Raw genomic sequence first — 56784 nt, 5'->3', positions numbered from 1 at the left:
GAGTTCCTGGGCAGCCTGCCCGGTGACCCCACCCGCGAGCCGGTCTTCGGCCTGGACGCGAAGTGGATCCCGGCCGAGCTGCGCCACCAGGCCGAGATGTCAGGTGCGACGGTCGTGGACCGCGCCTCGGTGGTCACCACCCATCTCTCCGAGGTCGTCACCGCGCACGCCGGCCGGCTGCTGGGCCGCGAGGACGTCCGACTGCTCACCGACGTGGTCAAGCGCACCCATCCGGTCGTCATCGAGGAGCTGACCCCCACCCAGCTCTCCCTGGGCGAGATCCAGCGGGTGCTGCGGGCACTGCTCGACGAGGGCGTCTCGGTGCGCGACCTGGTCCGGATCTTCGAGGCGCTGTCCCTGCGAGCCGCCACCTCGAAGGATCTCGACGGGCTGGTCGAGGCGGCCCGTGCCGCGCTCGGCCCCGCGATCGTGGCGCCGTACCTCACCGACGGGGTGGTCGCCGCCATCAGCTTCGAGCCGATGCTCGAACAGCGGATGCTGGAGGCGCTGCGGGCCACCGACGCCGGCGCCGTACTCGCCCTCGACCCCGACACCGCGCAGGCCATCCTCGCCCGCACCGCCCAGTTCATGCAGGAGGCCGATAACGGCAGCGTCCGGGCCGTGCTGGTCTGCGCGCCGCAGCTGCGCGCGGCGGTACGGCGGCTGACCGCGCCCGCGCTGCCCCGGCTGGCGGTGCTGTCCTACACCGAGATCGCGGGCGCCTCCAGCGTCCGCTCCGTCGGCGTGGTGACCGGCGATCGGGTCGACGGTGGTGCCAGCCTGTCGGTGGTCTCGGCATGACCGTCACCAGCACCGCACCGGCCGGGACCGGCGTGGCGGGACTGACCCCGGAGGTGCTGACCACCAGCGGCCTGCTGACCATGCCCGCGCTGTGGACCACCGTGGTCCGCCACGAGCTGCCGTTCATCGTGCTGGCCGAGCGCTATCTCGTGGTGCTGCTGACCTGCGCGCTGCTGGCCGAGCTGGTCCGCCGGCTTGGTGAGGGCGGCGCCCTGACCGGCCCCGCGCTCGGTCCGGGCACGTCCGAGGCGTTGCCGCCGACCCGGGTGGAGACGCGGCGGCTCGAGGCCGGCTTCGAGACCGGCTTCGGTGGCGGCCTGTTCGACGACGGACCAGACGCCGGCTACGCGCCGGCCGACGCCGGCCCCGGCGATGCCCCGCTGGCCCTGGAGGCGGCACTGGAGGACCTGCCCCCGCTCGCCGACGGGCTGGCCGACCTCGACCTCGACGCGGACCCGTTCGCCAGCCCGCTGGATGCCAGCCCCCTGAATGCCGGCGCTCAGTCACACGGGGCGTAGGGCTGGCCCCCGCGGACGTCGAGGATCTCCACGACCACCGTGTCCAGCCGCCCTTCGAAGGCGAAGTCGCCAGCGTCGGGATCGCAGCGCACCGGTGAGAGCCGATCGGCGCCGACGTCGAGGCCCTGGAAGGCGATGAAGAACTCGAAGGTGGCCGCCACCGTCCGCTCCCCCACCGGCGTGCCGTCGACGTCCAGGATCACCGTCCCACCGGTGCCCTCCTCATCGATCAGGAAGCGCATGCCCACCTCGACCTCGCCCGCCGGCACCGGCTCGGCCGACTCCAGCAGGTGGTGGTCGCCATAGTGGTTGAGGTCGTAGACGAGCCGACCGTCGCGGATCATCAGGCAGTAGCCGCTGTTCACGCTGCCGTGGGCGAGGATCACGCCGTTCTCGGCGCCGGTCGGCCGCTCCAGTGTGGCCGAGATCCGGAACGACCGCCCGGCGACCGGCGGCGCGGCGGCGGTGCCGATGTGGTCGATGCCGCCGCGGTAGACGAAGCGCTGCCGATCGCGCGGTGAGTGCGGCCGGAACCGGGCGTTCGCCCGCTCGGCGAAGCCGCGATCGTCGAGCGGGAGCACCTTGTTGCGCCGGGCCTCGTCCCACCAGGCCGCGATCAGCTCGTCGAGCTTGTCGGGCAGCTCGGCGGCCAGGTCGGCGTACTCGGAGAAGTCCTCATCGACGTGGTACAGCTCCCACTGGTCCTCGGCGAAGTCGGTGCCGCGGGCGTGGAACGCCACCGCCTTCCAGCCGTCCTTCCACACCGCCCGGTGGCCGTCGGTCTCGAAGTACTGGGTGCGACGGGGATCGACCGACTCGGGGTGCTCGATGGTGGGCAGCATGCTGCGCCCGTCGATCGGGAGCTGGCTCAGCCCGCGGTACGTCGTCGGCGCGCTCACCCCGACGAGGTCCAACACGGTCGGGACGATGTCGGTGACGTGCTGGAACTGACCACGCCGCTCGCCCGCATGGGCGGCGCCGGGCAGCCGGACGATCATCGGGGTGCGGATGCCACCGGCGTGGGTGTTCTGCTTATACCGCTTGAGTGGGGTGTTGCCGGCCTGCGCCCACCCGAGCGGGTAGTTGACGTGAGCGCGGCGGCCGTCGATCTCCTCGATCCGGGCCAGGTTGTGCTCGAGCGTGCTGAGGTGGCCGTTCTCGTAGGCGGTGGTGTCGACGACGCCGTGCGGGCCGCCCTCCTGGCTGGCGCCGTTGTCTGAGATGAGGACCACGACGGTGTTCTCCAGCCGACCCAGCGCCTCGAGGCCCTCGACCAGCCGGCCGATCTCGTGGTCGGTGTGGTCCACGAAGGCGGCGTACACCTCCTGGAAGCGGACGTAGAGGTCGCGCTCCTCGGCGCTCAGGTCCGCCCACGCCTGGACGCCGTCGTTGCGCGGTGGCAACCGGGTGCCGGGCGGGACGATGCCCTCGGCCAGCTGCCGCTGGAAGCGGCGCTCGCGGATCACGTCCCAGCCCTCGTCGTACCGATGCCGGTACTTGGCCACGAACTCCGGCGGTGCCTGGAACGGCGTGTGGGTCGCACCGAAGGCCAGGTAGAGGAAGAACGGCTTCTCCGGCGTCACCGAGTCCTGGTTGCGGACGAACTCCAGGGCGTGGTCCACCAGGTCGGTGCTGAGGTGGTAGCCCTCGTCGGGGTCGGCCGGCGGCGGGATCAGGTGGTTGTCGTAGTACAGCTCCGGGTAGTAGTGGTCGGTCAGCCCCTCCAGGAACCCGTAATAGCGCTCGAATCCCCGGCCCAGTGGCCACTGGTCGTAGGGACCGGCCGCCGTGGTCTGGTCCATCGGCGCGAGGTGCCACTTGCCGACGGCCATCGTGTTGTAGCCCTGGTCGACCAGCATCTCGGCGAGGGTGGCCGCCCGGTGGCTGATCTGACCGCGGTAGCCGGGATAGCCGTCGTCGACGTGGGACAGATAGGCCATCCCCACTGCGTGGTTGTTGCGGCCGGTGAGCAGGCTGGCCCGGGTGGGCGAGCACAGCGCGGTGGCGTGGAAGTTGGTGAACTGCACCCCGTCCGCGGCGAGCCGGTCGATGTGGGGCGTCTCGATCTCCGCCCCGAAGCAGCCGAGGCTGGAGAAGCCGAGGTCGTCGAGGACGACGAAGACGACGTTCGGCCGCCCGGTGGCGTCGGCCGTCTCCGGCCACCACGGCTCGGAGTCGCGGTAGCTCTCCGCGATGGTCCCGTCGAACCGCTCCTCTCCCCACGACTCGCTCACCGTCGATCGTTCCGCCACTGGCCCGCTCCTCTTGTCGTGTCACTGCTGTCGTGTCATGTCACTGCTGCGCCAGCTCGGCGCGCCAGTCATCCGCTCCCGCCGCCGGATCGCGCGGCCCCAGGTCGATCACCACCCGGTGCAGGTCACCGGTGAAGGAGTACGGCGACTCGTAGCGCGCGCTGACCGGGGAGGGCGCGTTGTGACCGCACTGGGTCGACATCGTCCCCATCCCACCGGGCAGCAGCCGCGGCAGTGCCGCCTCGCCGGCCAGGACGCCGTCGGCCCACAGCCGGGCCACCGCGCCGTCGGACCGGCGCTCGACCGTGGCCCCCAGCGTTCCCACCGTCGGCGCCAGCACCTCGCTGCCGACCAGGACGTGGTCGCCGGCCAGGTTGTAGTCGAACCAGAGCCGGCCGTCCTGGACGAAGAGGCTGATCCCGGCCGGCTGACGGCCCCAGGCCAGCAGCACGCCCTCGTCGGTCGCGGCCAGGCCGCCGACCTCGGCCCTGATGGAGAACTCCCGGGCGGAGAAGCCGGGACTCGCCATGTGGCTCATCAGCCGCGAGCCGGGCAGCAGCACGTAGTGGGTCCGGTCGGTCGCCGGGTCGGCGGCGGCCATCCGGACCTGCATCCGGTCGTCGAGCGGCAGCACGCCGTACCGCTCGGCCTCGGCCCACCACAGCTCCTGGAGGGCCGCCACCCGCTCCGGGTGCCGGGCCGCGAGGTCGTGGCACTCCGAGACGTCCTCGGCGAGGCGGTAGAGCTCCCACCGGTCCTCGTCGAACGACGTGCCCGGCACATGCGCTGCCACCGCCTTCCAGCCGTCGGCACAGACACCGCGGTGTCCGGCGGTCTCGAAGTACTGCACCGACCGCGTGCCCGGTGCGTGCGCGTCGTCGAGGCTGTAGGCCATCGAGGTGCCGTGCATCGGCATCTGCTCGACACCGCGGTAGGTGGCCGGCGGCGTCACCCCGCACACGTCCAGGATGGTCGGTACGACGTCGACCACGTGGTGGAACTGCCGGCGCAGACCGCCGTCCTGGCCCAGCCGGGCCGGCCAGTGCGCGATCAGGGGTGCCCGGACGCCGCCGGCGTACGCGTAGCGCTTGTAGTACTTCAGCGGCGTGTTCCCGGCCTGCGCCCACCCGGTCGGGTAGTGGTTGTGAACGGCCGGGCCACCGAGCTCGTCGTAGGCGGCCAACGTGTCCTCGAGCGGGTCGGGCAGCTGGAGGAACCAGCGGTATTCGTTGGCGGTCCCGTGCTCGCCGCCCTCCCCGCTGGCGCCGTTGTCCGACATCAGCAGGATCAGCGTGTCGTCCAGGACGCCGTGCCGCTCCAGGAAGGCGACCAACCGCCCGATCTGCTCGTCGGTATGGGTCATGAAGCCGGCGAAGACCTCCTGCATCCGGGCGTAGAGCCGCTGTCGGTCCGGATCGATGTCCTCCCAGGCGGCCACGCCCGGGTTGCGCGGTGCCAGGTCGGTCTGCGCAGGCACGATGCCGGTCTCGCGCTGTCGTTCCAGGACCCGACGACGCTCCTCGTCCCAGCCGTGGTCGAAGGCGCCGCGGTAGGCGTCGACGTACTCCCTCGGCGCCTGGTGCGGGGCGTGACAGGCACCGAAGGCGAGGTAGAGGAAGAACGGGTCGTCCGGGCGCGCGGAGAGGTGGTCGGCGAGGAACCGCTCGGACTGGTCGACCAGGTCCGCGGAGAGGTGGTAGCCCTCCGCGACGCTCCGCGGCGGGTCGACCCGGTGCTGGTCGTGCCACAGCTCGGGGCGGTACTGGTCGTCCTCGCCCCACAGGAAGCCGTAGTACCGGTCGAAGCCGCGACCGGTCGGCCACTGGTGGAACGGACCGGCAGCCGTCATGTGGGTCGGTGGCGTCAGATGCCACTTGCCGCACATGTAGGTCCCGTAGCCGGCCTCGCGCAGGGTCTCGGCGACGGTTGCCGCGTGCGGTGTGACCTCGCCACGGTAGTTCGGGAAGCCGGTGTCGAACGCTGCCAGGAAACCCACCCCGACGGCGTGGTGGTTGCGCCCGGTCATCAGGCTGGCCCGGGTCGGCGAGCACAGCGCCGTGACGTGGAAGTTGGTGTAGCGCAGACCGCCCGTCGCCAGCCGGTCCATGTGCGGGGTCGCGATCGAGGACCCGTAGCAGCCCAGCTGGGCGAAGCCCACGTCGTCGAGCAGGATCACCACGACGTTCGGGCCCTCCGCATGCCGCGCGGCGGGCCACCACGGCGTCGACTCCTGCACCGTACGGCCGATGCTGCCCCCGAACCCGCTCACTGGATCGCCATCCCGGCCGCCCAGTCCTGATGGCTGGTATCGGCGAGCTGCGGCCCCAGCTCGATCGTCACGGCGTCCAGCTCACCCTCGAAGCGGTACGGCGCGGCGTACGCGGCACTGACCGGCGAGGGCGCGTTGTGCCCGCACTGGGTGGACTGGCAGCCGAGTCCGCCGGGCATCAGCCGGGGCAACGCGCCGGCGCCCACCTCGCGGCCGTCCAGGCACAGCCGGGCCCGGGCGCCGTCGCCGTCGCGAACGACCTCCAGGACCGCCTCGACCGGGCCGACCGGGACGTGCTCGGTGGAGGCGACGACGGTGTGCCGACCGGCGAGGTTGTAGTCGAAGACCAGCCGGTCGTCCTGGACGAAGAGCGCGAACCCGGAGGCCCGGCGGCCGTAGGCGAGCACCACGCCGCCCTGCCCGGCCGAGAGCCGCGTCCAGCGCGCGGTGACCCGGAACTCGCGGGCCGCGTAGTTCGGGCCGACCACGGCGTTGAGGAGTCGCGACCCGGGCAGCAGCCGGTAGCGTCGGGCGTCCGTGCCCGGGTCGAGGGAGCGGATCCGCTCCGCCATCCGATCGTCGAGCGGCAGGACGTCGTACCGCTCCGCCTCCGCCCACCAGGCCGCCGCCAGCTCGGCCGCGAGCGCCGGCTCCGCGTCGGCCCGATCGTCGGTCTCGGAGAAGTCGCTGGGCAGGTGGAACAGCTCCCAGCGGTCGGCGTCGAACGGCGTGCCGGGCTGGTGCACCGCGACCGCCTTCCACTCGCCCACCACGATCCCGCGATAGCCGGCGGTCTCGAAGTACTGCCGCTGCCGCGTGCTCGGCGCCGCCGGGTCGGCGAAGGTGTAGGCGAGCGAGGTGCCGTGCACCGGCAGCTGCTCGATCCCGCGGTAGCTGTCCGGGAAGCTGGTCCCGGCCAGCTCGGCCAGCGTGGGCGCAAGGTCGATGACGTGGTGGAACTGCCGTCGCAGCGGCGTCGCCGGCGAGACGCGCCGCGGCCAGTGCACGATCAGCGGCGCCCGTACGCCGCCGCCGTGGGTGTGCTTCTTGTAGTAGCGCAGCGGGGTGTTGCCGGCCTGTGCCCAGCCGGCCGGGTAGTGGTTGTGGGTGCTGGGGCCGCCCAGCTCGTCGATGGCGGCCAGGGCGTCGTCCAGTGGGTCCTCCAGGCCGAGGAAGTAGCGGTACTCGTTGGCACTGCCGTGCTCGCCGCCCTCCCCGCTGGCACCGTTGTCCGACATCAGCACCACCAGGGTGTCCTCGAGCAGGCCGCGCCGACGCAGATGGCCGACCAGGGCGCCGATCTGCTCGTCGGTGTGGGTCATGAACCCGGCGAACGCCTCCTGCATCCGGGCATAGAGTCGCCGACGGTCCGGATCGAGGCCGTCCCACGCCGGGACGCCGGGGTTCCGCTCGGGCAGCGCCGTCCCCTCCGGGACGACGCCGAGCTCGACCTGACGGGCCAACGTGCGCCGGCGCTCCTCGTCCCAGCCGTGGTCGAAGGCACCCCGGTAGCGAGCCCGGTACCGCTCCGGGGCCTGGTGCGGCGCATGGCAGGCGCCGAGGGCGAGGTAGAGGAAGAACGGGTCGTCCGGGCGGGCGGTGAGATGGTCGTCGAGGAAGCCCTCGGCACGGGTGACCAGGTCCTCGGTGAGGTGATAGCCCTCCGCGACGCTCCGCGGTGGGTCGACCCGGTGCTGGTCGTACCAGAGCTCGGGCTGGTACTGGTCGTCCTCGCCCCACAGGAAGCCGTAGTACCGGTCGAAGCCGCGCTGGGTGGGCCAATGCTGGAAGGGGCCGGCCGGGCTCATCTCGCCGGGCGGCGTGAGGTGCCACTTGCCGCTCAGATAGGTGCCATAGCCGGCGTCGCGCAGCACCTCGGCGATGGTCGCGGCGCGCGCCGTCACCGCGCCCCGATAGCTGGGGTAGCCAGTGTCGTAGTCGGCCAGGAAGCCGACCCCGACGGCGTGGTGGTTGCGACCGGTCATCAGGCTGGCACGGGTCGGCGAGCACAGCGCCGTCACGTGGAAGTCGGTGTAGCGGATGCCGCCGTCGGCAAGGGCGTCGATGTGCGGCGTGGCGATCGAGGAGCCGTAGCAACCGAGCTGGGCGAAGCCCACGTCGTCGAGCACGATCACCACCATGTTCGGGCCGGCGCCGGGCCGGCGTGCCGGCCAGGACGGCGTCGAGTCCGCGACGGTGCGGCCGATCCGACCGGCAAAGGGCGGCTCGAGTCGAGGATCGGTCCGGTCGGTCATCACTGCTCCCGCATCTCGGCGGCCAGCTCCTCGTCGAGCGGGCGGCCGTCGCTGTCGACGTACGGCGTGACGACCAGGCGCTCGATGGTGCCGGTGAAGGGGTAGGGCGGGGCGAAGGCGCTGGCGACCGTGCCACCCGGAGCGCTGCCCACGAAGGTGCGGCCGCAGCCGATCGGCACCCGCTTCATCACCGCGTCCAGGCCGGTGTCGCCCAGATCCTCGCCGTCGACCAGGAAGCGCACCCGGGCGTGCCTGTCCTGGTCGACGACGACGCGCAACTCCAGGCGGTGCCGCCCGGCCGCGAGGATCAGCGGCATCGAGGCCGTCTCGGTCTGGACGGAGGAGACCGCCGCCTCGAGGTGCAGGCCCTCGCCGTCGAGGTACCAGCAGTAGCCCCCGTGCCGTCCGCCGACGGCGTAGAGCACGCCCGCGGCGGGCTCGTCGCCGACCTCGACGTCGGCGACGATCGCGAAGGACCGCCCGGCGATCTGCGGTGCGGCACCGCGTTCGTAGGGGCCGCCGGCGCCGAGGAAGGCGGTCCGGTGCGGGTCGGCGCCGTCCGGCCGTGGCGGCCGGGTCGGCCAGCGGCGTGCCCGGGGCCGGGTGTCCACCGGAAGCACGTCGTACTTGCCGGCGGCGGCCCACCACTGGTCGACCATCGCCCGGAGTCGGGCCGGCTCGCGCTCGGCCAGGTCGTCGCACTCGGTGGGGTCGCTGCGGTGGTCGTAGAGCTCCCACGGCAGCTCGTCGAACGGCACCGTCATCGGCGCGGGCGGGAAGGCGCCGGCCGCATCCGGCTGGAGCCGGCAGACGGCCATCCACCCGTCGTGCCACAGGCCGCGGTTGCCCCACATCTCGTAGTGCTGGGTGTGTCGGGCGCTCTCCGCCGCGGCGTCGGCGAAGCTGTAGCGCATGCTCACCCCGTGCATCGGCTGCTGGGTGACGCCCCGCACCGTCTCGGGGGCAGGCACGCCGGCCAGGTCGAGCAGGGTGGGCGTCACGTCGATGACGTGGTGGTACTGGTGCCGGACCTCTCCGGCGGGCACCTCACGCGGGTACCGGACGAGCAGCCCGTTGGTGATGCCGCCGGCGTGGGTGAACTGCTTGTACCAGCGGAACGGCGTGTTGCCGGCCTGCGCCCACCCCCACGGATAGTGGTTGTAGAGCCGCGGTCCGCCGAGGTCGTCGATGTGCCTCAGCCCCACCTCGGCAAGCTGGGCGCCGTCGTTGAGGTAGATGCCCTCGTCCACACTGCCCTCGGGGCCGCCCTCACCGCTGGCGCCGTTGTCGGAGAGCAGCATCACGATGGTGTCGTCGGCGACCCCGGCGGTGTCGAGGAAGTCCAGCAGCCGCCCGATCTGGGCGTCGGTGTAGCTGATGAAGGCGGCGTACACCTCCATCATCCGGGCGTAGAGGCGACGTTCGTCCTCCGAGAGGGACGCCCACGGCTCGACCCCCGGGTTGTCGAGCCCGAGCCGGGTGCCCGGCGGCATGATGCCGAGCTCGATCTGGCGCGCCAGCACCTTGCGGCGCTCCTCGTCCCAGCCGTCGTCGAACACGCCGCGGTAACGCTCGATCCACTCCGGCGGCGCCTGGTGCGGTGCGTGGCCGGCGCCGAAGGCGAGGTAGAGGAAGAACGGCTTGTCCGGCCCGATGCTGCGCAGACCGGCGACCTGCTCGATCGCCTCGTCGACCAGGTCGGCGCTGAGGTGGTAGCCCTCCTGAGCCGTCCGCGGCGGCCGGGTCGGACTGTTGTCGCGGCACAGCTCGGGCGCGAACTGGTCGGTCGAGCCGCCGAGGAAGCCGTAGTAGCGCTCGAAGCCGCGCCCCAGCGGCCACCTGTCGTAGGGGCCCTGCGGGCCCGTCTCGTACGACGGGGTCAGGTGCCACTTGCCGACCGCCCGGGTGCTGTAGCCGGCGCCGCGCAGGATCTCCGCCACCGTGGCGGCCGAGTCCGGGAGCCGCATGGAGTAGCCGGGATAGCCGGCGATCCGCTCGGTCACGTGGCCGAAGCCGACCGCGTGACAGTTGCGGCCCGTGAGCAGCGAGGCGCGCGTCGGCGAGCACACCGCGGTGGTGTGGAAGTTCGCGTAGCGCAGCCCCTCCTCCGCCAGCCGGTCGATGCTGGGGGTGCTGATGCTGGACCCGAAGCAGCCGTAGTGGGCGAAGCCCACGTCGTCCAACACGATGAGGACGACGTTCGGCGAGCCGGCGGCCGGGATCGGCCGGGGCGGCCACTCCTCCGCGGACTCGTCGGTGGTCCGGCCGATGCGGGGCTGGGACGCGGCGGTGCTCACAACTGCTCCTTCACGGTACGGGCGCCCGGCGCGGCGGCGAGCAGGCTGCGGGTATAGGGATGCTGCGGCGACTCGAAGACGCTGGCCGTGTCGGCGTACTCGACGATGTGGCCGCGCTGCATCACCGCCACCTCGTCGCACAGGTGGCGCACCACACTCAGGTCGTGGGCGATGAAGAGGATGCCCAGGCCGAGCTTGTCGCGCAGGTCGGCCAACAGGTTGATGACCTGCGCCTGAACCGAGACGTCCAGGGCCGAGACCGGCTCGTCGGCGACGATCAGCTCCGGCTCGAGGGTGAGCGCCCGGGCGATGCCCACGCGCTGCCGCTGCCCGCCGGAGAGCTGGTACGGGTAGCGGTCGAGCAAGCTGGTGGAGAGGCCGACCAGACCGAGCAGCTCCTCCACCCGCCCCGGCCGGTCGTCTCGGTGCAGGCCGTGCACGATCAGCGGCTCGGTCAGGATGGTGCCGATGGTCTGCCGCGGGTTGAGCGAGGAGTAGGGGTCCTGGAAGACCATCTGCACCGTACGGCGCAGCGCCGCGCGCTCGCGGCGGCCACCCGTCCAGCTCCCGCCCGCGACCCGGACCTCGCCGGAGCTGGGCGTCAGCAGACCCACCACGGTCCGGGCCAGCGTGGACTTGCCGCAGCCGGACTCGCCGACCAGGCCCAGCGCCCGGCCGCGCCGGACGTGCAGGTCGACGCCGTCGACGGCGTAGTCCCGAGGGCCGCCGCGGCGCAGCAGCGAGCGGCGCTGGTAGCCGACGCGCAGGTCGCGGACCTCGAGGATCGGGCTCGGGTCGGTCTCCCGCACCGGCGGCGGTGCCGCGACCTCGACCGCGGCCGGCGGCTCGGTCTCGCCGGCCGCCCAGCATGCCACCCGGTGCGCCTCGGCGTCGTGGAGCCGGATCAGCGGTGGCTCCTCGGCGGTGCACTGCTCGCTGGCCAGCGGGCAGCGTGGGTGGAACGCGCACCCCGCGGGACGGCGAGCCAGGTCCGGAGGCTGGCCGGGGATCGCCGGCAGCCGCCGCCGGTCGGCCAGGCCGAGCCGGGGCGTCGACCGCATCAGGGCCCGGGTGTAGGGATGACGCGGCTGCCGCAGCACGTCGGCGGTGCGACCGTGCTCGACGATCCGGCCGGCGTACATGACGGCGACCGAATCGCAGACCTCCTCCACGATGCCGATGTCATGGGTGATCAGGACCAGGCCGGCCCCGAGGTCGTCGCGCAGCCGGGTGAGCAGCTGCAGGATCTCAGCCTGGACCGTCACGTCCAGGGCGGTGGTGGGCTCGTCGGCGATGAGCAGGGCGGGGTTGTTGGCCACCGCGATCGCAATGATGACGCGCTGCCGCATGCCGCCGGAGAACTGGTGCGGATAGTCGTCGATCCGCGACTCCGGGTCGCGCACCCCGACCAGCCGGAGCAGCTCCAGCGCCCGCGCACGGGCACGGCGGCGGTCGGTGCCGTGCAGCACCAGCACCTCGGCGATCTGCTGCCCGACCGTCATCAACGGGTTCAGGAAGGCGAGCGGGTCCTGGAAGATCATGCCGATCTCCTCGCCGCGGAGGGCGGTCATCTCCGACTCGGACATGGCGAGCAGGTCGCGGCCGGCGTAGCGGACCGATCCGTGGCGCACCGAGGCAGCGCCCGGCAGCATCCGCATGATCGACATCGCCGTCATCGACTTGCCCGAGCCGGACTCGCCCACGATGCCCAGGATCTCGCCGGCGCCGACGGACAGGGCGACGTCGGCGATCACCGGCACCCGGCGGTCGTCGTCGATGGCGATGTCGACGGTCAGGCCGTCGATCTCGAGGACAGGAACGTCAGTGGTCATCGGCGCAGGTTCGCTTCGTTGAGCGCGTCCGCCAGCAGCAGGTAGCCGGCGACGAGGCCGACGACCACCACCACTGGCGCCATCGAGTAGAGCGGGTGGTCGAAGAGGTAGGTGCTGCCGCTCTTGATCATCGCGCCCAGCGAGGGTTGCGGCGGCTGGATGCCGAGCCCGATCAGGCTCAGGCCGCCCTCGACGACGACCGCCTGGGCCATCTCGACGGCGAACCGCACGAAGATCGCGTCCAGGATGTTGGGCAGCACGTGGCGGAACATGATCCGCGAGCGCGGGTAGCCGAGCACCTCGGCGGCGGCGACGTACTCCTGGGGCAACTGGCCGAGCAGCGCGGTGCGGGACTGCTTGCCGAACTTCGGCATCGTCACCAGGACGATGGCGATGATGACCGAGCCCATGCCGGGCGAGACCGCGAGCGCGACGGCGATGCCCAAGATGACGGCCGGCACCCCCAGCAGTACGTCGAAGAGCCGCTGGCAGAACGAGCCGGCGAACCGGTTGAGCATGCCCACCATGCCGAGCAGTGTGCCGAGCACACCCGAGATCGGCACCGCGATCAGGGTGACGACGAGGTCGACCCGGGTGCCCACCAGCAACCGTGCGAAGAGGTCGCGGCCGACCTCGTCCGTGCCCAGCCAGTGGGTGCCGCTCGGGCCGACGAGCGCGTCGGGCCCCTGGGTCAGGGCGTCCTGGGGGATCACCCACGGGCCGACGACGGCGACCAGGATGATGCCGACGACCAGCACCAGGCCGATCAGGCCGCGCGGCGTACGCAGCACCGCCGCGACGTAGCGGCGCTGCGGCCGGCGGGTCGGCACGGTCGGCGCGGACGTCTCGCCGGTCCGGACGATGACACTCATGCGGTACCTCCGACGCGGACGCGCGGGTCGATGGCGGCGATGCACAGCTCGGCCACGAGCTGGGTGAGGATCGCGGCGCTGATCGCCAGGAGCAGCAGCACCTGCGCCAGCCGGTAGTCGCGCGACTCCACCGCCTGGACCAGAAGGCTGCCGAGCCCGGCCCGGGCGAAGATGGCCTCGGCGATGATGGCCCCGCCGAGCAGCTGGCCGATCCTGATGCCCAGCTCGATGATCGCCGGGCCGACGCTGTTGGGCACGATGTGCCGCCAGGTGATCCACCGCCGGCCCGCGCCCTTGGCGATCGCGGTGAGGACGAACTCCTGTTGCGCGACTCGCCGCATCTCGGCCGCCAGCAGTCGCGCGATCACCGGAGCGCTGGGCAGCGCCATCGCGATGCTCGGCAGGATCAGTCGCCGCAGCGCCTCCCCCGGCTGCTGACCGAGTGCCACGTAGCCGCCGCTCGGCAGCACCTTCCACACCACCGCGAAGAGGAAGATCAAGATGACGCCGCTGACGAACGGCGGTAGCGCCAGCGCCAGCGTCGCCAGGTAGTCGAGCGTCTGGGTGACGACCCGCCGCCGGCTGGTCGCCAGCGCCACCCCCATCGCCACGCCGAGGACAAGGGTGAGGACGGTGGCCGCCACCGTCAGCTGCAGCGTGCTGCCGACGCGCTGGGCGATCAGCGAGCCGATCGGCTGGTGGATCGTGTAGGAGTCGCCGAGATGGCCGGAGAACAGCTGCCCGATCCAGGAGACGTACTGGTGCGGCACCGACTGGTCCAGACCGAGCTGGTGCCGGATCGCCGCCACCGTCTGCGGCGTGGCGTCCGGCCCGGCCAGCACGGTCGCGGGGTCACCGGGCGCCAGGTGGAGCAGCGCGAACACGGCAACCGACGCGATCAGCAGGACGCCGATCGCACCGGTCAACCGGCGCAGCGTGTAGCGGATCAACGCCTCACTCCTTGAGAGTCGCGTTCGTCAGGTTGACGGCCAGGGTCCGGTCCACCGTCACGCCGCTCAGGCCCGGCACCGCCACCACCGGCGTCTGGCCCTGGACCAGGGTGTTGTGGAAGGCCTGCTCGAGCATGTAGTCGGTCAGCGCCGCGGTGGCCGCGGGCAGCTTGTCGGTGGTGGCGTCGACGACGGCGGAGACCAGGCTGGCGTACTCCGGAGTGACGAAGTTCTCGGTGTTCTTCGCCGAGGTGAGCGGGTTCGCGGTCAGCAGCGCGGTCGTCGCGCCCATCGTGGTGAGGGCCACGTTGGTGATCCACAGCCCCGGGAAGTCGCCGGCCTGGACGTGGGTGGCGAAGGCGGCGGAGTCGTAGGTCCCCATCTTGACCTTGAAGCCCGCCTGGGTCAGGCCGTACTGGACGATCTGGCTGGCCGCCACGACCGAGGGGTCCGACGGGATCGGCGCCAGCTCGATCTCGGTGCCGACGGCCCCCGCCTGCTGCAGCAGGGACTTGGCCTTGGCCAGGTCGTAGGAATAGTGCTTCACCTGCTCCTGCGTCACCCCCGGGGCGTTGCTCGGCCACGGGACGCAGCTCGCGGCGGCCAGGCCGCTGTAGACCTGCGAGGAGATCCGGTCGCGGTCCAGGGCGTAGGCGATCGCCTGCCGCACCCGGACGTCGTCGAGCGGCTTGACCTTCGTGTTCACGCCGACGTAGATGTCGTAGGTAGCGCTGGTCTGCACGGTGAACTTCCCCGACTTCTTCAGCGTGGCCGCGTCGCGCAGCACCATGCCGTCGACCATGTCGAGCTGGCCCGACTGCAGGGCACTGAGCATGGCCTGGGAGTCGGTGATGACGGTGACCTCGATGGTGTCGAAGGCCGGCTTGCCGGACTGCCAGTACGACGGGTTCCGCTTGAGGGTGTACTTGCTGCCGGCCGTCCAGGACCCGAAGGTGTAGGGGCCGGTGCCGATGACCTGCTTGCCGCTGGGCGCGTCCGCGTAGGTCTGCGAGTCGATGATCGGCAACATCGCGAACGCGTCGAGGTAGCCCGGGAAGGGCTTGTCGAAGGTCGCGGTGACCTCGTTGTCACCCGTCTTCTTCAGGCCACTGGCGAGCTTGAGCAGCCCGGCGGCCTGCGCACCCGAGGTCGCGACCAGCGCCGCGTTGGCCGAGGCGATCACGTCATCGGGGCCGAAGGCGCGGCCGGTGTGGTACTTCACGTCGTCGCGCAGCGTGATGACCAGTGACTTCTGGTCGCTCGACCACTTCCAGGCGGTCGCCAGCGACGGTGTGTAGCTGCCGTCGTCCGACTTGTCGAGCAGGTAGTCGTAGACGGTACGGCGCAACATCTGGTTGTTGGCCTGGAAGCGCTGGATGGAGGAGAGCAGGAGGTCTCCGGTGACGCCGACGCGCAGCGTCTTCACCGGGGAGCCGTTGCCGCCACCGGGCGAACTGGAGTTGTCGGTGCCGCAGCCGACGAGCAGGAACCCGCCGAGCGCCAGGGTGCCACCCAGCATCGATCGCCGGGTCAGCGCCGGTGAGAGGTTGTCGTTCATTGCCGTGCTCCTTGGTAGGTGTGGTCGCCAGGTGGTGGCAGGTGGAAGGGACGTCAGCGGACGTGAGCCGAGATCTCGCGCCCCCTCGTGGTGGTACGTGCTCGGCGCCAGTGCGCCCGTGCCTCCTCGACCCGAGCGAGGTAGTCGCGGTAGCCGTCTCGATGGCGACCGGCCTGCCGCGGCTCGACCCGGCGGCGCCGTGGCACGGCGGTCATCGCGCTCCCGGTCGCGGCCGCGACGGCTCCGCGCGCCGCCGCCTCCGCATCGTCCAGCACGCAGACCGGTCGCTCCAGGACGTCCGCCAACAGCCCGACCAGGGTCGCGCTGGCGGCACCGCCACCGCAGATCACCACCTCGCCGGTGAGCCCCGCCGCCTCGAGACAGTGCCGGGTGACGAAGGCCAGCGACTCGCAGTAGGCGCGCACCAGATCGGCCGGCGTGGTGTCGAGGGAGACGCCCTCGAAGACACCGCGGGCGGCGGCCTCGGCGAACGGCGCCCGCTCGCCGGCCGGCGAGAGGAACGGCAGCACCCGTACGCCGCCATCGCGGCCCTGGGCGAGCAGTTCCTCGAGCTGGTCGGCCCCGGCGCCGACCAGTCCCAACAGCCAGTCCAGTCCCGCCGTGCCGACCATCGCCGGCATCGCCCGCAGCCACCCGCGGCCGTCGGCGGTGCGCAACGTGAGCCCCACCGGTTCGCCGGCCGGCCGGACCCGGTCGAGCAGGACCTGGCAGGCGAGCGTGCTGCCGAGGATGACCAGACCGTCCCCCGGCACCACGATCCCGGCGCCGTGGGCGGCGGCGGGCAGGTCGTAGGGCCCCGTTACCACCGGTGTCCCGGTGGGCAGGCCGACGCGGTGGGCCACCGCGGCGGCGAGGCGCCCGGTCGCCACCGGTGTGTCGACCAGCTCCGGCAGCAGGCCCCGGCGGGCCCGGAGGCCGAGGAGGTCGACGACGTCCTCGTCGTAGCCGCCGCCGACCGGGTCGAGGAGCGGCAGCATCGCGCACGAGCCGGTGGCGAGCCGCTCGCCGGTGAACAGCTGGTGCAGCGCGTGCTGGCACTGGGTGGCGGTCGCCGCCCGGTCCAGCGCGGCCGGCGCGTGCTCGTCCAGATCCGCCAGGACGGCGGCACCGGCGCCCGGGAACGGCGCGTTCCCGGTCCGGTCGAACACTCGGTCGGTCAGGCCCGACTCCTGCCAGCGCGCCACCGTCCGACCGGCGCGCGCATCCACCCAGGAGACGGCCGGCCCGGCCGCCCGGCCGTCCGCGTCGGTCAGCCACAGCCCGTCGCCCTGCCCGGTCAGCGCGACCAGCTCCACCCGTCCCTCGGCGGCCTCGCACGTCTCCTGCAGCAGTCCGGTCACCACGGCCGCCACCTCGTCGAGGTCGTGCTCGAAGAGCCCCGGTGCGGGGCGGCGCAGCGGCGTGGGCGTCCGACGTACGGCGTCCAGACTGCCGTCCTCCGCGAACAGCGCGACCTTGGTCATCGTCGTACCGACGTCGACGCCGACATAGGTGGACCCGGTCATTCCGGGCTCCTCGCCGCGGCCTGGCCGCCGGCACCGCTCGGCCTCCGGCCGTCGACGCCGTCGACGCCGTTGACCACGTGGAGCATCGCCTCGCCACGCAGGTGGCGGCCCACCTCCGCCGCCGCGATCGCGATCGCCCGATGGGCGGTGGGCCGGGTCGCGCCGGCCAGGTGCGGGCTGACCACCACCCGATCGTGGGTGAGCAGCGGCGACCCGGCCGGGATCGGCTCCTTGGCGTACACATCGAGGGCCAGCGCGCCGAGGCTGCCGGCGTCGAGTGCGGCCAGCGCGGCGTCGTAGTCGAGCAGGCCGCCACGCGCGGTGTTGACCAGCACGGCGTCGGGACGCAGCCGGGCCAATTCGGCGGGACCGATCATGCCGCGGCTCTCGGAGGTGAGGCGGGCGTGCAGGGTGATGGCGTCGGACCGCTCCAGCAGGGCGTCGAGCCCGACCAGCTCGATCCCGTCCGGCGCCTGGTCCAGATAGGGGTCGTGGGCGATCACGGTCGCCCCCATCGCGGCGAGCATCCCGGCGAGCCGGCGGCCGATCTCACCGAGGCCGACCACGCCGACGGTCGAGCCGGCCACCTCGCGCCCGCACTCGTCGTAGTCGTAGAGGTCGCTGCGCCACCGGCCCGCCATCGTCTCGTTGTGCACCTGCGGCAGGCGGCGCATCGCCGCCATCATCAGCAACAGCGCGTACTCCGCCGCCGCCACCGCGTTGCGGCCCGGGGTGCAGCTGACCGCGACCCGGCCCTTCGTCGCGGCCTCGAGGTTGATGTTCACCGGACCGCCGCGGGTGCACACGATCAGCCGCAGCTTCGGGGCCGAGGCCAGCACCCGGGCGGTCAACGGCGCCATCTGGGTGACGACGACCTCCGCCTCGCCGATCGCCGCCACGACGGCGTCCTCGCTGCCGGATGCCTCGTCCACCTCGGCGACGGCTCCGTAGGGCACCTGGGGCCAGGGCAGCTCGATGCGCTCGAACGTCGGGGTCACGCCCGGCTGGTCGAGGATCGCTTCCTCGAGCAGGTCGTTGCGGATGAACCGGTCGCCGGCCAGCAGCATCCTCACCATCACGCCCCCTCCTTCTCCGCGACGGCGGGTGCGTTGAGCCGGCATACCTGCAGGCCGTGGTCGGAATGGATCGCCTCGATGTAGCAGTCGTGGTCCAGCGCCCGGAGGCGGCGACGGTAGTCGGCCAACGGAATGCCCAGGGCACGGCACAGGTAGAGCCGGAACAGGGTGCTGTGGCCGACGACCAGCAGCCGCTCGCCGGCTCCGTCGAGGGCATCGCGGACGGCCTCGGCCGCCCGCGCGGCCGCCGCCGCGGGGTCCTCCCCGCCGGGCAGCGGGTACGCGACCGGGTCCTGCTCGAACCGGGTCATCTCGTCCGGGTACGTCGCCTGCAGCTCGTCGCGGGCCAGTCCTTCGGCGGAGCCGAAGTCCAGCTCTCGCAGCCGCTCGTCCTTCTCCACCGACAGCCCGGCCGCGGCGGCGATCGGCTCGGCCGTCTGGACGGCCCGGCCCGCCGGCGAGCTGACCAGACGGGTGAGCCGCTGCCCCGCCGCCCAGCGCGCCAGCATCTGCGCCTGTGCTACGCCGGTGTCGTCGAGGGCCACGTCGGTCGACCCGAGATAGCGGTCCTGGGCGTTCCACGCGGTCCGGCCGTGCCGCACCAGGAAGATCGTCTGACTACTCATGCGGCACGCGCCTCGGTCGCCAGCTGGGCATCGATGTAGCCGCGTCGCTCGAGCTCGGCGACCATGGCGTCGTACCCCTGGAGGTAGCGCTCGGTCATCGCGGGCCGCGGCTCGATCACCTCGCGCACGACGACCATCCGCTCGGCCGCGAGGGCCAACGAGGAGCGCGACCCTGCGGCGAGCACCGCGGCGCCGAACGCCGCGTCGGGCTGCAGCGGGATGGCGAGCGGTCGGCCGAGCACGTCGGCCTGGACCTGGTTCCAGTGCGCGCTGACGGTCGCCCCGCCGGTCAGGGTCACCTGTCCGTCGGTGCGTCCACCGAGGGAGTCGACGTAGGCGAGTCCGAGCCGCTCGACGTAGGCGACGCCCTGCAGCAGGGAGGCGAAGCGCTCGGCGTCGTCGGCCGGCTCGCCGAGCTGGAACGGCTCGGCGTCGGCGCGCACGAACGGGAACCGCTCGCCCTCGCGGGCCAGCGGGTAGGAGACCACCGGCGTACCCGCGTAGGAGGCCGCCGCCGCGTCCATCGCGGCGAGATCGGCCGCCGGGAAGCTCTTCGCCAGGACGCCGGCGCCGCTGCTGGAGGCGCCGCCCGGCAGCCAGGACCCGTCGGGGTGGCGGTGGGAGTAGAGCGCGTCCCCGAGGAGAAGGCGCTCGGAGACGCCCTTGAGCACCAGCGTGGTGCCGAGCGCGAGGTTCCACTGACCGGGCCGGACCGCGCCGGCGGCGATCTGGGAGGCGCAGCCGTCGGTCATGCCGGCCACGACCGGCAGCCCCTCGGGCAGCCCCGTCGCCACGCTGGCCTCGCCGCCGACGACGCCGACGACACTCCCCGGCCGACTCACCTCCGGCAGGATCTCGACCGGGATCCCGACCGCCGCCAGTTCCTCGGTCGGCCAGCGCTCGCCGACGAGGTCGTAACCGGCCTTGAGCACATGGCTGCTGTCCGCCGAGACCCGCGTGCCGGTGAGCCACCAGCCCAGGAAGTCCGCGCAGCAGCAGGCCAGCAGATCGGCGGCCCCGGCGTGGTCCACCAGCCAGGCCAGCTTGGGCAGCGCCCAGGTCTCCTGCGGCTGGTAGCCGTTGCGGCTGCTGCAGTCGGCCCACGTCTCGAGTACGGCGCGGGTCCGCGCCAGACCGACCGCCCGCTGGTCGTCGTACATCACCGCCGGGCCGGCCGGCGTGCCGTCGGCCGTGACCAGCAGGAGCGTGCCGGAGGTGGCGCAGATCGCGAGCCCGCCGAGCGCCTCCGTGCCGATGCCGCGCGCGGCCAGGTCGCCGACCACGGCCCGGCACGCCGTCCGAAGCGCGTCGACCCACGCCAGCGGGTCCTGCTCGTGCCACCCGGGTCGGGGCTCGTCACTGCGCAACGGTGCGGTCGCCGCCGACTGGAGCCGTCCCGCGGCGTCGACGGCGACGACGCGGCAACCAGTGGTGCCGACGTCGATGCCGAGCCACAGCGCGGGCTCCCGATCCATCAGAAACTCCCAACAATTTTTGTTAACTTCACATTCATCAGTGTGATCTACTGAGGAAACTAACACAAGAGGCCGGTCGAAGTACAGTGTTGCTTAATAAAAGCAATTTTGTACAGAAATCCCGCCTTGCAGCGACCCCGCGGCGACGTGATACCGCTGGACCCCGCCCGCTCGACCAGAGCAGGCCGAGCGAGAAGGAGAGAAGATTGAAGGCCCGTCCGCGCGAGAAGCCGATCGACCGGCAGCAACAGATCGCCGACTTCGTCGTCGCGAACGGCAGCGTCTCGGCCCGGGACCTGGCCGAGCAGTTCGGGGTGAGTCTGATGACCGTCCACCGGGACCTGGACGAGCTGGAGAGCCGGGGCGTCGTGCGCAAGCACCGCGGTGGCGTGACGGCGCAGCCCTCCAGCATCTTCGAGAGCCACCTCGCCTACCGGCTCGGCCGGTGTGCGGAGGAGAAGCGTGAGATCGCCGTCGAGGCACGCAAGCTGGTGGAGCCCGGGATGGCGGTCATGCTGGACGACTCGACCAGCGCGCTGGCCCTGGCCCATCTGCTCCACGACGCGCTGCCGCTGACGATCATCACGAACTTCCTCGAGATCATCTCGCTCGTCACGGCGTGGGCGGATGCGCGACTGATCGTGCTCGGCGGCGAATATCACGCCGCACACCAGTCCTTCCTCGGCGTGCCCTGCGTCGAGGCGATCGGCGGGCTGCGGGCCGACCTGCTCTTCACCTCGAGCTCGACGGTGGACGAGCGGTTCGTCTACCACCAGGAGCAGGACATCGTCTTCGTCAAGCGGGCGATGCTCACCGCCGCGGCCAAGCGGGTGCTCCTGGTCGACCACACCAAGCTCGGCCGACCCGCGCTCCACCGTCTGGCTCCGCTCGGGGACTTCGACGAGGTGATCACCGACCGTGGCGCCTCGCCGGAGGAGGTACGACGGATGCGCGATCGCGGCGTCAGCGTGACCGTCGCGGCCTCGATGGGCACCAAGCGCGGGCGCCCGGGCGGCGTCTCCTCCTCCGAAGGACAGTGATGTCGGCTCCCAACATCGTCTTCATCCTCATCGACGATCTCGGCGGTCGCGACCTGGGCTGCTACGGCAGCACGTTCTACGAGACGCCGAACCTCGATCGGCTCGCTGCCCAGGGTGCCCTCTTCACCGAGGGGTACGCCGCCGCCCCGGTCTGCTCGCCCACCCGGGCCAGTCTGATGAGCGGCAAGTACCCGGCCAACGTGGGCGTCACCCAGTACATCGGCGGACATGGCGTCGGCCGCCTCCTGGACGTGCCGTACAACGGCTTCCTGCCCTCGCACGAGTACTCCGTTGCCCGCGCGCTGCGCGATGGCGGCTACCAGACCTGGCACGTCGGGAAGTGGCACCTGGGGCCGCGGCGCACCTGGCCCGATCAGCACGGCTTCGACGTCAACGTGGGCGGCTGCGAATGGGGCCACCCGAAATACGGCTACTTCAGTCCCTACCAGTGTCCGACCCTGGACGACGGCCCGGACGGCGAGTACCTCACCGATCGCCTCACCGACGAGGCGATCGCGCTGATCGAGAACGCCGGCGACCGGCCGTTCTTCCTCAACCTGTGGCACTACGCGGTCCACATCCCGATCGACTCGCCGCCCGACCTGGTGCGCAAGTACACCGAGAAGGCTGCCCGGCTCGGGCTCGACCGGACCGACCCGTTCGAGGTCGGCGACCACTTCCCCTTCTGGCAGAACCGGCTGGCCCGGATCCGGCGCCGTACCGTGCAGTCCGACCCGGCGTACGCGGCCATGATCGAGAATCTCGACACCAACGTCGGCCGACTGCTCGACGCGCTGGAGCGGACCGGCAAGGCCGAGGACACGCTGGTCGTCTTCACCTCCGACAACGGCGGCCTGGCCACCGCCGAGGGCTCGCCGACGTGCAACGCCCCGCTCGCTGAGGGCAAGGGCTGGATGGAGGAGGGCGGTGTCCGGGTGCCGCTGATCATGCGGTGGCCCGGCGTCATCGCGCCGGGCTCCCGGCCCAACCAGCCGATGACCAGCCCCGACTTCTACCCGACGTTCCTGGCGGCAGCGGGGCTGCCGCTGCTGCCCGACCAGCACACCGACGGCGTCGACGTGACGCCGCTGCTGCGCGGCGAGGAGTTCCAGCGCGGCCCGATCTTCTGGCACTACCCGCATTACAGCAATCAGGGCGGTACGCCGTCGGCCGGCATGCGAGAGGGGCGATGGAAGGTGATCTACCCCTTCGAGACCGAGCGGACCCAGCTCTATGACCTGACCGAGGACATCGGCGAGACCACCGACCTGGCGACTCGCGAGCCGGCGACCGCGGCGCGCCTGACGGCCACGCTGCTGGCCTGGCTCGACACGGTGCAGACGCCGCGGCCGCGGCCGAACCCGCACCCCGCCCCCTTCGAAGGCCTCGCCGGCTACTACCTGGGTGGGCAGCCCACCCAGCCGCCCGGCGACATGGACGACGCCCTGGACCACGCCGATGACTGAGCCGGTGCGGACGGTGTCGCAACAGCGCTGGCCCGGCTGGGTGTTCGACCAGGGCGAGGAACCCGACTACCGCTTCAGCCTCGCCAACGAGCGGACCTTCCTGGCCTGGGTCCGAACCGCGCTCGCGCTCGTGGCCGGCGGCGTGGCCGTGGCAGCGCTCGACCTGGACATCCCCGATCCGGTCCAGGTGGTCCTGGCCATGGAGCTCATCCTGCTCGGCGGGCTGTGCGTCGTGCTCGCCTGGGTCCGGTGGGCCAGCGCGGAGCGGGCGATGAGGCTCTCCCGGCCGCTTCCGGGGGCGCGTACGTCGATCGTCCTGGCCGGCGGCGTCCTACTCGCCTCGGTGCTTCTCCTGATCGTCGGGCCGGCCCTGGCATGAGCGCCGACCCGGATCCTGGCCCGAGCGCCGAGCTGAGCGCGGGCCTGGGGGACGACCCGGCTGGACTGCAGAAGACCCGCACCGCGCTGGCCTGGCGCCGTACCGCGCTGTCGTTGTGCGGTGCCACGGTCGTGCTCGTCAAGGTTGCCCTGCCCCGGTGGGGTGAGGCATCGGTGGGCTGTTTGCTCGCTGGCGTCGGAGGCGCGCTCGCGCTGTTCTGGGCGAGCACCCGGCACTACCGGGCCCGGCTGCGCGCGGAGGCGGTCACCGCGAGCCGGACCGTCCTGCTCACCACGGTGATGGCGTCCCTGCTCACCGCGACCGCGGGCTGTCTCGTCCTCGGTCGCTGACGCCGCTCCGGCGTTCTCAGCGACCGACCGGGACCAGCCACTCCACGCAGGTGCCGCTCGGCTGCGCGGCGCCGATCCGCATCACGCCGCCGAGCCGCTGGGCGCGAGTGCGCAGATTATCCAGGCCGCTGCCCAGCACGCCGGCGGCCCCGGGCGCCATGCCGACGCCGTCGTCGCTGACCCGCAGCATCGCCCAGTCGGTGGAGACGTGCAGCTCAACCTGCGCCGCGTGGGCGCGGGCGTGCTTGACCACGTTGGAGAGCATCTCGCGCAGGGTCGCCAGGACGTGGTCGCCCACGGTGCCGTCGAGCACCCCGTCGACCGGCCCCGAGAAGCGCAGCGCCGGGGTGAAGCCGAGCGGGGCGCCGTACTCGTCGAGCAGGGCGCGCACCTCCGCCAGCATCGACCGCGACCGGCTCCGGCGCAGCTCGAAGACGACCGCGCGCAGGTCGCGGATGGTGGCGTCGAGGTCACGGACCGTGGCCTCGATGGTGGCCTCCACCTTCGCCGGGTCCGAGCCGACGGTACGGCGTGCCGCCTGCAGCTGCATGCCCGCGGCATACAGCCGCTGGATCACCAGGTCGTGCAGGTCGCGCGCGATCCGCTCGCGCTCCGCGGCGAGACTGCTCGCGCCGTGGCTCTCCACCGCCGCCAGCCGGCGGGCGGTGTCCTGGTGGGTGACGGCGTTCGCGATGGCCTGGCCAGTGGCGGCGAGCAGCCGGGCCACGAGAAGCTCGTCGAGCGGGGTGAACGGCGCGCCGTCGCGGCGCTCGGCGAGGTGAAGCCGGCCATAGGTCGTGCCGGCCGAGACGATCGGGAGTCGCAGGCCGGCGCGGGTGTCACCCAGCGGGGTGCTGCCGCGGGACTCGCCGAAGACGACCGCCCGGCCCACACCCGGACCCAGGCCACGGTCCTCGCCGTCGGCGGAGTCGACCGAGATCATCCCGTAGGACGCCTCGGTGACCAGGCAGGCGGCCTCGAGGGTGCGGCGCAGCACGCCGTCGACGTCCAGATCGGCGCCGATGCTGGCGGCCGCCTCGAGCAGCAGCTCGACCGCCGGAGACAGCTCGACCGAGGCCGGCGCCTGCGCCGAGGACGCGGCGCGGTGGCGACCTTCGGCTGCGGAGCTCATGATCCCCGATGCTAGTAAAGATCGATCGTCCTCGCCGACCTACGCTGAAGTCATGTGCCGCAACATCCGCCCCCTCCACAACTTCGAGCCGCCGGCGACCTCCGACGAGGTCAGCGCCGCGGCGCTGCAGTACGTCCGCAAGGTCAGCGGAACGACCCGGCCCTCGCGGACCAACCAGGCCGCGTTCGACCGCGCCGTCGCCGAGATCGCGCACGCCACCCAGCACCTGCTCGACGCCCTGGTGACCACTGCTCCCCCGCGCGACCGCGAGGTCGAGGCCGCCAAGGCGAGAGAGCGCGCTGCCGTCCGCTATGCCCGCTGACCCGGCGGCGGCGCTCGACATCCTCGCCACCCGTCCGCTGGTGGTGCTCACCGGAGCGGGCCTTTCCACCGACTCCGGCATCCCGGACTACCGCGGGCCGCAGGCGCCGGCCCGCATGCCGATGACCTACCAGGAGTTCGTCTCCGGGCCGGCGGCGCGCCAGCGCTACTGGGCCCGCTCGCACCTGGGCTGGGGCCGGATGCGGCGGGCCGAGCCCAACGCCGGCCACCACGCCCTCGCCCGGATCGACCCCACCCTGCTCATCACCCAGAACGTCGACGGGCTGCACGAGAGGGCTGGCTCACGCCAGACGGTCGCGCTGCACGGCCGGATCGCCGAGGTGGTCTGCCTGGGCTGCCGCGAGGTCAGCTCACGCGCGGCGCTCCAGGACCGTCTGGCGGAGCTCAACCCGGGCTGGGTGCGCGCACACGCCGACGCCGAGTTGCGACCCGACGGCGATGTCGCGCTCGAGGACACCGCCGGCTTCGTCGTACCCGCTTGTGCCCGGTGCGGTGGCGTGCTCAAGCCGGACGTCGTCTTCTTCGGCGAGAACGTCCCGCGTGAGCGTGTCGCGCTCTGCATGGACGCCGTGGACGCGCTGGTCGACGTCGGCGGCATGCTGCTGGTCGCGGGCAGCAGCCTGACCGTGATGAGCGGCTTCCGGTTCGTACGCCGCGCGGCCCGGGCCGGCACGCCGGTGGTCATCGTCAACCGGGGCGCGACCCGGGGCGACGACCTGGCGTCGTACCGCCTGGAGCTGGGGACCAGTGAGTTTCTCACCGCCCTGGCACAGCGCCGAGGCTAGGGCTCGTCGCGCTCCTCGGCATCGTCGAGCCCGCCGCCGAACCCGCCGCCGAGCCCGCCGCCGAACAGCCGGCGCAGCTCGCCGAGCAGGTCGACGACCTCCTGGACACCGGCATTCTCCGGCTGGGTGTGGGTGTCAGTCAGCCGCTGGGCCGCGATGTCGACCGGCAGCCGGGCACCGATGCGCAGGTGGTAGGCCGGGTCGGCCCCGTCGCCGCCGACGGCGATGACCTCCGCCCCGTGGAACTCACCGTCGAGGTCGGTCACCACCAGTTGCTGGCCCACCTCGAGGACCTCGTCTCGTCCGGTCTGGGAGTGCATGACCACGACCTCGGCCCTGCGCGCCAGGTCCCCTGCCTCCAACCGGATGTGGATCAGCTCCACACCGCTTCCTTCCCCCCAAGGCGCCCGGCCTGTCGCCGACCGCCGCCCGGCTCGCAGCCGGGTCAAACCCCTGTCGGGCCCATGCTCACATCCGTCGGACGAAGATGTGCTCGGCCGCCTCTGGGACGATCTCCGCCGTCTCGCCGCCGGAGCCGAGCAGCACACCCTCGGCGGTGGCGACGACGGTGACCGTGCGGTCGGGCAGCGCGCCGACCCGGCGCAGCGCCGACATCAGCGTCTCGTCCTTCTGCATCTCCTCCGAGATCCGGCGCACCAAGACGGTGCCCTTCTCGGCGCTGGCCACTCGCGAGAGCGACTCGACACCGGTCATGAACTCCTCGTCCACGGGGTCGGCGCCGAGCTCGTCGAGGCCCGGGATCGGGTTGCCGTACGGCGACTCGGTGGGCTGGTCGAGCAGCTTGAGCAGGCGCTTCTCGACGTTCTCGCTCATCACGTGCTCCCAGCGGCACGCCTCCTCGTGCACCAGCTCCCAGTCCAGTCCGATGACGTCGGTGAGCAGCCGCTCGGCCAGTCGGTGCTTGCGCATCACGCGCACCGCCAGCCGGGTGCCCTCGGCGGTGAGCTGAAGGTGCCGGTCGCCCTCGACGGTGAGCAGCCCGTCGCGCTCCATCCGGGCGACGGTCTGGCTGACGGTGGGACCGGACTGATGCAGCCGCTCGGCGATCCGCGCACGCAGCGGGACGATGCCCTCCTCGACCAGCTCGTAGATGGTCCGGAGGTACATCTCGGTGGTGTCGATCAGATCGCTCACCCGCACATTCTAGGCGGGAGCGCGACCCGCGACCTCACCTCGACCGATCACCCCAGCGCGTCGTTGTAGGCGCCCAGCTCCGCGGCGAAACGGCCCAGCCGCTCCGCGCTCCAGTCGGCGAGCCGGTCGTCGAGCCAGCGGCGACGCTCCGCACTGGCGTCCTGGAGTCGCCGTACCGCCTCCGGGGTGACCCGCACGAGGGTCGCGCGACCGTCGGCGGGGTCGGGATGGCGCTCGACCAGACCGAGTTCCTCCAGGTGCTGCAGTTGCCGGCTGATCGCGCCCTTGTCGATGTGGAACTGGTCGGCCAAGGCGGAGGCTCGGACGGGCCCGTGCTCGTCCAGCCAGCCCAGCATCAGGTACGACGCGCTCTGGATGTCGGGGTGCACCAGATGCGCCCGCACGGAGATGACCTTCTTGATCCGGCGGAGCAGGATGCTGACCTGCCGCTCGAGCTCGGTGAGGGAGTCGGCACGCGTCACGGTGTTGCTGGTCATCTCCTCCAGCGTACGAACGATTGGTTGACTTGATCAACTTCACGTCGCGGACGCCCGGAAAGGGAACGACCCGCAGGCGTGGTCACGTGGACCGCACCGGGGGACGTGAGCCCGGTTCGCCTGCGGGTCGGGTGGCTGCGATGGATTCCGCCAGCAGCCTGGCGTTGCTGGGCTGCTAGCGCGCAGCCACCTCACGCGTCCAAGAAGAGCTCATTCCTCGGATCACCTCCTTTCCCGTGTACGACGAAGGTACGCCGGGCCGAGGTGGCCGCCAACCGGTTTTTCACTGCGGCCTTTTCACTGCGGCCTTTTCACTGCGGCGACTCGTGGGTGACCGGATGGGTGCCGTTGTGCGGTGACCCCTGCGCCGGGTCGTACTCGCCCTCCGCCGCCGGCCCTTCGCTGGTCGACGACTCCTCCTGCTCCTCGGCCTCGTCATCGAGGCGTCCCAGCCGCTCGGGCTGCTCGTCGGTCATCTGCGCCTCCGTTCCTCAGCCCAGGGGTACCCGCCTCGGCGGCCCTCATTCGGGATGCCAAGGGAACCTCCCCCACCGCCGGTCGCGTCGTATGGTCGACACCTTCCGATGGAGGACCCGTGGACGACGACGCCGAGGCGGCCTACTCCCGCTACGCCGCCGAGCAGTGGGGCCGGCTGGTCCGTGCGGCTGTCTTCCTGGGCGCCCGGCCACACGAGGCGGAGGACCTGGCCCAGACCACGTTGGTGCGCTGCTACGCCGGCTGGAACCGGGTGACCAACGCCGACAACCGGGACGCCTACGTCTACCGGATGCTGCTCAACTGCCTGCGCGACCAGCGCCGTACCCGTTGGTGGCGCGGCCGGGTGGACGTGCCCACCGACGTCCTCACCGAGGGCGACCTGGTCGAGGACACCGGTGAGGCAGTCGCCGTCGCCGACGCCGTCCACCGGGCCCTGGCCGGGCTGAGCAAGCCCAACCGCGACGTCGTGGTACTGCGCTACTTCGTCCAGCTCAGCGAGGCGCAGACCGCCGCCACCCTCGGCATCTCGGCCGGCACCGTCAAGAGCAGGCTCTCTCGCTCCCTCGCCCGGCTCGCCGCCGACCGGCACCTCCTCGACCTGACCGGAGAGAACCGATGACCGACCTCGAACGCCTGTGGGACGACTACCCGGTCGGGCCCGTGCCGACGGCCGACATCCTGCGTGAGGGGCGGCGGCGGGTCGGCGCGCGCGGACGGCGTGCGCTGACCCGGCCGCTGCTCGCCCCCGGGATGGTGCTCGCACTCGGCGCCGCCGTCGTGACCGGGACGCTGGTCCACCGAGCCGGCGGGGGCTCCGGCGCCGGTGGGGGCTCCGGAGCCGCCGCGGCCCAGCACGCCGGACCCGCCGGGACGACCCCGGTCGCCTTCCAGGCCGATCTGCCCGCGGCCACGTCCTGCGGCCAGCTGCTCTCGTCGTACGTCGACCGCGGGCTGGCCCGGGTGACGGCCTGGGGCTGGGACGGCGGCGTGGTCAGCGGCCTCTTCGACGAGCAGCTCAGCGTGCCACTCGCCGCCGCCACGGGCTCGGCCTCGATGGACGGCTTCGCGGCCGCGCCCGGCACCGTGCGGCAGATCAGCAGCGCGACCGGCACCAACGTCCAGGAGGCGGGGGTCGACGAGCCCGACACCGTGAAGACCGACGGCCGTCTCCTGGTCCGCGTGCAGGGCGGCGATCTGCTCGTCTACGACGTCACCGGCGCCAGCCCCGCGCAGCTCGCCTCGCTCGCGCTGCCCGGTGTCGGCGATCCGGAGTTGCTGTTCACCGGCACTACCGTGGTCGTGCTCGGCACCGACAGCACCGCGCCGGCCGGTACCGACGGCCACGGCACCGCCGGCACCCGGGTGCTGACCGTCTCCGTCGCCGACCCGGCGCACCCCGCGATCGACGACGACGTCGCCTACTCCGCGGCCTTGCTCTCCGCCCGTCAGCACGGCGACGTGGTCCGGTTGGTGCTCTCCTCCGGCCTGCCCGACCTGGGCTTCGTGCACCCGACCAGGCACCGCACCACCAAGGAGGCGCTGGCCGCCAACCGCGCGCTCGTCCGGCACTCCACGCTCGCCGACTGGCTGCCGACGTACGACGCCGGCTCCGGCAGCGGCCAGCTCCTGGACTGTCGCAACGTCGCCATCCCGCCGATGGACCTCGGCCTCGACACGGTCAGCGTGGTGGGCTTCACCGCCACGACGCCCACGCACCCCAGCGCGATCGGGCTGGCCGGCGCCACGGCCGTCGCCTACGAGTCGGCCGACGACCTCTACCTGACCGGCGTGCCACAGACCGCGACTCCGTGCCCGGGCTGCATGCAACCGCTGGCGGGCCCGATCCCCGTGCCGAGCGGGAAGACCTATGTGTTCGACTTCGCGCTGTACGGCGACACCGCGGTCCACGTCGCCTCGGGCACCGTCAACGGCACCATCGCCGACCGCTGGTCGATGGACTCGGTCGACGGTGTCCTGCGGGTCGCGGTCGGCGCCTCGTCCACCACCGCCGACGCCAACGCGATCCTGATCCTGCATCGCGACGGCACTCACCTGGTCGAGTCCGGCCGGCTCGGCGGCCTCGGCAAGCACGAGCAGATCCAGGCGGTGCGCTGGTTCGACGACCTCGCCATCGTGGTGACCTACCGCCGGACCGATCCGATGTACGCCGTCGACCTCTCCGATCCCGCCCACCCACGGCTGCTGGGCTCGCTGAAGCTGCCCGGCTTCTCGTCGTACCTCCATCCACTGGGCGGTAAGCGGATGATCGGCGTCGGAGCGATCACCACCCATGATCGCACCACCGCCCAGGTCGGCCTCTTCGACGTCACCGACCTCAGCCACGTACGCCGCCTGGACGTGCACGCCTTCGGCACCGGCACCACCGCCGTGGCGGCCGAGGACGCACGGGCCTTCACCTGGCTGCCCGGGCACCGCACCGTGCTCACCGTGATCCGGCACGGGCGCGCCGGCTACCTCGCCATCCTGCGGTTGCACGCCGGCAGGCTGCACACCACCACGGTGCCGGTGGGCCACGGCGGCGACGTCGACCAGGCCCGGGCCGTTGGCCTGCCGGACGGGCGAGTGCTGCTGGTCACCGCGCGCGGGGTGCGCTTCCTGGCTCTGTGACCGGCCCTGTGAACCGCGCCGTGAGGCGCGATAGCGTCCTCGCGTGTCGATCCTGCTGCGCCCCGCCACCACCGCCGACCTGCCCTTCCTGACCGGCGGCGAGTCGGAGTTCGACGACTGGGGGCCGCGGGCGCCGCGCACCGAGGTCTACTCGCCACGGCTGGACCAGCCCGGCGGCCTGGTCATCGCCGAACCCGACGGCCCCGACGGCCCCGGCGGTGCCGTGCTCGGCAACGTCAGCTGGATCTACCAGCAGTGGGGCCCCAACGCGGCCTCACGCAATCCGATGATCGGGATCTGGCTGGCACCGGCCGCCCGCGGCCGTGGCTACGGCACCCAGGCGCAGCGGATGCTGGTCGACCTGCTCTTCCGGCACACGCCGTGCCACCGCATCGAGGCGCACACCGACGTCGACAACCATGCCGAGCAGCGCTCCCTGGAGAAGATCGGCTTCCGCCGCGAGGGCGTGATCCGCGAGGCGCAGTGGCGCGACGGCCGCTACCGCGACGGCTACCTCTACAGCCTGCTGCGCACCGACCGCACCTGAGGGCCGCCCGCTGGTTCATCAAGGTATGTCGACCAACCCGCACTTCCCCAGTGGAACTCCGCACGGGATGTGTCGGTTCGGCATACGTCGATGAACCGTCAGGCGACTTCCTCCTCGACCTGGGCCGCGGCGAACTGGGAGCGGTAGAGCCGGGCGTAGGCGCCCTCGCAGGCGAGCAACGAGTCGTGGGTGCCCTGCTCGACGATCGCCCCGTCCTCCATCACCAGGATGAGGTCGGCGTCGCGGATCGTGGAGAGCCGGTGGGCGATCACGAAGCTGGTCCGGTCGGTGCGCAGCGCCGCCATCGCCTGCTGCAGCAGCAGCTCGGTGCGGGTGTCGACGCTGGAGGTCGCCTCGTCGAGGATGAGCAGGTCCGGCTGGGCCAGGAACGCCCGCGCGATGGTGATGAGCTGCCGTTCGCCGGCCGAGAGCTTGCCGCCCTCGCCGTCGATGCGCGTGTCGTAGCCGTCGGGCAGCGAGTGCACGAACCTGTCCACGAACGTGGCCCGCGCGGCCGCCAGCATCTCCTCCTCGCTCGCCTCGGGCCGGCCGTAGACGATGTTCTCCCGGATGGTGCCCTCGAAGAGCCAGGTGTCCTGCAGCACCATCCCGATCCGGGAGCGCAGCGCGGCGCGCGGCATCGCGGTGATGTCGACGCCGTCCAGGGCGATCCGCCCGCCGCGCAGCTCGTAGAACCGCATGATCAGGTTGACCAGGGTCGTCTTGCCGGCGCCGGTAGGCCCGACGATGGCCACCGTCTGCCCGGGGCTGGCGACCAGTGAGAGGTCCTCGATCAGCGGCACGTCCTCGTCGTACCGGAAGCTGACGTGCTCGAAGCGGACCTCGCCGCGGGAGTCGACCGGCTCGATCCGGGCGGTCGTCTCCGGCACCTGCTCCTCGGCATCGAGCAGCTCGAAGACGCGCTCCGCGCTGGCCACGCCGGACTGCAGCAGGTTCATCATCGAGGCGACGGTGGTCAGCGGCTGGGTGAACTGGCGGGAGTACTGGATGAACGCCTGCAGGTCGCCGACGGTGATGTGCCCGCTGGCCACCCGCAGGCCGCCGACGACGGCGACGATGACGAACTGCAGGTTTCCCACGAACATCATCAGCGGCATGATCAGCCCGCTGACGAACTGCGCCTTGAACGACGCCTCGTAGAGCCCGTCGTTCTGCTCGCGGAAGATCTCCTCGACCTCCTCCTGCCGCCCGAAGACGGTGACCAGGTCGTGGCCCGAGAACGTCTCCTCGATGTGCGCGTTGAGCGCGCCGGTCCGCCGCCACTGCGCGATGAACTGCCCCTGCGAACGCTTCATCACCCGCCCGGTCAGCAGCATCGCCACCGGCACGCACACCAGTGCCACGCAGGCCAGCAGTGGGCTGATCCAGAACATCTGGGTGAGCACGAAGATGACGCTCAGCAGCGAGGTGAGCAGCTGCGACATGGTCTGCTGCAGGGTCTGGCTGACGTTGTCGATGTCGTTGGTCACCCGGGAGAGCAGCTCGCCACGTGGCTGCCGGTCGAAGTACTCCAGCGGCAGATGGTTGACCTTGTCCTCCACGTCGGCGCGCAGCTGGAAGACGGTGCGCTGCACCACGCCGTTGAGCAGCCAGCCCTGGACGGCGGAGAGCAGGCTGGCGGCGACGTAGACCGCGAAGACGATCTCGAGCTTGTGCCCCAGCGCGGTGAAGTCAATGCCGGGGCCGCCGGCGCGGTGGCTGATCCAGCCGTCGACGATGACGTTGGTGGCGTGCCCGAGCAGGCGCGGCCCCAGCGACATCAGGAAGACGGAGCAGACCGCCAGCAGGAGTACGGCGATGGCGGCGTTGCGCTGCGGCGCCATTCGTGCGACCAGCCTGCGGCCGGAGGCACGGAAGTCGTGCGCCTTCTGCCCGACCATGCCAGCGCCCATCGGGCCGCGCTGCTGCACCACCCGCTCGGTGACCTGGAGGGTCTTCTTGGACTGACTCTGCTCGGCCATCAGGCGGCCTCCTCCGCGCTGAGCTGGGACGCCACGATCTCCTGATACGTCGGACTCGACGCCAGCAGCTCGTGATGGGTGCCGCGGCCGACGATGACACCGTCCTCGAGGACGAGGATCAGGTCGGCATTGCGGATGGTGGAGACGCGCTGGGCGACGATCACGACGGTGGCCTCCCGGGTCTCCGGCTGCAGCGCTGCCCGCAGCCGGGCGTCGGTGGCCAGGTCGAGGGCGCTGAAGGAGTCGTCGAACAGGTAGATCTCCGGGCGGCGGACCAGGGCGCGGGCGATCGCCAGCCGCTGCCGCTGACCGCCGGAGAAGTTGGTGCCGCCCTGCACGACGGGCGCATCGAGCTGCTCGTCGAGCGCCGACACGAAGTCGCGGGCCTGGGCCACCTCCAGGGCGTGCCAGAGCTCGGCGTCGGTGGCGTCGGGCTTGCCGTGCAGCAGGTTGGAGCGGATCGTGCCGGTGAAGAGGAAGGCCTTCTGCGGCACCAGCCCGAGCCGGCCGTGCAGCGCCTCGGGGGCGAGCCGGCGCACGTCGACGCCGTCGACCAGCACCCGCCCGGCGGTCGCGTCGAAGAGCCGTGGGATGAGGTTGACCAGGGTGGTCTTGCCCGCACCGGTGGAGCCGATCACCGCGACCGTCTGACCGGGCCGGGCGCTGAAGCTGATGTCGGCGAGCACGGGTGCGGCGGCCCCCGGGTAGGTGAACCCGACGCCTTCGAGGTCGAGCTCGCCGTGGGTGGCAACCTCGGTGATGCCGTCGGTCGGCGGCACCACTGTCGAGGAGGTGTCGAGCACCTCGACGATGCGGTCGGCGCAGACCGCGCTGCGCGGCACCTGCATCAGCATGAACGTCCCCATCATCACGCTCATCAGGATCTGCATGAGGTAGGAGAGGAACGCGGTCAACGCCCCCACGCCCAGGCCGTCGGCGACGCGATGGCCGCCGAACCACATCACCGCGACGCTGGCGGTGTTGATCACCAGCATGACCAGCGGGAACATCATCGCCATCCACCGCCCGGCCGCGATCGAGACCCGGGTCAGGCCGTCGTTGGCGTCGCCGAAGCGGCGGGTCTCCAGCGGCTCGCGCACGAACGCCCGCACCACCCGGATGCCGGTGATCTGCTCCCGCAGCACCCGGTTGACCCCGTCGATCCGCTCCTGCACGAGCCGGAAGTTGGGCACCATCTTGCTGACCACGAAGCCGACGGCCAGGAACAGCACGGGTACGACGACGGCCAGCAGCCAGCTCAGCCGCAGGTCCTGGCGCATCGCCATCAGCACGCCGCCGACCATCATGATCGGGACCGTCACCGCCATGGTGCAGCTCATCAGCGCGAGCATCTGCACCTGCTGGATGTCGTTGGTGTTGCGGGTGATCAGCGACGGCGCGCCGAAGTGGGCGACCTCGCGACCGCTGAAGGACCCGACCCGGCCGAACAGGTCACGGCGCAGGTCACGGCCGAAGGCCATCGCCGTACGCGCGGCGAAGAAGACCGCGCCGATCGAGCAGCAGATCTGCAGCAGCGAGACGCCGAGCATCACCCCGCCCTCGCGCAGGATGTAGCCGTTGTCCTGGAGCAGCACGCCGTTGTCGATGATGTCGGCGTTGAGGCTGGGCAGGAACAGCATCGCGACCGTGCTGGTGAACTGCAGCACCACGACGCAGGCCAGCCACCGCCGGTAGGGGCGCAGGTAGTCGCGCAGGAGTCGGAGGAGCATCAGGGGCAGTCCTTCTTCAAGACGCCGTGCAGGACGACGTCGACAATCTCTTCGGGCGTGAGGAGCTGGTCCTCGGCGATCTCGCGATGGCTCGCGGAGAAGGTCAGCAGGCGGAGCAGGTGCAGCAGTCTGCCCGGCGACACCGACAGTCTTGCCTCGTCGGGCCCGACCACCTCGATCAGCCGGGCGACCACCCGGCGCCGCCACTGCTCGTGCGCGGCCTCGTCCACCGCGGGTGGGGCGACCATCCCGCAGGTCCGCATCAGGCCGAAGACCGCGAGCAGCCGCTGCTGGAGGATGCTGACCAGCGTGACCAGCCGCTGCTCCAGCGGCCAGGACATGTCGATGTCGTCGAGCCGGGTGACGAGCTGGCCGGGCTCGAACGCCTTCGCGATCGCGGCGTCGACCAGCTCGTCCTTGGAGCCGAAGGCTCGGAAGATGGTGCCCTCGGCGACGCCGGCCGCCTCGGCGATCAACCGGGTGGTGACGCCGCGACCGTGCTGGTAGAGCAGCGGCAGGGTGGCGTCGACCAGCGCGGCACGACGCTCCTCGAGCGTCATCGGGGCAGCACGGACCATGCCGGCCAGCCTAAGTGAGTGAGCACTCACTCACCACTGACTTTCGTCAGGGCTTACGGTGCCAGCCGCTCGGTCGCCCACCCGCCGGCGGTACGGCGATAGACCAGCCGGTCGTGCATCCGCCCGACCCGGCCCTGCCAGAACTCCACACTCGCCGGCGTTACCCGGTAGCCGCCCCACTCCTCCGGCACCGGCACGTCCCGGTCGGCGAAGCGCTCCTGCGCGGCGGCGTAGGCCGCGTCGAGCTCGTCACGACCGGCGACCACGCTGCTCTGGTGCGAGGCCCACGCGCCCAGCTGCGAGGGCCGCGGCCGGGAGGCGAAGTAGGCCTCCACCTCGGCGCGGGGCAGCGGCGCCGCGGCGCCCTCGACCCGCACCTGCCGCTCGAGGTCGTGCCAGGGGAAGAGCAGCGCGATCCGCGGGTCGGCCGCCAGCGCCCGGCCCTTGCGCGAGGACAGGTTGGTGAAGAAGACGAAGCCGTCGGCCGAGAAGCCCTTGAGCAGCACGAACCGCGCGGAGGGGGTGCCGTCGGGATCGGTGGTCGCGACCACCATCGCGTTGGGCTCGCGCACTCCCGCGTCTCGCGCCTCGACGTACCAGCGCTCGAACATCTCCATCGGGTCGGCGGCAAGCTCCGCCTCACTGAGGCCGCCCCGGGCGTACTCCTCACGGGCAGCCGCGAGGTCCAGTCCCGTCATGACGAGGTGTCTCCGTCCTTGATCTGCGCGATCTCCTCCTCGAGGTCCAAGACGCGCTGCCGCAGGGCGAGCACGCGGCGCACGCCGGCGAGGGTGACGCCCTCGTCGGTCAGCTCGATGACCTCGCGCAGGCGCTCGACCTCGTCGCGACTGTAGCGACGCTGGCCGCCCTCGGAGCGGTCGGGCCGGACGATGTCCTGCTCGTCGAGGCGGCGCAGGGCGGCCGGCTGCATGCCGAGGATCTGGGCGACCTGGCCGATCGTGTAGAAGGGCACGCTGGAGTCGTCGAGCGGCGATGCCGACTCGGGCTTGGACGGCTCGGTCGCCACGGCACTCCACCCCTCACCGACGGTCCGGACGAGTCCCGCATCGTACTCCGTCGGGCAGCCCGTCGGCGGTGACCGTCGCACCGTCGGCACGCACGTCGACCAGGTGTCCACCGAGCCGGAGACCGCTGAGCCGGACCGGGCCTACGAACGACATCGGCGTGGCCGCCTCGAAGCGGCCGTGTGGCAGGTCGGCACGCAGCCCGAGCGCCGTGGTCAGGATCAGGTAGGGCACCCCGGCGGCCCAGGCCTGCGGAGAGCAGGAGGTCGGATACGGCACCGGCACGGGCACCTCCTGGCGGTCGAAGCCGCAGAACAGCTCCGGCAGCCGCCCGCCGAAGACGGCCGCGGCCTCCAACAGGCCGGCCAGCACCCGCGCCGCCTCGTCGCGGAACCCGTAGCGCGCCATCCCGGCCGCGACGATGGCGGTGTCGTGCGGCCACACCGACCCGTTGTGATAGCTGACCGGGTTGTAGCGGCCGGCGTCGGTGGCCAGCGTGCGGATCCCGAAGCCGGAGTACGACGAGGGCGACGTCAGCTCCTTGACCACCGTCTCGGCCACCTCCTCGGCCACGATGCCGGTCCACAGGCAGTGCCCGACGTTGGAGCCCCCGGCATCCACCGGCTGCTTGTCCGCGTCCAGCGCCATCGCGTAGCGCCCCGCCTCCGGCAGCCAGAACGCCTCGTGGAAGCGTCGCTTGAGCCGCTCGGCCCGCTCCCGCCAGTGCTCGGCCAGCTCCGTCTCGCCGGCGGCCTCGGCCAGATCGGCCCGGGCTCGGAAGGCGGCGTAGCAATAGCCCTGTACCTCGGCCAGCGCGATCGGCGGGCGCGCCTCCCGGCCGTCGGAGAAGGAGATCGCGTCGAAGCTGTCCTTCCAGCCCTGGTGCAGCAGGCCCCGGTCCGTGGAGCGCTGGTACTCCACGAAGCCGTCGCCGTCGCGGTCGCCGTACTCCTCGATCCAGCGCAGCGCGCGATCCACGCTCGGGAGGAGCTCGCGCAGCTCCTCGGCCGGTGCGCCCCAGCGCAGGGCCTCGCCGACGAGCATGACGAACAGCGGCGTGGAGTCGATCGAGCCGTAGTAGACGGACTCGCCGCCGAGCGCGAGCGACAGGTCGGCGCCGAGCCGGACCTCGTGCAGGATGCGGCCGGGCTCCTCCTCGGTCATCGGATCGACCTTGCTGCCCTGCAACCGGGCGAGGGTGCGCAGTGTGCCGAGCGCGAGCTCGGGGAAGTACGGCAGCATCATCGTGCTGGTCAGCAGGGAGTCTCGAGCGAAGAGCGCCATGAACCAGGGGGCACCGGCCGCGACCACGTCGTCGTCGGGGTGGTCCGCGTCGACGATGCGCAGGGCGCCGAGGTCGCGCCGGCTCATCGCGAGCGCGTCCGCCAGGGCCGGGTGTCCCACCTCGATCGTCGGGGCCACCGCGTTCCACCCGCGCATCCGGCGCGAGGGCACGGCGCTGTCCACTGGACGGTCGATCGGGAAGGCGGCCGCCAGCTCGTGACCGGACACGCTGGGCAGCACCTCCACCGTCACCGACCACTCGCCGTGGGCGGGCACGACCACGCGGAAGGTGATCCCGTCGCTGCCCAGCTGCGCGCCGGGTGCGGTGATCCGCACGCCGCGCTGGTCGGGGGTGTGCTCGAGCCAGAAGAGCAGGTCCGAGCCGACCACCCGTCGCCCGACGGTACGGCGAGTGCCGCGGCGATGGTCCTTGACCTCGAACAGGTCGGCGAAGTCGGCCTCGACCGCCAGGTGCACCTCCACGCCGGCTGCCTCACTGCCGTAGTTGTGCAGCACCAGGTCCTCGCGCATGCCCTGGCCGACGTACCGCCTCTGCTCGGCGATGAGGGTGGCGTCGACGTGGCCGGGCCGCGGCGTGCAGCGGCCGAAGAAGCGGCAGCTGAACGGCTCGGCCGGCACCACCGTCAGCGGCTCGACGGGGCGGCCGTCCACGAAGAGCTCCCACCGGGAGAGGACGCGGGTGTCGCGGACGAAGAGGCCGTGCGTGCCACCGGCCTCGATGGCCCCGCCGTGGGTGGAGACACAGAAGGACGAGCCCTCGACGAGGGTGACGTGCGGGTCGCGGGCCAGGACGCCACTGGAGGCGGCCACCTCGTCGGCGACCTGGAGCGCTGCGAGCTCATCGGCCATGTTGTACATTCCCATCTCGGAGGAGGAAATCTCTAACTACGGCTTGAACTTTATTGTGTCTTTGAAAGGAAACAAGTTCGCCGCGGCGAACGAGCCCGAGGAAGGACAGGCATGTCGATCACGCTGCCACAACCCCAGGACCACGAGCCCTGCGTCTCGCCCCGCCTCTCCCCCACCGACCACACCGAGGACCGCCTGCGGCTCGCCGTCGTGGCGCCGCCCTGGTTCGAGCTGCCGCCCGTCGGATACGGCGGCACCGAGGCGGTCGTCGCCGCCCTCGTCGATTCGCTCGTCGACCGCGGTCACGAGGTCACCCTGGTCGCCTCCGGCCGGCACCGCACCCGCGCCCAGCACTTCGTCCAGGTCTATGAGGAGCCGCCGTCTGCGCTGCTCGGCACCCCGATGCCGGAGGTGCAGGCGGCCGCCATCGCCGCCGAGGCCCTGGCCGATCTGGACGTGGACCTGGTCCACGACCACAGCCTGGCCGGGCCGCTGCTGGCCCGCGGGCGCGGCGTACCCACGGTGGCGACGCTGCACGGCCCGGCGACCGGCGCTAACGGCGACTACTTCGAGCGGCTGGGCCGCAGCATCGACGTCATCGCGATCTCGGAGGCCCAGCGCCGACTGAACCCACGCATCAACTGGGTGGGCGTGGTCCACAACGCGGTCGACGTGGCGAGCTTTCCCTTCGTCGAGAAGAAGGACGACTTCGTGTTGTGGCTGGGCCGCTTCAGCCCGGACAAGGGCGCCCACCTGGCGATCGACGCCGCACGGAAGGCCGGGCGCCGCATCGTGCTGGCCGGCAAGCTCAACGAACCGGAGGAGAAGGACTACTTCCGCGACCGGATCGAGCCCCGCCTGGGCCCGGACGCGACCTACGTCGGCGAGGCCGACGCCGAGCTCAAGCGGGAGCTGTTCGGCCGGGCCGCATGCCTGGCCTTCCCGATCCAGTGGGAGGAGCCGTTCGGGATGGTGATGGTGGAGGCGATGGCATGCGGTACGCCGGTCGTCGCGCTCCGCCGCGGCAGCGTCCCCGAGGTCGTCGCCGACGGTGTCAGCGGGATCATCGTGGACCGGGCCGAGGACCTGGCCGCGGGCATCGAGCGAGCCGGCGACCTGAGCCCGTTCGCCTGCCGCCGTCACGCCACCGGTCACTTCGACCTGCCGGTCATGGCCGCCGGCTACGAGCGGATCTTCCGGATGCTGGCCGAGGGCTCGCGTGGGCTGCGGGACCTGACCGTCGCCCGGTCGGCCTGAGGCGGTGGCCGTGTCCCAGCTGTCCCTGCCCCGCACCGTCGGTCCCGACACCGGTCGCCTGCGGTCGGCCGCGTCGTCGGGGCGACACCTCGCCTGGGCGGCGCTGCGCCGTACCATCCTGGCCGCCGCCCGCCTGCTGGGCTGGCTGTGCGCCGATCCCGGTCGGTCCCGGGCGGTGTTCGGCGGCCTGGCCCTGTGCGTCGCGCTCGGCGTCGGCATCGGGCTCGCCGTCGGCCTGATCACCGCACGGTCGGCCACGCTGATCCTCAGCACGGTCGCGACCCAGCAGCAGCGTTAGGTCCCCCGGGCACCGTCGCCCTCGGGCCCCGTGGTGCAGAATGCCAGCGGAGAAACATGGACAAGGAGCTGGCATGACCGAGGTACACCACGGGCTCGAGGGCGTCGTCGCGTTCGAGACGCAGATCGCCGAGCCGGACAAGGAAGGCTCCGCGCTGCGTTACCGCGGTGTCGACATCGAGGACCTGGTCGGCCGGGTGCCGTTCGAGAACGTGTGGGGCCTGCTGATCGACGGCTCCTACACTCCCGGCCTGCCGCCCGCGGAGGCCTACAACCTGCCGCTCCACACCGGCGACGTCCGTGTCGACGTACAGGCCGCGATCGCGATGCTGGCGCCGGCGTTCGGCTTCCGCCCCACCTACGACATCACCCCGGAGCAGGCCCGCGAGGACCTCGCCCGGGTGGCGGTGATGGTGCTCTCTTACGCCGGTCAGTCGGCCCGCGGCCTGCACCGGCCGGTGGTGCCGCAGGCGGTCGTCGACCAGGGCCGCACCCTGGCCGAGAAGTTCCTGATCCGATGGCGCGGCGAGGCCGACCCGAAGCACGCGCACGCGATCGACGCCTACTGGTCGAGCGCGGCCGAGCACGGCATGAACGCCTCCACCTTCACCGCGCGGGTCATCACCTCCACCGGCGCCGACGTGGCGGCCGCCTTCTCTGGCGCGATCGGCGCGATGAGCGGTCCGCTGCATGGCGGCGCGCCGTCCCGCGTGCTCGGCATGATCGAGGAGGTCGAGCAGTCCGGCAACGCCGAGGCCTACGTCAAGAACCTGCTCGACTCCGGTGAGCGGCTGATGGGCTTCGGCCACCGGGTCTACCGTGCCGAGGACCCGCGAGCCCGCGTCCTTCGCCGTACCGCGAAGGAGCTGGGCGCGCCGCGCTTCGAGGTCGCCGAGGCCCTGGAGAAGGCCGCGCTGGCCGAGCTCCGTGCCCGCCGCCCCGACCGCGTGCTGGAGACCAACGTCGAATTCTGGGCCGCCATCGTGCTCGACTTCGCCGAGGTCCCGGCGCACATGTTCACCTCGATGTTCACCTGTGCCCGCACCGGTGGCTGGTCGGCGCACATCCTCGAGCAGGTCAAGACCGGCCGACTGATCCGCCCCTCGGCCGTCTACGCCGGCCCCGCCTCCCGCCCGGCCAACTCGGTCGAGGGCTGGAACGACGCCTGGGGCAAGTAGCCGGCTCTCCCCAAAGTGTCACCGTGACACTTTGCGGCTGAAGTGACACTTGCGAAGTGTCACCCGACGCGCGAACTATCACGGTGACACTTTGCGGGCACTTTGCGCGCGGGCTGTCCGCATGGTCGTCGGCGGCGACACCCGCCTCGCGCGCTGCGACAATAGGCCCATGCAGATTCCCGCCGACCTCCTGCCCGCCGACGGCCGCTTCGGATCGGGACCCTCCAAGATCCCCGGCGGTCGCCTCGAGGCGCTGGCCGCCACCGGCGCCGCGCTGATGGGCACCTCGCACCGCCAGGCGCCGGTCAAGGGGCTGGTGCGTCGGGTGCGCGAGGGGCTGGCGACGCTCTTCGACCTCCCCGACGGCTACGAGGTCGTGCTGGGCAACGGCGGCTCGATCGGGTTCTTCTCGCTGGCCACCTATGCGCTGATCCGCGCGCGCAGCCAGCACGTGGTCTTCGGAGAGTTCGCCAAGAAGTTCGCCGCGGAGGCCGCCTCCGCGCCGTGGCTGGGGCAGCCGACCATCCGCCACGCGGAGTACGGCGCCCGCACGGCCGCGGTGTTCGAGGACGACGTGGACGCCTACGCGTGGACCCACAACGAGACCTCCACCGGCGTGATGGCCCCCGTCGTCCGCCCCGAGGGCGCGCGCCCCGACCAGCTGGTGCTGATCGACGCCACCTCCGCCGCCGGCGGCCTGCCGCTGGACGTGCGCGAGTGCGACGTCTACTACTTCGCCCCGCAGAAGTCGTTCGCCTCCGACGGCGGGCTGTGGATCGCGCTGATGTCGCCGGCGGCGATCGCGCGCGCCGAGGAGCTGGCCGCGAGCGAGCGGCACATCCCGGCGTTCTTCGACCTGGCCGCGGCGGTCAAGCAGTCCCGGCTGGACCAGACCGTCAACACCCCGGCGGTGGCGACGCTGTTCCTGATGGCCGAGCAGCTGGACTGGATGAACGGCAACGGTGGGCTGGGCGGCATGGTCGCCCGCACCGCCGCCAGCGCGGAGGCGCTCTACGGCTGGGCGGAGGCCTCGTCGTACGCCGCGCCCTTCGTGGCGGACCCGGCACACCGCTCCCCGGTGGTCGGCACCGTCGAGCTCGACCCGGCGATCGACCGGGCGAAGGTGATGGCGGCGCTGCGCGAGAACGGCATCGTCGACGTGGACGCCTACCGCGGCGTGGGCACCAACCAGCTGCGCATCGCGATGTATCCGGCCGTCGACGCCGCCGACGTCGCCGCACTGACCCGCTGCATCGACTGGGTCGTGCAGAACCTGTGATCTGAGGTAGCGGATCGGGAGCTCTCCCGATGTGCGGCCCTACCTCAGGGCGCGAGTCTCGTCGGCATGAGCCACTACGACACCAGTTTCATCGAGGCGGAGCGAGCCTACCGGGCCGCACGGATCCGCGAGCAGATCGTCGGACGCCGACAGGCGATCCGGCTGCGCAAGGAGCGCGCCCGGCAGCGGAGGGCCACCGGCACCTGGGAATCGTGATGCGGGCCGCGCCGGCACCGGGGATCATGGCCGACGTGGCGCACACGAGTGGGACCCTGATCGGCCGCGACGCCGAGCTGAGCGAGCTCTCCGAGCTGCTCGGCGTCGCCACGGGTGCCGACGGACAGCGGGTGCACGTGCTGCTGTCCGGAGACGCCGGCGCCGGCAAGACCCGGCTGCTGCAGGAGCTGACCGAGGCGGCGGAGCGCACCGGCTGGCAGGGGTACGTCGGGCACTGCCTCGACCTCGGCGACAGCGCACTGCCCTACCTGCCCTTCTCCGAGCTGCTCGACCGGCTCGCCGACCGCTGGCCGGACGTGGTCGAGCAGGTCGGCCGCGGCTATCCCGACCTCGCCCGTCTCCAGCCGGTACGGCGGCTGCTCGGCGCCAGCGAGCCGGGCAGCGGCGACGCGGACCGGATGCAGCTGTTCGAGGGCGTGCACGCGCTGCTGGAGGCGCTCGCCGTCCACACGCCGCTGCTGCTCGTGATCGAGGACGTGCACTGGGCCGACCAGTCCACCCGCGAGCTGCTCACCTTCCTGTTCACCCGGCCGCTGACCGGCCCGGTCGCGATCGTGGCCTCTTACCGCACCGACGACCTGCACCGCCGGCACCCGCTGCGACGCCAGGTCGCGGAGTGGTCCCGGCTGCGCGGGGTGTCCCGGCTGAGCCTCGGCCCCCTCGGCGACGACGACGTCCGCGCCCTGGTCACCGCGCTCGACCCGGGCGCCACCGAGCAGGAGAAGCTCGACATCGTCGCGCGCGCCGAGGGCAACGCGTTCTTCGTCGAGGAGCTGGTCGGCGCCGCCAGCGGGCCCGACCGGTGGGTTCCGGACGAGCTGGCCGACGTACTCCTGGTGCGGCTCGACCGGCTCGACGAGGCCGCCCGCGACCTGGTCCGCACTGCCAGCGCGGCCGGCCGCAAGGTCACCCACCAGCTGCTCGCCGCCGTCACCGACCTGTGCGAGGACGCGCTCGACGACGCGCTGCGGCAGGCGGTCGAGTCGCACGTGCTCGTGGCCGGCGAGGGCGAGTACTGGTTCCGGCACGCGCTCCTCGGCGAGGCCGTCTACGACGACCTGCTGCCCGGGCAGCGGGTGCGGCTGCACGCCCGTTACGTGGCCGCGCTGAGCTCGGGCAGCGCGGCCGGCACCGCCGCCGAGCTGGCCCGGCACGCCCGGCTGGCGCACGACCTCGACACCGCGCTGGCCGCGAGCATCCGCGCCGGCGACGAGGCGGCGACCATCGGCGGCCCGGGCGAGGCGGCGGCGCACTTCGAGTACGCGCTGCAACTGCTCGCCGACCCTCACCGCGAGCTGCCGCCGGACGAGTCGCCGGTGCGGGTAGCCGAGGCGACCATCGACGCCCTGCTCGCCGCGGGGCACACCGAGCGGGCGGTGCGGGTGGCGGCCGATCAGCTCCACCGGCTCCCCGAGGACTGTCGGTCCGGCCGGGCTCGGCTGCTCACCGCCCAGGCGGTCAGCCTGGGCCTGCTCGACCACACCGAGCGCGACGCCGTGGACGTCTCGGCCGAGGCGGTCGCGGCCAGCGTCGACGCCGAGCCGGCGCTGCGTGCCCGGGTGCTGGCCAATCACACCCAGATCCTCTACTGGGCCGAGCGCTACGAGGAGGCCGAGCAGGTCGGCCTGGACGCGCTGGCCTTCGCCGAGCGGCACAACCTGCCGCGGGTCGCCTCGGCGGTGGTCACCACGCTCACCTCGGCCGGCCGGCCGCACACCGAGCCGGCGGCGTTCCGCGCGATGATGCCGGCCGCGATCGAGCGGGCCGTCGCCGCCGGCAACGTCGAGGCCGAGCTGCAGGCCCGCTACATCCTGGCCCGCTCCTACGAGGACGAGGGCGACTGGCCAGCAGCGGAGACCGCCTTCCGGTCGGTCGTGGAGCGGGCGGAGCGGTTCGGGCGGCCGTGGGCGCCGTACGCCTTCGAGGCCCGCCACCAGCTCGCCTGGGTCTACTACGTCACCGGTCGGTGGGACGAGGCGCTGGCCCTGCTCGCGATCGCCGTACCCGGTGCGCCGGCGCTGCCCTCCGCCGCCCTGGACTCGATCCGGCTCTCGATCCGACAGGCACGCGGCGAGAAGGTGCCACAGCGGATCCACCGGTCCCAGTGGGAGATCGACGGGATCGTGGTGGCGTTCAGCGCCGCCACCGAGATCCGGGCGGCCACCACGCCGGCCGCCGTGCTGCAGGCGTACGGCGAGGCGCGCGAGGCGCTCATCCGGGCCTGGGGACCCGGCTTCGCGGCCGGCGTCAGGCTCGCCGCCACCGCGCTGGGCCGGCTGGCCGACCTGGCCGGCGGGGCCGCCACCTCCGCCGAGACGGCCGAGACGACCGAGACGGCCGACCGGCTGGCCGACGACGCCACCATCGCCCAGCGCCACCATGCCGACGGCCCCGAGTGGGGACCCGAGGGCCGGGCGTGGATCGACCGGGTCGCGGCCGAGCGGCTGCGGCTGCGCTGGCTGCTGGAGGGCGGCGGTCCGTCCGCCGAGCTGGTCGAGGCGTGGCGCAGGGCCGAGGCGTCATTCGCGGCGTTCGGGCATGTGCACGAGCTCGCCCTGGTCCGCGCGGCCTACGCCGACGTACTGCGCGCCGGCGGTGACGCCGAGGCCGCGCGCGGGCTGGCGGAGCAGGCTCGCGCCGCCGCCCGTGCCCTGGGCGCCCGGCCGCTGCTGGCGCTGCTCGGCGACAGCGGGCCGGCGACCCCGCAGGCGACGGCGGCGCTGACCGCCCGAGAGGCCGAGATCCTGGCCCTGGTGGCCGAGGGCCGCAGCAACGGCGAGATCGGCCGGCAGCTGTTCATCAGCACCAAGACCGTCTCGGTGCACGTCTCCAACATCCTGGCCAAGCTCGGCGCCGCCAGCCGCACCGAGGCAGCCGCGATCGGCCGCCGCCGCGGACTGCTGCGCTCCTGACTCACCCCTTCCGCGGGGCGACCATCAGGTGGCGTGCGGGCCGCCGCCGGACCTCTGCCCCGGCCTGGTCGCCGGGCGATGCATCAGTGAGTGATCAGCCGCAGGGTGGCCCGCTCCAGGGCGATCTGCCGCTCGTCCGGCGTCGGGTAGGTGCGCCCGGCGACCGTCGCGATGGTGCGGCCCTCCTCGTAGGCGCCGACCACGCGCGGGTCGACGTAGGACCGGCGGGCCAGCGCGGCCGTGTTGCCCAGGAACTCCGCCACCTCCCGCATCACCGCCGTCACCACCCGCCGACGGGCCGTCCTCGAGGTGGCCGGCGGCGCCTCGGCCAGCGCGGTCGCGGCGAGCACGGTGGCGTGCCAGGTGCGGAAGTCCTTGGCGGTGGCGTCGACGCCGGTCACCGCGCGCACGTAGTCGTTGACCAGCTGCGGCAGCATCGCCCGCCACTGACGGCCCTCCCGGTAGGCCAGCAACTCCTCACCCCCGCGCCGACGCCGCATCACGTCCAGCGCCTCGCCGACCATGGCGTCGTCGATCTCGACCCGGTGGTCGACCCCGGACTTGCCGGTGAACGCGAAGACCAGCCGGTCCTGCACCCGTCGTACGTGTCGGCGCTGCAGCGTGGTCAGCCCGAAGCTGCCGTGCTCGTCGGCGTACACGTCGTTGCCGATGCGGAAGTAGCCCAGGTCGAGCAGGCGTACGGCGAGCGCGCACGCGCGCTCCAGCGGCATCCCCTCCCGCGCCAGGTCGGCCAGGACCTGGCGGCGGGCACCGCCCAGCGCTCGGCCGAACTCGAGCACCCGGTCGAACTTCTCCGCGTCCCGACGGGTGCGCCAGTCGGGGTGGTAGAGGTACTGCCGCCGGCCAGCCGCGTCGGTGCCGACGGCCTGCAGATGGCCGTTGGCGTACGGCGTGATCCACACGTCCTCCCAGGCGGGCGGGATCACCAGCGCCTTGATCCGAGCCACCTCCTCGGGCCCGAGCCGCTCGCCCGCCTCGTTGAGATAGACGAAGCCGCGACCGGCCCGGTGGCGCGTCCAGCCGGGCTGGTCGGGGGACGTACGACGCAGCCGGACCATGCCCCGCGCTGTACCCGCTCAGCGCGGTCGCAATGACCTGACCAGCACACCGATCGCCCCGGCCACGATCACGCCGCCCAGCACCCACGGCCACCACTCCCGCTCGGTGTGGTCGTCGGTGTGGTCGTCGGGCGCGATGGACGCGGCGGTGTCGGCGGTCGGCGGCAGCGGCGTCGCCTTCGCGGGCAGCCGGAAGCGCAGCACCTTGGAGTGCAGTCCCTCGCTCGACAGGTAGGCGGTGCCGTCGACGGCCACGCCGATCCCCTCGCCCTGCGGCTGCGAGGGCAGCCGGAAGGTGGCGATGTGGTCCAGCCCCGGCCAGGTGTAGGTGGCGGCGCTGAAGTAGCCGCGCACCACGATCTCCCGCCCGCCCGGCAGGAACGCCCCGTCGGTGGCGATCGGCAGCACGTGACCCACCGCGGTCAGCCGGTTGTCGACGCCGGCACGCAGGTGGGCGGGGGCGGCGTACACGGTGCCGCCGAACCAGCCCTTGGTGGCGACGTAGAGCCGACCGGTCGCGGGGTCGCACAGCAGCGTCTCGGCGTCGTGCGCGCCGTCGGGGTAGACCAGGGTGTAGACCGTGGGATGCACGCTCCGGTCTCCCCGACCGACCGGGATCTCGGCGACCTGGATGTGCGGCCGGGACGCGGAGTTGTCCCCGATGTCGCCGACCCAGACCCGGTCGCGGCCGGGTGCCGTCGCCAGCGCCTCAACGTCGCGCGGTGACTGCTCCCAGTGCGTCACGCCGACCGTCCGGCCCTGCTTGTCGACGGTGAAGACCCGGCCGGTGTCGCCGCTGTCGTTGGTGGTCACGAACAACCCGTCCGGTAGCACCACCAGCGCCGAGGCCTCGTCGATCGCGCTGTCCCGGAAGGAGAAGACGACGTTCTCGTGGCTGGCCGGCGCGACCGCCGCCCCGAGCAGGAACGGCACCGCGCTCAGCGCCGCCAGCGCCCGGGCGATCACGATCACAGCCCCAGCAGCTCGCCGAGCTTGGGCCGGATGCCCCAGGTGGCGACCAGGTCGTCGTACTCCTTCTTCACGCTGCCGCCCTTAACCGCACCGCCGGCACGCACCGCCCGCAGCAGCGTGTTGCGTGGAGTGTGCTGGCTCTCCACGAACTGCACGACGTCGACGCGGTAGCCCGACAGTCGCAGCAGGGTCGCCCGCAGCGCGTCGGTCAGCGTGTCCGCCAGGCGTTCGCGCAGGATCCCGTGCCGCGTCAGCATCGCGTACGGCGAGGGTGTCGGCGCCCTGCGCAGCTGCGCGGCGATGTCGTGGTGGCAGCACGGCGCGGCCAGCACCAGCGGGGCCTGCCAGCCGATGGCGCGGGCGAGCGCGTCGTCGGTGGCGGTGTCGCAGGCGTGCAGCGCCAGCACGACGTCCGGCGGCTCGGGCAGCTCGACGCCGTCGATGGTGCCGACCCGGAACTCGGCGTCGATGCCCAGCTGCCGCGCCACCTCGTTGTTGTGCCGCGCCGACTGCTCCTTGACGTCGACCCCGGTGACGACCACCGGCAGCTCGCGCACCGTGGTGAGGTAGCGCTGGGCGGCGAAGGTCAGGTAGCCGTTGCCGCAGCCGAGGTCGACGATCCGCAGCGGCTCCTCCGGCGTCGGCGCACGCAGCCGCCCCTTGGTCCGGGCCTCGCCGATCGCGGCGTCGAGCTGGCGCAGAAACTCCTCGACCTGCCGGTACTTCGCCTGTCGGCTGGGCTTGATCCGACCGTCCCGGTCGGCGATGCCGAGCGCCACGAAGACCGGGTCGCCCTCGGGCAGCAGTCGCTCCTTGGCCTGGTCGTGGCTGCGCTCGACCTCGACCGGCTCGGCGCGCGGCGCGGTACGCACCCGGGCGGTCAGCGGCTTGGTGACCAGCAGCTCGTGGGACTCCGTGCGGGTCTCCACGTGCCAGCTCGCGAACGGCTCGTCCAGCAGCTCGTCGAGCGCACTCGCCGCCTCGTCGGTCGAGCTTGTCGAGACCGGGTGGTTGGAGGTGAAGGCCTGGGTCGCGTCGTACGCGGTGATCTGCAGGTGGGTCCCCGACTTGAGGTCGACGTAGCGCAGCTCCACCCGGCGCCAGCGCGGCTGGGTGCCCTTCTGCCGGCCGCTCGCCACCGCCCGGACCAGCTGGTCCGGGTCGAGCAGCAGCGATCGCATCCGGTTCAGCGCCCGCAGCAGCGGCTCGCTGACCGTCGTGGGCGCCGCGGTCATCCCCTCACCAGCTGGGTGATCAGCACGACGAGCAGCAGGATCACCAGCGCCGCGGGGATGATCAGGCGGCGGTGACGGGGGTTCACCGTTCCAGTCTAGGAGCGGGTGCTCCGGGGTCTCACATCAGCGCGGGACAGTCAGCCGCGGTTCGATCCACGCCGCGATCGGCCCGACCTCGCGCAGGGTGCCATCGGCGATCGCCATGATGAAGTCGAAGGCCTCGTCGTCCGTGGCCACGAGCTCGTGGTCATTCATGCCCGGGAAGACGAACAGGACGTAGGCGCCCATCCGCTTGTTGCCGTCCACCAGCGCGTGGTTGGTCACGACGGAGTGCACCAGCGCCGCGATCTTGAGCGCCAGCGAAGGGTATGCCTCCTCGCCGAAGACCGTCGCCCCGGACCTGGCGACCGCCGAGTCCAACAGCCCGACGTCACGGATGCCCGGCGAGCCCATCTCCTGCTCGATCGCCAGCAGGTCCTCCAGGCGCAGGTATTCAGTCACACCGAACCCAGGCGCTTGAGCAGGTCGCCTCGCTCCTCGGTGACTCGCGCGATCAGCGCATCCCGCTTCTTCGTCCGCTTGGAGACGTACTCCTCGATCGCGATCACGACCGTCTCGTGGATCGATCGGCCCTCGCGCTCGGCCGTCGCGCGCAGCGCCGCCGCCTGCTCCTCGGTGAGTCGAAGTGTCATCGCCATGTCAGCATGGTATCGCGTGACACCACGCGATACCGCCCCCAGGCAAAGTATCACCGTGACAGTTTGCGCCGAGGGTGACAGTTGCAAAGTGTCACTCGGGCGCGAACTATCACGGTGACAGTTTGGGAGGGCGGCGGCTCACAGGCGCGAGGCGAAGAGCTCCGCGAGGTGCATCGTCGGCACGTCCGCGAGGTCGTCGAGCTGCACCCGGCACGACATCCCGTCGGCGAGTACGACGGCCTGCGGCTGCGACCGCACTGCGGGCAGCAGATGGGTCTCGGCGACCGCGACGCTGACCTCGTAGTGGCCCTGCTCGACCCCGAAGTTGCCGGCCAGGCCGCAGCAGCCGGCCACCTTGGTCACGACGGCACCGGCGCGTTCGAGCAGGCGCTGGTCGGCCTCCCAGCCCAGCACCGCGCTCTGGTGGCAGTGTGGCTGGGCGACGACCTCGACGCCGCTCAGGTCCGGCAGCGGCAGCTCCAGCCTGGTGACCAGCTCGGCGAAGGTGAGCAGCCCCTCGGCCACCGCCTGGGCCTGGGGCGCCGCGGTCAGCTCCAGCGCATCACCGCGCAGGGTGGCGGTGCACGACGGCTCCAGGCCGACGACCGGCACGCCGGAGGCGATGTAGGGCGCCAGCGTGTGCACGGTGCGCTCCACGATCGCCTTGGCCCGGTCGAGCTGGCCGGTGGTGATCCAGGTCAGGCCGCAGCAGGCGTCGTCCTCGATCACCCGCACCCGCAGCCCCTGCGCCTCCAGATAGCGGATCGCCGCCAGCCCGGAGCCGGGGAAGAAGTGGTCGGTGAACGAGTCGGCCCAGATCCACACGTCCGGCGTCTCGGTCGAGGACCCGGTCGGCGCCGAGCGCCGCAGCGTCCGGTTGGCGAAGCGCGGCACCGAGCGACGGCCGTCGATACCGGCGATCGCCTTGGCCAGCGCGGCGAACGGCGGCACCTTGAGCAGCACGTTGATCAGGAACGCGACCGGCGCCGCCAGCCGCGCCCACCGGGGCAGCCGACCGAGGAAGAGGTGCGAGCGGGGCCGCCGTACCCCGTGCACGGTGTGCTTCTGGTAGAGCGCCTCGGACTTGTACGTCGCCATGTCGACGCCGCTCGGGCAGTCGCTGGAGCAGCCCTTGCAGGCCAGGCACAGGTCGAGCGCCTCGCCCACTGCGGGGTCGGCCAGGCCCTGCACCAGGGCGCCGTCGAGCGCCTCCTGCAGCACCCGGGCGCGGCCGCGGGTGGAGTCCTTCTCGTCCTTGGTGGCCAGGTAGGAGGGGCACATCACGCCGGTGGTGCGTGGCGCGACGCACTTGCCCACGCCGGTGCAGCGGTGCACCGCCGCGCCCAGGTCGCCGTCGTCGTGCACCAGCCGCAGGCCGGCCCGCGGCCGGCTGCGCGGGCGCACCGGTCGCAGGTCGTCGGTGATCGATGCCGGCCCCCCGTCGGGCGCCGTGATGATGCCCGGGTTCATCAGGTCGTCGGGGTCACAGACCGCCTTGACCTGGCGGAACAGGTCGAGCGCGTCCTCGTCGTACATGAACCGCAGCAGCTCGCCGCGGACCCGGCCGTCGCCGTGCTCGCCCGAGAGCGTGCCGTGGTACTCGCGCAGCTTGACCGCGCAGGCGGTCATGAACTCGCGGAACACCTGTGCGCCCCGGGCGTCGCCGGGCTCGAACGGGAAGTCGATGCGGCAGTGGACGCAACCGTCGCCGAAGTGGCCGTAGGGCACGCCACCCAGCCCATGCCCGGCCAGGATCTCCTCGAAGTCGCGCAGCCAGCCGCCCAGATGCTCCGGCGGTACGGCGGCGTCCTCCCAGCCGCTGTAGGCGGGGGTGGGCAGTGAGCGCCCGGCGAGCCCGGCGCCGTCCTCGCGGATGCGCCACAGCGCGCTCGACTCGCGCACGTCGAGCACCAGCCGGGTCTCCAGCGCCCCGCTGGCCGCCGCCAGCCGGTCGGTGATCTCGCGGGCGTCCGCGCCGGCGACCTCGGCGAACAGCCAGCCGCCACCCCGGGGCAGGTCGGGCACCTTGCCGCCCTTGGCCCGGACCAGCTCGACGATGCGGGCGTCGAGGCCCTCGCACGCGATCAGCCGCCCGGGCGCCGCGGCGAGCAGGGCCGGCACCGCGTCGGCGGCCTCGGCCATGGTCGGGTAGCCGAGCACCAGCATCAGCCGGTCCTGCTCGTCGGCGACCAGCCGGACGGTTGCCTCCAGCACCGTGGCCAGGCTGCCCTCGGTGCCGACCAGAAACCGGTCGATCCGGCGCCGCTCCGGCAGCAGGTGCTCCAGGCTGTAGCCGCTCACCTGCCTGCCGAACCGGCCGAACTCGGTGCGGATCGTCCCCAGGTTGGCGTCCCCGATCGCGGCCAGCCGCGTGCCGGTCGCCGAGTCGACGCCGAGGTCGGTGACCTCGCCGTTCCCGAAGATCACCCGCATCGCCTCGACGTTGTCGACGGTGCGGCCGTAGCCGAGCGCCCGCGAGCCGCAGGCGTTGTTGCCGATCATCCCGCCGATGGTGCAGCGCGGGTGCGTGGACGGGTCCGGCCCGAAGCGCAGTCCGTACGGCGCCGCCGCGCGCTGCAGGTCGGCGTGCACCACGCCGGGCTCCACCCGCGCGGTGCGGGCCTCCGGGTCGATCTCCAGCACCCGGTTCAGCGCCCGGGTGTCGACCACGATGCCGGGACCGACCGCGTTGCCGGCGATCGACGTACCCGCCCCGCGCAGCGTGATGGGCACGCCCAGCGCGCGAGAGGCCTCGTGCACGGCCAGCAGCTCCTCGACGTGACGCGCCTTGACCACCGCCTGGGGGATGACCCGGTAGAGCGAGGCGTCGGAGGAGTAGAGCGCCTTGGCGAGGGTGGAGTCGTCGACGTCGGTCAGGCCCCTCGCCCGCAGCTCGGAGGCGAGGTCAGCGGCGGTGACTGTCACATCCCTAGTCTCCCATCGAGCGGCGGAAGATCGCCGCGAGGTCCTCGCCGGTGGGACGCTTCGGCGCGATGGAGAGCAACCGCTCCTGCTTGAGCGCGCCCTCGACCAGATCGTCGACGTCGGCCTCGGTGTAGCCGACCTCGGCCAGCCCGGCCGGGATGCCGATGTCGCGCATCAGGCCGGCCAGCACCTGCGGCAGTACGTCGGGGCCGCCTCCGGTGGCCGTCGGGTCGAGCAGTCTGGCCGCGGCCAGGTGCCGCTGCGGTGCGGCGTCGTACGTGAAGCGGAACGCCTCGGCCGCCGTCAGCGCCACCGACATGCCGTGCGGCACCATCGCGTGTCCCTCGGGGTAGCCCGGCGGCGTGTAGTCGCGAACCCGTCCGGCGATCGGGTAGGCGTTGGCGTGCGGGATGTGCACGCCGGCATTGCCGAAGCCGAGCCCGGCGAAGGTGGCTGCCATCGCCATCTGCTCGCGCGCTGGTGCGTCCTCACCGTGCGCCACCGCTCGCCGGAACGAGCTGGCCAGCAGGCCCAGCGCCCGCTCGGACCACATGTCGGCGACCGGGTTGGCACCGCAGTAGGGCACCCGCTGCTCGGGCCGCTTGCGCTCGAAGTCGGTGTAGGGCCGGGCGGTGTAGGACTCCAGCGCGTGGCAGAGGATGTCCATCCCCGCGCTCGCGGTCACCATCGCCGGCTGGGTGATCGTCAGCCGCGGATCGACCACCGCCAGGGTGGGACGCAGCGCGGCGTGGGAGATGCCGGTCTTGACCTGGAGGGCGAGCACGTCCAGGACGCACACCGTGGTCGACTCCGCGCCGGTGCCGGTGGTGGTCGGCACCGCCACCAGCGGCAGCAACGCGTTGATCGGCGCCAGGGCGCGTCCCACCGGCGCGTTGACGTAGTCCATCAGCTCACCGGGATTGGTGGTCAGCAGGTTGATCGCCTTCGCGGTGTCGATCGAGGACCCGCCGCCCACCGCCACGATGGCGTCGAACGGCCCGGCGGCACGGGCGAAGGACACCGCCTCCTCGAAGGACGCGTCGGTCGGCTCGACGTGCACGCCGTCGTACGTCGTCACCTCGATCCCGGCCGCGCCCAGCTGCTCGGCGATCCGGGCCGGGTGGCCGGTGGCGGCGACACCGGCGTCGGTGACCAGCAGCGCCCGGCGTGCGCCGTACCTACCCAGGTCGTGGCCGATCTCGTCGGAGGCGCCCGCGCCGAACTTCAACGCCGGCGCGGCATAGGTGAAGACCGTCTCGCTCACCCGGCCAACCTAGCGAGCGCCGTGCGCACCACGTCACGGATCGGCACCGTGCCGGCCGCGATGTCGGCCAGCCCGACCCAGGCCGCCGCGTCGGTGGTGCCGCCCAGCTCGGTCGAGAAGGGCTCGGCGCCGTCGGGCACGGTCGCGGCGAAGATCAGGTGGATGCCGTGGAACTCCTCGTGCCGACCGCTGGGGGCGGTGCCGGTCAGCGTGATGTCGTCGACGGCGAGCAGCCCGCCCAGCCGGCACTGCAGCCCGGTCTCCTCACGCACCTCGCGCACCACCGTCTCCCGCGGCGACTCGCCGAATTCGACGCCGCCGCCCGGCAGGCTCCACTGCCCCGGATGCGGGCCGTGCACGGAGTTGCGGGTCAACAACACCTGGTCGCCGCGCCTGATCAGCGCGTACGCCGACACCCGCTGCACCCGCTCCACCCGGTGCACGGCCAGGGCATCCCGGACCAGCGGGACGGTCGGCACACTGCCGTCGAGCACTCCGGCCAACGGCTTCCAGGCGGCCTCGGAGGTGGTGCCGCCGACCTCCTGGGTCTGCGGTGCGGGCGCGTCGGCGGCGACCCAGCCGTCGTACACGATGCGCAGGGCGTGCGCGTCGACCTGCCGACCGCGCCAGGTGCGTCGCCCGTGGTGGCTGAAGACCCGGGCGGTCTCGCCCACCGTGACCTCCAGGCCGGTCTCCTCGCGCACCTCGCGCACCACCGCCGCACGCGGGTCCTCGCCGTGGTCGAGCCCGCCGCCGGGCAGGCTCCAGACCTCGTCGCTGGTGACCATCGGCGAGAGCCGGCTGAGCAGGATGTCCTCGCCGCGCAGGATGACCGCATAGGCCGCCACCCGTTGCCGGCGCGGCAGCCGGCGACCTCCGCGGCTCATGACGCCCCGCTCACGAGAACGGCGGGCGGTGATCGAGCGCGATCGAACGACGACCCGCCCAGCGCCACACCCGAGCGGCCCGGTCGCGGTCCTCGTCGGTGACGAGGTTGCCCATCCAGCGCAGGGCCAGCGTCATCAGCCGGTCCGAGCGCATGCCCACCGGCCCGGCGGTGGCCAGCAGCCGGGGCACGGTGACGATCCCGGCGAGCCGGCGGGCGATGGAGAACGCCTCGCCGTAGTGCTCGCGCAGCAGCGCCGGCCAGGCGGTGGCGAGGTCGCCGTCGGCGGCGATCAGCTCGGCCACCAGCCGGCCGGTCTCGAGGCCGTAGTCGATGCCCTCGCCGTTGAGTGGGTTGACGCAGCCGGCGGCATCGCCGATCAGCGCCCAGTTCGGGCCGGCCACGCCGGAGACGGCGCCGCCCATCGGCAGCAGCGCCGACGCCTGAGCGCGCAGCTCGCCACCAAGGCCGAAGTCCGCGCGGATCGACGCGGCGTAGAGCCGCATCAGCGGTTTGATCGCGGCATCCGCGGGCCGCTTCGCGGTCGCCAGGGTGCCGGCGCCGAGGTTGACCTCGCCGGTGCCGAGCGGGAAGACCCAGCCGTAGCCCGACAGCACCGTCCCGGACGCGTCGCGCAGCTCCAGATGGGAGCTGATCCACGGGTCGTCGCTGCGCTCGGAGGCCACGTAGGACCGTCCGGCCACGCCGTACACGGTGTCGCGGTGCCACTCCCGGCCCAGCACCTTGCCCAGCGGCGAGCGGACGCCGTCGGCCACCACCAGCCGCCGACAGGCGATCTGGGAGCCGTCGCCGAAGACGACCGCCTCGACGCGTCCGCCGCTCCTCCGGCGTACGTCGACCGCGCGCAGCCCGTCCACCGCTGTCGCCCCGGCCTTGATGGCGGTGGTCCGCAGGTGGTCGTCGAGCTCGGTGCGCGCCACCGCCGAGCCCCAGTCCGGCAGGGACCCACCGGGCCAGCGCAGCTCCAGCGTCTGGCCGAAGCCGTGCGCGCGCAGACCGTGGTTGACGGTGTGGCTGCGGACCCAGTCCTCGAGCCCGAGCCGGCTCAGCTCGGCGATCGCGCGCGGCGTCAACCCGTCGCCGCAGGTCTTGTCCCGCGGGAAGACGGCCGCGTCGGCGAGCACCACGTCGGTGCCGGACCGGGCCAACCAGGCCGCCGCGGCGGAGCCCGCCGGGCCGGCGCCGACGACCAGTACGTCGGTCGAACTGGGAACGGCGCTCATGCGCCGAAGGCTACCTGGGCGTCAGCCTGCCGCCTTCGGCGGCGGGTCCTCCTCGCTCGGCACGAACCAATGAGCAAGCTCGTGGTTCGGCCTCGCTCGTCAGCCCTTCTTCTTCAGCGCCTGGTGGCTCAGCTGAGGGCTGAACGACTTGATCACCTTCCGCGAGCACGCCCGTGTCTGATAGGGCACGAAGAGGCTGACGTAGGCGTCGGGCACGTAGACCCGGAAGCCGTCGACCCGCTTGGGCCGGCACAGCGACTTGTCGTAGTTGGCGGTCTGCGCGATCTGCACCTTGCTCACCGCCCGCTGCCCGGGCTTGAGCACGAAGGAGCGTACCGGCGTCCCGGGCGCGCGCACCGCCGCGGCACCGATCTGGCGACCGTCGTGGTGGCCGACGAAGGAGAGACCGCCGTAACCGCCGGTGCGGCATGCATGCGTGGAGACGTTCCGATAGCGCAGGACGCCGAAGAGACTCCCGGCGGCCGCGCCCCGGGTCTTGAAGCTCACGCCCAGGTCGTGAGGGCCGCACTCGGGCGCACTCGCCTGGGCCGGCGCGGTCGTGGCCGGCAGGGCGACCAGGACGCCGCCGACCAGCGCGGCGCCGAGAAGCGTGCGGAACAGGTTCATCGTCATACCTCCGTCGCTGCGACAACTACGTCACGCCGGTACCCACCTGGGAGGTTGCATCCGAGAAATGCGCCGAGCGGCGCGGACTCCGCAGAGTCC

50 protein-coding genes (1 of these 50 only partly in view) are annotated in these 56784 nt (G+C 72.4%); 17 read left to right on the top strand and 33 right to left on the bottom strand.

The features are described from left to right. On the top strand, positions 1 to 801 hold the 3' portion of the coding sequence (locus VHA72_RS14185; protein ID WP_325576308.1) for a flagellar biosynthesis protein FlhA. It extends 1266 nt beyond the left edge of the window; the window shows 801 of its 2067 coding nt (coding positions 1267–2067); the start codon falls outside the window, past its left edge; the stop codon is at positions 799 to 801. Then, positions 798 to 1319 (top strand): hypothetical protein, encoded by a 522-nt coding sequence (locus tag VHA72_RS14180; protein WP_325576307.1) that lies wholly within the window; start codon positions 798 to 800, stop codon positions 1317 to 1319. The genes VHA72_RS14185 and VHA72_RS14180 overlap by 4 nt, the downstream gene beginning before the upstream one ends. Here the strand turns inward: VHA72_RS14180 and VHA72_RS14175 are convergent. The 12 genes from VHA72_RS14175 to VHA72_RS14120 are packed head-to-tail and all read right to left on the bottom strand — an operon-like array spanning position 1301 to position 20307. Next, the gene (locus tag VHA72_RS14175) at positions 1301 to 3553 is read right to left on the bottom strand and encodes an arylsulfatase (protein WP_325576305.1); all 2253 of its coding nucleotides are present in this window, start codon (positions 3551 to 3553) and stop codon (positions 1301 to 1303) included. The genes VHA72_RS14180 and VHA72_RS14175 overlap by 19 nt on opposite strands. A gap of 58 nt (positions 3554 to 3611) precedes the next feature. Then, positions 3612 to 5840 (bottom strand): arylsulfatase, encoded by a 2229-nt coding sequence (locus VHA72_RS14170; protein WP_325576303.1) that lies wholly within the window; start codon positions 5838 to 5840, stop codon positions 3612 to 3614. Further along, complete coding sequence (locus VHA72_RS14165) at positions 5837 to 8095, bottom strand: arylsulfatase (protein WP_325576301.1); 2259 nt, start codon at positions 8093 to 8095, stop codon at positions 5837 to 5839. The genes VHA72_RS14170 and VHA72_RS14165 overlap by 4 nt, the downstream gene beginning before the upstream one ends. Continuing rightward, positions 8095 to 10392, bottom strand: a complete 2298-nt coding sequence (locus VHA72_RS14160; RefSeq protein ID WP_325576299.1) for an arylsulfatase — start codon at positions 10390 to 10392, stop codon at positions 8095 to 8097. The genes VHA72_RS14165 and VHA72_RS14160 overlap by 1 nt, the downstream gene beginning before the upstream one ends. Beyond that, positions 10389 to 12224, bottom strand: coding sequence for a dipeptide ABC transporter ATP-binding protein (locus VHA72_RS14155; protein WP_325576297.1), 1836 nt, complete (start codon positions 12222 to 12224; stop codon positions 10389 to 10391). The genes VHA72_RS14160 and VHA72_RS14155 overlap by 4 nt, the downstream gene beginning before the upstream one ends. Then, positions 12221 to 13096: an ABC transporter permease gene (locus VHA72_RS14150; RefSeq protein ID WP_325576295.1), complete on the bottom strand. Its 876-nt coding sequence runs from the start codon at positions 13094 to 13096 to the stop codon at positions 12221 to 12223. Before VHA72_RS14150 ends, VHA72_RS14155 begins: the two co-directional genes overlap by 4 nt. Further along, complete coding sequence (locus VHA72_RS14145) at positions 13093 to 14046, bottom strand: ABC transporter permease (protein WP_325576293.1); 954 nt, start codon at positions 14044 to 14046, stop codon at positions 13093 to 13095. The genes VHA72_RS14150 and VHA72_RS14145 overlap by 4 nt, the downstream gene beginning before the upstream one ends. A 4-nt stretch (positions 14047 to 14050) precedes the next feature. Next, entirely contained in the window at positions 14051 to 15604 is a 1554-nt protein-coding gene (locus VHA72_RS14140) for an ABC transporter substrate-binding protein (protein WP_325576291.1), read from the bottom strand. A 53-nt stretch (positions 15605 to 15657) separates the two neighbouring features. After that, positions 15658 to 17130 carry an FGGY family carbohydrate kinase gene (locus VHA72_RS14135; RefSeq protein ID WP_325576289.1) on the bottom strand — a complete coding sequence of 491 codons (1473 nt, stop codon included), beginning with the start codon at positions 17128 to 17130 and terminating at the stop codon, positions 15658 to 15660. Continuing rightward, entirely contained in the window at positions 17127 to 18197 is a 1071-nt protein-coding gene (locus VHA72_RS14130) for an NAD(P)-dependent oxidoreductase (protein ID WP_325576312.1), read from the bottom strand. Before VHA72_RS14130 ends, VHA72_RS14135 begins: the two co-directional genes overlap by 4 nt. Before the next feature lie 8 nt (positions 18198 to 18205). Further along, entirely contained in the window at positions 18206 to 18832 is a 627-nt protein-coding gene (locus VHA72_RS14125) for a histidine phosphatase family protein (RefSeq protein ID WP_325576287.1), read from the bottom strand. Beyond that, on the bottom strand, positions 18829 to 20307 hold the full coding sequence (locus VHA72_RS14120; protein WP_325576285.1) for an FGGY-family carbohydrate kinase: 1479 nt from the start codon (positions 20305 to 20307) through the stop codon (positions 18829 to 18831). The genes VHA72_RS14125 and VHA72_RS14120 overlap by 4 nt, the downstream gene beginning before the upstream one ends. A gap of 206 nt (positions 20308 to 20513) precedes the next feature. Between VHA72_RS14120 and VHA72_RS14115 the strand changes: the two genes are divergently transcribed. From VHA72_RS14115 to VHA72_RS14100, 4 genes are read left to right on the top strand one after another with little or no spacing between them, the layout of a single operon-like run. Beyond that, complete coding sequence (locus tag VHA72_RS14115) at positions 20514 to 21347, top strand: DeoR/GlpR family DNA-binding transcription regulator (protein ID WP_325576283.1); 834 nt, start codon at positions 20514 to 20516, stop codon at positions 21345 to 21347. Further along, a complete protein-coding gene (locus VHA72_RS14110; protein ID WP_325576281.1) occupies positions 21347 to 22813 on the top strand; it encodes a sulfatase in 1467 nt (488 codons plus the stop codon). Before VHA72_RS14115 ends, VHA72_RS14110 begins: the two co-directional genes overlap by 1 nt. Beyond that, positions 22806 to 23192, top strand: a complete 387-nt coding sequence (locus tag VHA72_RS14105; protein ID WP_325576279.1) for a YidH family protein — start codon at positions 22806 to 22808, stop codon at positions 23190 to 23192. The genes VHA72_RS14110 and VHA72_RS14105 overlap by 8 nt, the downstream gene beginning before the upstream one ends. Beyond that, on the top strand, positions 23189 to 23542 hold the full coding sequence (locus VHA72_RS14100) for a DUF202 domain-containing protein (protein WP_325576277.1): 354 nt from the start codon (positions 23189 to 23191) through the stop codon (positions 23540 to 23542). Before VHA72_RS14105 ends, VHA72_RS14100 begins: the two co-directional genes overlap by 4 nt. 16 nt (positions 23543 to 23558) lie before the next feature. Here VHA72_RS14100 and VHA72_RS14095 read toward each other — a convergent pair whose 3' ends face one another. Further along, on the bottom strand, positions 23559 to 24674 hold the full coding sequence (locus VHA72_RS14095; RefSeq protein ID WP_325576275.1) for a sensor histidine kinase: 1116 nt from the start codon (positions 24672 to 24674) through the stop codon (positions 23559 to 23561). A 52-nt stretch (positions 24675 to 24726) separates the two neighbouring features. On the opposite strand from VHA72_RS14095, the gene VHA72_RS14090 reads away from it, so the two are divergent. Together VHA72_RS14090 and VHA72_RS14085 are read left to right on the top strand one after the other, a co-directional pair. Further along, positions 24727 to 24996: a DUF2277 domain-containing protein gene (locus VHA72_RS14090; protein ID WP_325576273.1), complete on the top strand. Its 270-nt coding sequence runs from the start codon at positions 24727 to 24729 to the stop codon at positions 24994 to 24996. Beyond that, positions 24986 to 25801, top strand: coding sequence for an NAD-dependent protein deacetylase (locus tag VHA72_RS14085; protein ID WP_325576271.1), 816 nt, complete (start codon positions 24986 to 24988; stop codon positions 25799 to 25801). Before VHA72_RS14090 ends, VHA72_RS14085 begins: the two co-directional genes overlap by 11 nt. On the opposite strand, the gene VHA72_RS14080 is transcribed toward VHA72_RS14085, so the two are convergent. From VHA72_RS14080 to VHA72_RS14065, 4 genes are all read right to left on the bottom strand, one after another. Beyond that, a complete protein-coding gene (locus VHA72_RS14080) occupies positions 25798 to 26184 on the bottom strand; it encodes a hypothetical protein (protein WP_325576269.1) in 387 nt (128 codons plus the stop codon). The two genes, VHA72_RS14085 and VHA72_RS14080, sit on opposite strands and share 4 nt — an antisense overlap. Before the next feature lie 85 nt (positions 26185 to 26269). After that, complete coding sequence (locus VHA72_RS14075) at positions 26270 to 26956, bottom strand: iron-dependent transcriptional repressor DtxR (RefSeq protein ID WP_325576267.1); 687 nt, start codon at positions 26954 to 26956, stop codon at positions 26270 to 26272. A gap of 47 nt (positions 26957 to 27003) precedes the next feature. Beyond that, entirely contained in the window at positions 27004 to 27453 is a 450-nt protein-coding gene (locus VHA72_RS14070) for a MarR family winged helix-turn-helix transcriptional regulator (protein WP_325576265.1), read from the bottom strand. Positions 27454 to 27764: 311 nt separating this feature from the next. Beyond that, complete coding sequence (locus tag VHA72_RS14065) at positions 27765 to 27929, bottom strand: hypothetical protein (RefSeq protein WP_325576263.1); 165 nt, start codon at positions 27927 to 27929, stop codon at positions 27765 to 27767. 119 nt (positions 27930 to 28048) lie between these two features. On the opposite strand from VHA72_RS14065, the gene VHA72_RS14060 reads away from it, so the two are divergent. The 3 genes from VHA72_RS14060 to VHA72_RS14050 are packed head-to-tail and all read left to right on the top strand — an operon-like array spanning position 28049 to position 31126. Beyond that, entirely contained in the window at positions 28049 to 28570 is a 522-nt protein-coding gene (locus VHA72_RS14060) for a SigE family RNA polymerase sigma factor (protein WP_325576261.1), read from the top strand. Then, positions 28567 to 30579, top strand: a complete 2013-nt coding sequence (locus tag VHA72_RS14055) for a beta-propeller domain-containing protein (protein ID WP_325576259.1) — start codon at positions 28567 to 28569, stop codon at positions 30577 to 30579. The genes VHA72_RS14060 and VHA72_RS14055 overlap by 4 nt, the downstream gene beginning before the upstream one ends. A gap of 43 nt (positions 30580 to 30622) precedes the next feature. Then, on the top strand, positions 30623 to 31126 hold the full coding sequence (locus tag VHA72_RS14050) for a GNAT family N-acetyltransferase (protein WP_325576257.1): 504 nt from the start codon (positions 30623 to 30625) through the stop codon (positions 31124 to 31126). A gap of 98 nt (positions 31127 to 31224) precedes the next feature. Here VHA72_RS14050 and VHA72_RS14045 read toward each other — a convergent pair whose 3' ends face one another. From VHA72_RS14045 to VHA72_RS14020, 6 genes are read right to left on the bottom strand one after another with little or no spacing between them, the layout of a single operon-like run. Next, the gene (locus VHA72_RS14045) at positions 31225 to 33108 is read right to left on the bottom strand and encodes an ABC transporter ATP-binding protein (RefSeq protein WP_325576255.1); all 1884 of its coding nucleotides are present in this window, start codon (positions 33106 to 33108) and stop codon (positions 31225 to 31227) included. Further along, positions 33108 to 34838, bottom strand: coding sequence for an ABC transporter ATP-binding protein (locus VHA72_RS14040; protein WP_325576253.1), 1731 nt, complete (start codon positions 34836 to 34838; stop codon positions 33108 to 33110). Before VHA72_RS14040 ends, VHA72_RS14045 begins: the two co-directional genes overlap by 1 nt. Continuing rightward, complete coding sequence (locus VHA72_RS14035) at positions 34838 to 35416, bottom strand: TetR/AcrR family transcriptional regulator (RefSeq protein WP_325576251.1); 579 nt, start codon at positions 35414 to 35416, stop codon at positions 34838 to 34840. The genes VHA72_RS14040 and VHA72_RS14035 overlap by 1 nt, the downstream gene beginning before the upstream one ends. A gap of 53 nt (positions 35417 to 35469) precedes the next feature. Next, entirely contained in the window at positions 35470 to 36114 is a 645-nt protein-coding gene (gene pdxH, locus VHA72_RS14030) for a pyridoxamine 5'-phosphate oxidase (RefSeq protein WP_325576249.1), read from the bottom strand. After that, positions 36111 to 36443 (bottom strand): MerR family transcriptional regulator, encoded by a 333-nt coding sequence (locus VHA72_RS14025; protein WP_325576247.1) that lies wholly within the window; start codon positions 36441 to 36443, stop codon positions 36111 to 36113. The genes pdxH and VHA72_RS14025 overlap by 4 nt, the downstream gene beginning before the upstream one ends. A 13-nt stretch (positions 36444 to 36456) precedes the next feature. Then, the gene (locus VHA72_RS14020) at positions 36457 to 38595 is read right to left on the bottom strand and encodes an amylo-alpha-1,6-glucosidase (RefSeq protein ID WP_325576246.1); all 2139 of its coding nucleotides are present in this window, start codon (positions 38593 to 38595) and stop codon (positions 36457 to 36459) included. Positions 38596 to 38706: 111 nt separating this feature from the next. Here VHA72_RS14020 and VHA72_RS14015 point away from each other — a divergent pair, with 111 nt between their 5' ends. The 6 genes from VHA72_RS14015 (at position 38707) to VHA72_RS13990 (ending at position 45755) form a co-directional block, all read left to right on the top strand. Next, positions 38707 to 39852, top strand: a complete 1146-nt coding sequence (locus VHA72_RS14015) for a glycosyltransferase family 4 protein (protein WP_325576244.1) — start codon at positions 38707 to 38709, stop codon at positions 39850 to 39852. Positions 39853 to 39862: 10 nt separating this feature from the next. Further along, on the top strand, positions 39863 to 40150 hold the full coding sequence (locus tag VHA72_RS14010; RefSeq protein ID WP_325576242.1) for a hypothetical protein: 288 nt from the start codon (positions 39863 to 39865) through the stop codon (positions 40148 to 40150). Positions 40151 to 40223: 73 nt separating this feature from the next. Beyond that, positions 40224 to 41327, top strand: coding sequence for a citrate synthase 2 (locus VHA72_RS14005; RefSeq protein ID WP_325576240.1), 1104 nt, complete (start codon positions 40224 to 40226; stop codon positions 41325 to 41327). Positions 41328 to 41496: 169 nt separating this feature from the next. Then, positions 41497 to 42606 carry a phosphoserine transaminase gene (gene serC, locus VHA72_RS14000; RefSeq protein ID WP_325576238.1) on the top strand — a complete coding sequence of 370 codons (1110 nt, stop codon included), beginning with the start codon at positions 41497 to 41499 and terminating at the stop codon, positions 42604 to 42606. Between the two features lie 66 nt (positions 42607 to 42672). Further along, positions 42673 to 42822 carry a hypothetical protein gene (locus VHA72_RS13995; protein WP_325576236.1) on the top strand — a complete coding sequence of 50 codons (150 nt, stop codon included), beginning with the start codon at positions 42673 to 42675 and terminating at the stop codon, positions 42820 to 42822. 35 nt (positions 42823 to 42857) lie between these two features. Further along, complete coding sequence (locus VHA72_RS13990) at positions 42858 to 45755, top strand: helix-turn-helix transcriptional regulator (RefSeq protein ID WP_325576234.1); 2898 nt, start codon at positions 42858 to 42860, stop codon at positions 45753 to 45755. Between the two features lie 83 nt (positions 45756 to 45838). Here the strand turns inward: VHA72_RS13990 and VHA72_RS13985 are convergent, their stop codons facing one another. The 10 genes from VHA72_RS13985 to VHA72_RS13940 form a co-directional block, all read right to left on the bottom strand. Next, a complete protein-coding gene (locus VHA72_RS13985; protein WP_325576232.1) occupies positions 45839 to 46834 on the bottom strand; it encodes a DNA topoisomerase IB in 996 nt (331 codons plus the stop codon). Positions 46835 to 46852: 18 nt separating this feature from the next. Beyond that, the gene (locus VHA72_RS13980) at positions 46853 to 47806 is read right to left on the bottom strand and encodes a YjiK family protein (RefSeq protein ID WP_325576230.1); all 954 of its coding nucleotides are present in this window, start codon (positions 47804 to 47806) and stop codon (positions 46853 to 46855) included. Next, positions 47803 to 49041: a class I SAM-dependent methyltransferase gene (locus VHA72_RS13975; RefSeq protein ID WP_325576228.1), complete on the bottom strand. Its 1239-nt coding sequence runs from the start codon at positions 49039 to 49041 to the stop codon at positions 47803 to 47805. Before VHA72_RS13975 ends, VHA72_RS13980 begins: the two co-directional genes overlap by 4 nt. A 123-nt stretch (positions 49042 to 49164) precedes the next feature. Beyond that, the gene (locus VHA72_RS13970; RefSeq protein ID WP_325576226.1) at positions 49165 to 49542 is read right to left on the bottom strand and encodes a type II toxin-antitoxin system death-on-curing family toxin; all 378 of its coding nucleotides are present in this window, start codon (positions 49540 to 49542) and stop codon (positions 49165 to 49167) included. Continuing rightward, entirely contained in the window at positions 49539 to 49739 is a 201-nt protein-coding gene (locus VHA72_RS13965; protein WP_325576224.1) for a DNA-binding protein, read from the bottom strand. The genes VHA72_RS13970 and VHA72_RS13965 overlap by 4 nt, the downstream gene beginning before the upstream one ends. Positions 49740 to 49877: 138 nt before the next feature. Continuing rightward, positions 49878 to 52664 carry an FAD-binding and (Fe-S)-binding domain-containing protein gene (locus VHA72_RS13960; protein ID WP_325576222.1) on the bottom strand — a complete coding sequence of 929 codons (2787 nt, stop codon included), beginning with the start codon at positions 52662 to 52664 and terminating at the stop codon, positions 49878 to 49880. A 4-nt stretch (positions 52665 to 52668) separates the two neighbouring features. Beyond that, positions 52669 to 53928, bottom strand: coding sequence for a hydroxyacid-oxoacid transhydrogenase (locus tag VHA72_RS13955; RefSeq protein WP_325576220.1), 1260 nt, complete (start codon positions 53926 to 53928; stop codon positions 52669 to 52671). Next, the gene (locus tag VHA72_RS13950) at positions 53925 to 54815 is read right to left on the bottom strand and encodes an NUDIX domain-containing protein (protein WP_325576218.1); all 891 of its coding nucleotides are present in this window, start codon (positions 54813 to 54815) and stop codon (positions 53925 to 53927) included. The genes VHA72_RS13955 and VHA72_RS13950 overlap by 4 nt, the downstream gene beginning before the upstream one ends. A gap of 10 nt (positions 54816 to 54825) precedes the next feature. Then, the gene (locus VHA72_RS13945; RefSeq protein WP_325576216.1) at positions 54826 to 56058 is read right to left on the bottom strand and encodes a geranylgeranyl reductase family protein; all 1233 of its coding nucleotides are present in this window, start codon (positions 56056 to 56058) and stop codon (positions 54826 to 54828) included. Positions 56059 to 56157: 99 nt separating this feature from the next. Continuing rightward, a complete protein-coding gene (locus VHA72_RS13940) occupies positions 56158 to 56691 on the bottom strand; it encodes a DUF4232 domain-containing protein (protein ID WP_325576214.1) in 534 nt (177 codons plus the stop codon). Between the last annotated feature and the right edge of the window lie 93 nt (positions 56692 to 56784).

It is taken from the genome of Nocardioides sp. (genome assembly GCF_035547795.1).
In the GTDB taxonomy this organism is placed as follows: domain Bacteria; phylum Actinomycetota; class Actinomycetes; order Propionibacteriales; family Nocardioidaceae; genus Nocardioides.
The sequence above is the reverse complement of the archived record's forward strand: the minus strand, read 5'-3'. Positions and strand labels throughout refer to the sequence as shown.

Excerpts from the sequence above, each read along its gene's own strand:
- VHA72_RS14035 (WP_325576251.1), bottom strand. The coding sequence starts at position 35,416 with ATGGTCCGTGCTGCCCCGATGACGCTCGAGGAGCGTCGTGCCGCGCTG.
- VHA72_RS13950 (WP_325576218.1), bottom strand. The coding sequence starts at position 54,815 with ATGAGCCGCGGAGGTCGCCGGCTGCCGCGCCGGCAACGGGTGGCGGCC.
- VHA72_RS13940 (WP_325576214.1), bottom strand. The coding sequence starts at position 56,691 with ATGACGATGAACCTGTTCCGCACGCTTCTCGGCGCCGCGCTGGTCGGC.
- VHA72_RS14070 (WP_325576265.1), bottom strand. The coding sequence starts at position 27,453 with ATGACCAGCAACACCGTGACGCGTGCCGACTCCCTCACCGAGCTCGAG.
- VHA72_RS14110 (WP_325576281.1), top strand. The coding sequence starts at position 21,347 with ATGTCGGCTCCCAACATCGTCTTCATCCTCATCGACGATCTCGGCGGT.
- VHA72_RS14135 (WP_325576289.1), bottom strand. The coding sequence starts at position 17,130 with ATGACCGGGTCCACCTATGTCGGCGTCGACGTCGGTACGACGATGACC.
- VHA72_RS14015 (WP_325576244.1), top strand. The coding sequence starts at position 38,707 with ATGTCGATCACGCTGCCACAACCCCAGGACCACGAGCCCTGCGTCTCG.
- VHA72_RS14020 (WP_325576246.1), bottom strand. The coding sequence starts at position 38,595 with ATGGCCGATGAGCTCGCAGCGCTCCAGGTCGCCGACGAGGTGGCCGCC.
- VHA72_RS13965 (WP_325576224.1), bottom strand. The coding sequence starts at position 49,739 with ATGGCGATGACACTTCGACTCACCGAGGAGCAGGCGGCGGCGCTGCGC.
- VHA72_RS14095 (WP_325576275.1), bottom strand. The coding sequence starts at position 24,674 with ATGAGCTCCGCAGCCGAAGGTCGCCACCGCGCCGCGTCCTCGGCGCAG.
- VHA72_RS14100 (WP_325576277.1), top strand. The coding sequence starts at position 23,189 with ATGAGCGCCGACCCGGATCCTGGCCCGAGCGCCGAGCTGAGCGCGGGC.
- VHA72_RS14005 (WP_325576240.1), top strand. The coding sequence starts at position 40,224 with ATGACCGAGGTACACCACGGGCTCGAGGGCGTCGTCGCGTTCGAGACG.
- VHA72_RS14180 (WP_325576307.1), top strand. The coding sequence starts at position 798 with ATGACCGTCACCAGCACCGCACCGGCCGGGACCGGCGTGGCGGGACTG.
- VHA72_RS14065 (WP_325576263.1), bottom strand. The coding sequence starts at position 27,929 with ATGACCGACGAGCAGCCCGAGCGGCTGGGACGCCTCGATGACGAGGCC.
- VHA72_RS14045 (WP_325576255.1), bottom strand. The coding sequence starts at position 33,108 with ATGGCCGAGCAGAGTCAGTCCAAGAAGACCCTCCAGGTCACCGAGCGG.
- VHA72_RS14150 (WP_325576295.1), bottom strand. The coding sequence starts at position 13,096 with ATGAGTGTCATCGTCCGGACCGGCGAGACGTCCGCGCCGACCGTGCCG.
- VHA72_RS13975 (WP_325576228.1), bottom strand. The coding sequence starts at position 49,041 with ATGACCGCGGCGCCCACGACGGTCAGCGAGCCGCTGCTGCGGGCGCTG.
- VHA72_RS14085 (WP_325576271.1), top strand. The coding sequence starts at position 24,986 with ATGCCCGCTGACCCGGCGGCGGCGCTCGACATCCTCGCCACCCGTCCG.
- serC (WP_325576238.1), top strand. The coding sequence starts at position 41,497 with ATGCAGATTCCCGCCGACCTCCTGCCCGCCGACGGCCGCTTCGGATCG.
- VHA72_RS13985 (WP_325576232.1), bottom strand. The coding sequence starts at position 46,834 with ATGGTCCGGCTGCGTCGTACGTCCCCCGACCAGCCCGGCTGGACGCGC.
- pdxH (WP_325576249.1), bottom strand. The coding sequence starts at position 36,114 with ATGACGGGACTGGACCTCGCGGCTGCCCGTGAGGAGTACGCCCGGGGC.
- VHA72_RS14155 (WP_325576297.1), bottom strand. The coding sequence starts at position 12,224 with ATGACCACTGACGTTCCTGTCCTCGAGATCGACGGCCTGACCGTCGAC.
- VHA72_RS13995 (WP_325576236.1), top strand. The coding sequence starts at position 42,673 with ATGAGCCACTACGACACCAGTTTCATCGAGGCGGAGCGAGCCTACCGG.
- VHA72_RS14055 (WP_325576259.1), top strand. The coding sequence starts at position 28,567 with ATGACCGACCTCGAACGCCTGTGGGACGACTACCCGGTCGGGCCCGTG.
- VHA72_RS14090 (WP_325576273.1), top strand. The coding sequence starts at position 24,727 with ATGTGCCGCAACATCCGCCCCCTCCACAACTTCGAGCCGCCGGCGACC.
- VHA72_RS14165 (WP_325576301.1), bottom strand. The coding sequence starts at position 8,095 with ATGACCGACCGGACCGATCCTCGACTCGAGCCGCCCTTTGCCGGTCGG.
- VHA72_RS14140 (WP_325576291.1), bottom strand. The coding sequence starts at position 15,604 with ATGAACGACAACCTCTCACCGGCGCTGACCCGGCGATCGATGCTGGGT.
- VHA72_RS14120 (WP_325576285.1), bottom strand. The coding sequence starts at position 20,307 with ATGGATCGGGAGCCCGCGCTGTGGCTCGGCATCGACGTCGGCACCACT.
- VHA72_RS14105 (WP_325576279.1), top strand. The coding sequence starts at position 22,806 with ATGACTGAGCCGGTGCGGACGGTGTCGCAACAGCGCTGGCCCGGCTGG.
- VHA72_RS14130 (WP_325576312.1), bottom strand. The coding sequence starts at position 18,197 with ATGCTGCTGGCCGGCGACCGGTTCATCCGCAACGACCTGCTCGAGGAA.
- VHA72_RS13945 (WP_325576216.1), bottom strand. The coding sequence starts at position 56,058 with ATGAGCGCCGTTCCCAGTTCGACCGACGTACTGGTCGTCGGCGCCGGC.
- VHA72_RS14040 (WP_325576253.1), bottom strand. The coding sequence starts at position 34,838 with ATGCTCCTCCGACTCCTGCGCGACTACCTGCGCCCCTACCGGCGGTGG.
- VHA72_RS14125 (WP_325576287.1), bottom strand. The coding sequence starts at position 18,832 with ATGAGTAGTCAGACGATCTTCCTGGTGCGGCACGGCCGGACCGCGTGG.